The organism is Pseudoalteromonas sp. DL2-H2.2 (assembly GCF_021532535.1).
Lineage (GTDB): Bacteria > Pseudomonadota > Gammaproteobacteria > Enterobacterales > Alteromonadaceae > Pseudoalteromonas > Pseudoalteromonas rubra_A.
In genome coordinates this window covers 288,358-346,028 of record NZ_JAKGBD010000006.1, presented here as the reverse complement: position 1 = coordinate 346,028, position 57,671 = coordinate 288,358, and the positions used below count along the sequence as shown (strand labels likewise).

The following is a 57,671-nucleotide window of genomic DNA, read 5'->3' as shown; positions in this document are numbered from 1 at the left end:
ACATTTTTCAGCAATCACCTTGCTAGCATGCAAAAACAGGCGCGTTTGATCGTCACGACAAAAAGGCGTTGCACCAGAAATAACAAAGCGCGTAAAGCCTGGCAGGCGCTTTTTGATAGCACACAGGTGTGCATTGGCAACATCCCGGGCGCCGATACCACGTGTCAGCCTGTAAACAGCCATCAGATCAGCAGGCTCAGGAAAACATCGGGACATCTGTAATACCGTTACCGGCAAACTGTGTTCTGTCGAGATAGTTTGTAATACTTGTTCTGCCAATATTTTACTGCGGTGATAAACCGATTTAGGCTGTGGCTGAGTATGCTCTGTGATCCAGCCAGCTCGCCCTGAAGGTGTAGAGGCATGACCGTACAAGGCAGTCGTGCTGGTAAACACAAAGTGCTTTATACCTGCTTTTACACCAGCCAATGCCAGTTGCTCCGTTGCATCGACATTGATGCTTTGAAACGCATCGTCATCAACAAGCCCGACATGTGGTGCATGTAACGCTGCCGTATGGACTATCGCCTCTACCCCTTCAAGCGCGCGGCTTAAAAGCTCGCTATCTCCAATATCACCAACAAAATCTGCAGTGGAACAAGGTGTTTTATCTAAACCAACCACCTGGTGCTCATGCATGAGTTTAATGTAGATGGCGCGTCCAACTCTGCCCGCAGAGCCCGTGACCAATACCTTCACTATCTTTACCTTATTGCTGTAGCGACTGCAGCCAGTCAACTACTTTGTCAGCGCAGACCTCAATCGGCAGGTCCTGTGTAATGCTCAAATCGCACTTGCACCGGGCCATACTGACCGTGTCTGCATAAATTTCTTTTAAATGATCCTGATATTTTATCAGATAGTCTTGAAGTGCATTGGGTGCATCCGACTGCCTGAGCACAAAATGCCTGTTGATCACACGCGATAAACACTGCGCCAATGGCAGATCAAGCAGCACCACATAATCTATCAATGACGCGATGCTGGCACGCGCTTTGCCAAATGGCTCTTCAACAAACAGATATACGGGCCTAGCTGCGATACATTTTTCAAGCGCTTCATTCATGGCTGGCGTTTTAATTTTTGATACATCCGCCCCGTCTGCGTGCCATTGTCGCAAATTCTGCGGATAGCTCCGAGCATCGACATAGTCATCAAACATTACGCTGGGACATCCGAAACGCGCAGCAAGCACATTTACCAGCGACGTTTTTCCACTTCCTGAAGCGCCGCTAATGGCAACAACAACAGTTTTACGCATGTCAATTTCTTTGTGGGATGAATGTATGACGATCCTATGCCAATACTCGCTCAATACCAATCAATTGTTTCACAAAGGAGAATAGCCCTTTGACAGGTATTCTCCATTTACTGCTACAGAAAGGCAGGCAACACCCGTTCTGCCATTAATTGCAGAGTGCTGTTTTCCCTTCGATTGGCAGTCACCACAACCACTAAGCCGAGTTCTTCGACCAAAATAATATACTGACCACCTCCCCCTTGGGCAGACACACTATAGAAACGTTTCTCTCCTGATTGAAGCTCAGCGTTCCACCAGTAATAACCATAGCCCTGTTTAGATACGTCTTTACCGCCCCCAAATATGTCTTCATCCCCAGTGTAAAGTTGTGGGCTGATTGCTTTTGCGATGTAACCTTGCGGGATCAACCGTTCACCCTGCCACATACCTTTGTTGCTGGCTAATGTGCCCCACTTGAGCATATCACGGGATGTCATGTTGACCCGCCAGCCAGCTTCAGGAAGGCCGTTATCAGCGGTTTGCCAACGATATTGCTTGATCCCCAGCTTATCAAGTAGCTCTTGCTTGATAAACGCTTGCGCGGTTCCGGGCACCACGGCATCAATCACATGCATGATCAGCATCGGGTCATCCTGATATTTAAATGTCTGCGTTTGTGCACTGATGGGAGCACTGCGCTCCAGCAACGCCTGAGCATGTTGCTGACCTTTTAGCTGTTCAGATATTTGTTGCAATCCTTTCTTTTGCTCGTCACTCAGTCGAATACCTGAGCGCATGGTCAGGGCCAGATTGAGTGTGATTTTATCACTGCCTGTTGTCAGCTTGCTGGTATCCAGACCCTTTAAAAAACTCACCAAAGGTTTGTCCAGATCTGCCATGCTCAGATAACCCAGCTGAATGGCCCTGCCAAGTGCCATGCTGGTATACACTTTGGTTGCGGATGCCTGATAATGTGGCAGGTTGATGCGGCCACGGGAATAATAGGACTCAAACACCAGCTTGCCTTTGTGGGCGATAAGTAAGCTGTCAAACTGCCCATGCAGGTTGTTTTCTATTTCTTGTGCCAATTTTATTAACAGCGCCCGATTACCACCATCAATACCGGCCACTCCGACAGCCAAGCCGTCGTTTTTTCGCTTTGGCGCTGCATCAATAAATGCGCTTTTAAGCTCTGTAACATCCCGGTACCCTCCCTCTAATTCGGCCTGCGTAGCCTCTATGGGCTGAGTACACTTTGCCAGTGTTAACTGGCTAAAACTGCCCATAAGTAGGGTTACCACTAAGCTCGTCACTATCTTTTGTTTGATCATGTTACCTCTCCTGTTTGTACAAGTGGTAACCTAGCGAAAGCAGCTCCTCACTACCTGACTTGCGGATGATTTATTAATGACTTTAAGGTAGTAAGGAAATATATTTATTAAATTCAGGAGTTTATAAAAACAAATGGTGCTTTGCGATAATAGTACAATGCTCTGCTGACTTTGCAGTTACTTCATCAGTGGCTGTAGCAATATCAAAACAGAAACTGGCAACCTAGGCGTTTTTCAATACATTGCCGCCCGGCTGATTATTGACTAGACTCCGAGTATCGCCACCAATTTTCCCCAATATGCTACGCGTTTTATTTATTATTCTGTTACTGTGTTCTACAGCTGTTTTGTCAATCAACGACAAACTGGTGCTTATCGCTGGCGATAACTGGTGCCCGGCGAATTGTGGCGAAACAGATAAACACAAGGGCTTTATGATTGATGTCGCCACCGAGGCACTGGCTATTTCTGGCTATGAGGTTCGCTACATAGAAATGCCCTGGCTCAGGGCCATACACCAGACCCGGGAAGGAAAAGTACACGCCATTGTGGGTGCCTTTAAAGATGATGCACCAGACTTTTACTTCCCAAAAGTCCCGATACTAAAATTGAGCCCAAATACCTTGTTTACCCTGTCGGACAGCACCTGGACCTATAAGAATCAACATTCACTGAATAAAATTCGCCTCGGGGCAGTACAAGGCTACGATTATGGCAACCTCCTGAATGCCTATCTTAAGTCCCACCGCAGCTCGCCCAATAACTACGTCACGCTGTTGTCGGGTGACAACGTGGTCTCTCGCAGCCTTAATTTGTTAATCAGCAAACGCATAGATGCATACGTGGATGCCGGACCCGTTGTCTGGTATCAGGCAAAGCAACTTGGGATCAGTGAAAAAATAAAGTCGGCCGGCTCTGTCAGTCCGCCAGAGCCTGCCTACATAGCCTTTTCCCCGCGCCTAAAAAACAGCGAAAAGCTGACACTGGCATTAGACTTAGGCGTGCTCAGGCTGCAATTGGACGGTCGCCTTGCTGAAATTGCCAACAAATACGGGCTTCAGGAAATACACTATAAGTAAAAGATCCCAAGGGCATGTAATACTAGGTGTATTAGCAAATAAAAAGCAGCGTAACGACGCTGCCTTTGCAATAAAAACGCCAAGCCCCAGGGGCTGACCGTCTAATCAGACATACAATTAAAATTGATACTTGACTGTAATAGACGTGGTACGACCGTTGATGGTACGCGCCCGAATAATACCCGAGTCAGGAACAATGCCTTCTTCTGCCTCTGTGATCCCTACCGCATTAAACAGATTGTTGACGTTGAGCGATAAAGACAAGTCATCGGTCATATCATAGCTGGCAAACGCATTCACCTGGGTGTAGCCATCAAATTTCAGCGCATTATTATCCTGTGCGTAGGCATCGGTTGAGCCAAGCAGGCTTAAGCCCACCGCGCCTTGTGCCATGTTGTAACGCGCCATCAAAGAGTAAATAAAGTCTGCCTGGCGCCTTGGCGTGTTGCCCACCACCTCAGGTGACAGAGCATCTTTGGCGATCTCGGCGTCCGTCCAGGTCAGGCTGCCTCTGAAATCAAAGGAGCCAACAAAGTACACCCCTTCAAGTTCAATGCCATGCGCTTCATATTCACGGTCAAAAAAGCGCTGGCTGGTGGCTTCAAAGTTTTGCTCTTCAGTTTGCGCATAAAAAGCGGTGGCAAACACACTACCGTTTTCAAGCCGTTGCTTCAAACCAAATTCAAGCTGAGTTACTTCGTCAATGGCGTCTTCCTTTGCCACACTGCCGTCTGCATTCACTTTGCCAAACAACAGACGATCGGCATTTGCTCTGGCCCCTTCACTGAAACGCCCAAACACCGCCCGCGTTGGACTCAACTGATAATTAGCACCGAGGGAGTAGCTGGTGTAATGCCAGTCGTAATCAACGAGTGACGGATTAGCCAAATCTATGCCCGCAACCTGCTCTTCAGGTTTTGAAATCTCGCCATCAGCATTCACATCCCGCTGCGATACCACAGCCCCCGCATAGGTGCCCGAGGCTTCACCTGAGTCATAACGCACACTGGCATCAACGGTTAAATCGCCCACCTGCGAGGAAACCGCCAGATAAGGCGCACGGGTTGAATAGTCTGTATTGTAATTACGCTGACAGCAATTGCCCCAGGCAGGTGTCCCGTATGCGTACAAGCCATTGTCAGAAAATGCGGTGCCATCGGCTGCAAAGACATCCAAAAGCGCTGCATTCTGCCCTTTTAACTCCAGCAAATAAGAGTTCCACAACCACGACATTTCAATGGCCTGCTCGGATGCAAAATAGCCAAAGGTTAAAGCGGTATCGCCCAGCTGTTTGGTCAGCTTAATGTCGTTAACCAGCGAGCCAAAGTCCTGCATCTCAACATCAAAAGTATGGATCCGCATCAGATTATCGTCGCTGAATTGACTGCCAGCACTGGCACCATTGGCATATTTTAATGTCGCGCCCTCACCGGCGATGCTCTCGGCGATAGACTGGGCACTGCCCACTTCAGCCGGAAAAGGCGCATTAAACGTGCCTTTTACCTTGGCTACTCTAAACCGGTTTTCAATTTTCCAGTCGTTGCTCAGCTCAAAGCTGGCCTCAACGCCAACGCTGTCTACCTGAGGATGCATGCCATCACGCATATCCCCTCGGCGCACTTCGTTGTTGGCACCCAGCCCCTGTGTTTGGGTAAACAAAACCGAATGCGGCGTATCTGACAAGGCATCAAATCCCGGCAGTGAGTCGCCATTGGCATACATGGGCATAGGTAAGTAGCCGGTTGAGCGGTCATCCAGATGCTTGAGGTAGACTCTGACATAGCCCGACTCAAATTCTTTGGTCAGATTGGCTTTAACCTGCCCGCCCTTGTTGCCGGTATAACCGGTATCACGAGGCCCTTCGCCTTGGCGCACAAATCCGCCTATATGCAATCGTACGGTGTCGGACAGATAGGTGCCAAATTCAAAGTCGGTTCTGAATTCGTCATAATCAAGACCCAGAGTCGTTGCAATGCTGCCCGATTCGCTTTCACCCGTTTTAGAAATAAAGTTGATGATCCCACCCGGCGCGTTACTGGCGGCAGTCGAAGCCGAGCCGCCACGGATGGACTCGATTGATTGCACTGTGTTATCCAGGCGCATAAAAATATCAGCATTGCCGAATGCAATATCGCCAAACTGTAGTACGGGCAAGCCATCTTCTTGCAGTTGCAGGAACTTCGCCCCACCGGCCGCAACCGGCAGTCCGCGTACGGCAATGTTTGCATTGCCCTCTCCCCCGGTTGACTCTGATCTCACCCCAGGTAACAAGCGGAAAGCTTCGGCTGTGGTTCTGGGTGTTGCGACGCTTATCTGCTGAGCAGAAATGCTACTGACAGACACGCTGGATGCCATCACGGTGCGCCTTTGTGGCACGCCTGTCACAATGATTTTTTCCAGCTCATTCTGAGCCTGTGCCTGTGCATTTGCTTGGTCCTGGCTCTGTTGTGCCCACACTGTGGGGCTAAGCGCCAGAGTCAGTGCACTGAGTGCAAACCAACCGGGAGTGTATGTTGTCATAATGTGCCTCGTTGTTGTCAATTATATATTGCTGGCACCACACTAGGTGGATTTAGATACTTAATCGATTAAGTAAATTAGCAAATATTTGTCGCTTTGCAATCAAAAAATTACACACGACGGGTTTCTAGTTAGATAACTCTATGATTTAGTTTTAAAAGTATTTGAGCTAGTGTGCGTTTGCCAGCCTCAGCTGGGCTGGGTTTTTCCAGTAGTTGTACGCCATCGCTAGCATCAGCAAAGCCGCAAACCCCATTGCCAGTGCAAACCCGTAGCGAATATGACCAAAATAATCACTGACCATCCCCATCAGCAAAGGCGCCAGGGCTGCAGACAGTGCGGTAAAGAACAAGATCACGCCAGCGACCGAGCCATGCTGATGCTTATCGAAGCATGAGATCCCCTTCGAATTAAGTGTAGGGTATATCATCGACATAAAGAGCCCACTGAGTGGCAACGCAATGACGGCAGCATCAACACCAAACACAAAGGTCAGCAGGTAACAAAGAAAAATGGCCAAGCTCAGCGCAAGCATCACACTCTGCCAACTGAACAAGTTAAGCAGCCAGACAGCCATAAAGCGCCCCACCGCCCGCAAAATAAAAAAGATCGTCAGTGCATAGGTTGCCAGCAGGCCCCAGCTTCCCTCGTAGGTTTTGAGTAAAGTCGGCATCCAGACATAAATGGCCACTTCTGTTGCGACATACAGCGCAATGGCGGCCGAAAAACCCAGTGCATGTTTGTCCTTGAGCATCAGCAGGGTCTGCCTGAATCCACTGCCCTGGCTAACCTGCTTAGCGGGCCGCTCGGGAAACTTCACAGCAAACGTGATTAAACACAAAACGCTGCATAAGCCCCCTGCCAGAATATAGAGGTAAACCCAGCTGACACCCGACGCTAACATATAGCTCACCGCCGCGGGACCCACGATGGCACCCACAGCAAAGAAGCCTTCGACCATGTTCATGGTCCGGGTGTGCGCCTGACTGGTTGGCGTCAAATCGCCTAACAAAGCCAGTGCAGCGGTTTTAAACAGGCCGATCGCCAGGCCAATCACACTCAGTAAGCACACAAAAGTGATAAAGGTTTCACCCATTACAAAGCCAAAGCAGGCACCGGCAAAGAGCACAAAACCAAGAATGATGGTCGGCTTGTGGCCTATTTTATCCGCCAAAAAGCCCAGCAACAGACCACTGGCGGCAATCCAAATCATTGGCGCGTAATGAAACGCGCTCGCCTGCGTCATGGTTAACTGATAATCCCGGATCAGCTCGGGAATGATCACGCCCACGGCGTCCGATGTCATGGCAAACATAAAAAACATCATATATGTCAGCCAGCGCAATGCGCCTAAGTTGCTGCTTGTCATAGTTATTACCTCTTAGGTATTGCGGCAAAGCCCGGTTAAGTTTAAAACTCAATCGCACCCTTGTGCCAATTTTCCTGTAAATAGTGCTTGAATATCTTGTCGTGCTGATTAAAGATATAACTTAATCGATTAAGTTTCAACAATGAGAATTGAACTGAACCATGAAAAACCAAGTGCAACTGATAACCTACGCCGATCGCCTAAGCGGTGCAGGCCTGACGGAACTCACTCAGCTGTTGGACGGTCCGTTAGCGGGATTGTTTGGCGGTGTCCATATCCTGCCGTTTTACTATCCGATTGACGGTAGCGATGCCGGATTCGATCCGATAGATCACAGTGAGGTTGATAAACGACTGGGCAACTGGGAAAGTGTGAAAACACTTGGGGAGCGCTTTGAGATAATGGCCGATTTAATCGTCAATCACGCTTCGGCTCAGTCGCCAGAGTTTCAGGATGTGCTCAAACACGGCGAACAGTCGCCCTACTGGCCTTTATTTTTAAAGGAGCAGGATATTTTTCCCGGTGGGATCAGTGACGAACAAGCACAAGCGATATTCAGACCCAGGCCAACCAGCTGTTTTACGCCTAAAAAGCTGCAAAGTGGTGAAACGGTCAACTTCTGGACCACGTTTACTGATAACCAGGTTGATATCAATGTTGAAACGCCCCAGGGCAAAGCGTATCTGGACAAAATTCTCACCTTGTTTGCCAAAAACAATGTCAAGATTATTCGCCTGGATGCGGCTGGCTATGCCATAAAACGCGCCGGAACAAGCTGCTTTATGACCCCGGAATCATTCGACTTTATTAATAAGTTGTCGCGGCAGGCCAATGCGCTCGGTATGGAGACCATTGCCGAGATCCATAGCCATTATCAGACTCAAATTGACGTAGCATCGAAAGTAGACCGCGTATACGACTTTGCTTTGCCACCGTTAATCTTACACGCTCTGTTTAGCAATAATGCCGATCCCCTGCTTTGCTGGTTACAGCAATCGCCGCGTAATTGCCTGACGGTACTCGATACCCATGACGGTATCGGTATTGTCGATGCGGGTCCGGACGGTGATAAGCCCGGTCTGCTTAATGCACAGCAAATCGATACTCTGGTGGAAACTATTCATGCCAATAGCCGAGGTGAGAGCAAGCAGGCGACCGGTGCCGCTGCCAGCAACGTTGATTTATACCAGGTTAATTGCACCTACTATGATGCACTGGGTCGCAATGATCTCGATTACCTGATAGCGCGTGCAATCCAGTTCTTTTCGCCTGGCGTCCCGCAAGTTTATTACGGTGGCCTGCTGGCACTGCACAATGATATCGCGCTGCTTGAAAACACTAACGTAGGTCGGGATATCAATCGCAGTTACCTCAATGAACAACAAGTTGAAGACGCGTTATTCAAACCCGTAGTAAAGTGCCTGTGTAAACTGATTGAGCTCAGGAATCACAGCAGTGCATTCGATGGAGAGTTTATTTTGTCAGGGTCTGAAGAAGCGTTCTCTTTGCAGTGGCGCAATCAGGACGCCCGTGCTCAACTGCAAGTTAATCTGACGACACGCGAAGCGCACATCACACTGCAGGAGCCGGGGTGCATCAAATACCTCAGCCTGAGTGATTTACTTCACAACCTGAAAAACTAAGGTAATGGCAGTCAGATTGACTGCCCTACTCTCAGTTCAAAAGGCAGGCGTATTTGCTGCTTCTCTTTACGAATAAACAAACTTGCCGCCTGTTCGCCCTTGTTTTCGCTGTTTTGATGTATGGTGGTAATGGCAGGTTGAAACAGCTCTGCTTCATCTATGCCATCAAAGCCCACGATCTTGAGCTCCTGTGGGATCTGGATCCCCTGAGCAAGTGCTTCACGGGCGGCAGCCAGCGCAATTAAATCACTCATACAAAACAACACATTAGGCCTTGGCCGAATGGCTAGCACTTCTTTGGCGGCGATCCGCGCAAAGCGCTCGCTGCTTTCCGGAATATTCCAGATCCGGTCTTCAGGAAGTGTTACCTGACATGCCTCGAGCGCCTGTCGATATCCCGCCAGGCGTTGGTGTGCGATAGAGGTGCTGAGCTGAGGCAAATGATGGTCATAGACCCGGCAGATAAGCTCAGTATCGAGCAGCCTCAGCCCCAGGATTGCCGCATCGGCCTGCTCAGACGGCGCATCGAACTGCATTAATGCCGCTTTGGCCACTTCCCGGGCTGCATCTTGGTTGTCGATATTAACACTGGCCTGATCTTGTAACTCAAAGTCGACGGTCACCACTTGCTTGGTTACCGTTGCCAGCTGTTCAATTAATTTAGGGTTACGGGGACGACCATAACAAATAAAGCCATCGACAAAATCCACTATATTATTAACGCTGTCGGTATTGCCTGAAAACAACAACAAATTGATCCCCTGCGGTTCAAGCACTTTTGCAACGCCGCGCATAAAGCTACTGGCCACGGGATCAGACACCATATATTCAACGCTATCGGGTAAAACCAGGGCAACTATGTTAAATGTGCCCTTTCTTAACGAGCGCGCCGCTTTATTTGGACCAAAATAACCCAACGCCTTGCAGGCCGCCAGGATCTCCTCACGCTTTTTGCTTGAGAGCTGATCGGGGCGGTTAAAGGCATTGGATACCGTAGCATTCGACACGCCAAGGTGGGCAGCAATGCTTTTAAGAGTCCATTTTTTTTCTGTCATGGTTCGCTATACAATCTGATTAATAGGGTTACGCACCCGGATGGTCCGCATCGCAGGCTGCACTCATTTGCACGGTGGACGCTTTGATCCTTTGGCCACTGAGCAATCTCATCAGCCCTGCGACAAGCATGACTAAAGACATAAGTGCGAAAGGCATTACCAGCACATTAAAATGATACACCTTAATACAGTGAAAACAGCTCAATTGCGCACGGTCGAGTGCAAAAACCACTACTGCACACAAGACCCCGAGCACTATGAGCAGCTTAGTGAGTTTCATCGTGCCTCCTGGTACCACTTTACCTGCCATGCTTAGGCAATCTCTCCCGTATACCTGTACTCAGCGCATCTATGCATACCTGGACTGCCATTGGGGTATGTTTGGAAAAGGGAGTAAGTAAATACACTGAATTTTCGGGTAAACTGGCGTGTGGCATGAGCCTTATTACATCCGACAAATCATTATTCAAATAAAAATCCGGCACTAAGCCTATTCCTGCTCCAGCCCGAATGAGAGAAACGGTACTATGAAAAGCATTTGTGATGCAACTAACCTGAGGAGTTAGTTGTATTTTTTCACCGCTTTGGCTCATAAACTGGTGCGTTACCCGTGCCCCTTCCCAGGCATTTGCAATGTAAGGGACCTGTGTCAGCTCCTCGTGTAAAAAACGTGGGTGTCCGCATAATACGTCGCAAAACGTGCCCAGCCGTTGTTGCCTGAGCGTGCTGTCTTTCGAGGCACCAATGCGAATAGCAATATCGATGTTATGGGCCATCAAGTCCAGATGCTTGTCATCACAGGTCAGTTTAACAACCACCTTAGGGTAGCACTGCATTAACTCTGAAATGGCTGGTGCCAGCAAGGTATCAACCAGCGCATGCGGCGCGGTAATATGAACCTGGCCTTCTGGCTCCCCCTGCTGTGCTTGCACATCATCCCAGGCATCGGTTGCAATCTGGTTGAGTGCTTTACACGCCTCGTAAAAGCGCTTTCCAGGCTCAGTCAGAGACTGTCGACGGGTTGTTCGTTTAACCAGGACCACACCGAGTTCTTGCTCCAGCGTTTTTAAATGCTGACTGACCACAGACTTTGACACACCCAGCCTGTCTGCTGCCGCAGAGAGTGAACCTGCTTCAACGACATGGGCAAACAGCGACATCTTACCAAGTTGGTGCATTTTTATTGTAAGATTTAATTAAACAGTGTTTTTTATTATCTCTGTTTTTCACATCAATTAATACCATTAAGCTGACCTTACTGAAAACACCACAAGTGGAGTCATTACATGACACAACAACAAGAGCTGGACTTATGTAAGGCGGGCATTGCCGCGTGGCAGAACGCATTTAATAACCAGGATGCACGTGGCTGCGCAGCACAATATGCTACAGCCTGTATTATGCATGCGCGGCCCATTGGCGAGTTTGACGGGAGGGAAAACATTGAGGCATTCTGGCAAGGCATCATAGATCAGGGTTTCTGTGATGTTGCTTATACCGATGTGGTCTGGGAAAAACACCCTGAAGTTGGCTACCTGCTGAGTGCCAACTGGACGATGAACAAAGCGTTTGGCAAAATCCATGCTGAGCATTGGGTGGTTGAGCAAGACGGCAAAGCCCGCCTGTACAGTGATGATTTTGAGATCCTGGGTGAGCGATAAACTCACCCACTCAATGCTCTTTGCAATGAAAATGAATGAAGCAATCTACCCCAGGATTAACATAAATGTGTAACCTGGCTTTGAATAGCTCGGGTAAGCCTGACATTCTGAACAAGACTCAGTAGTTAGCATGAATGTCAGATCAGTTCACATTAGTGAGATAATTGTGCCAGCATAGCCGGCTTGCTTTGCGAAAGCGGCGTGCATATTTATCAGCCTGTCCTTAACTCTCAGCTAAGCATAGTGACAGGCTGCGACACAAATCTATTTACAGTGTTTGCTGCGACGACTGCTCTTTGGGGTTAGGGCCATAGTCGTTGTCACCCGGCGTACTGTCCATCACGTAAAATACCAACAGCACCAAAGGCCCTACCACAGGCACCAAAGAGATCAGTATCCACCAACCACTGCGCCCGGTATCGTGCAAGCGGCGAATGCTCAGCGCAATACTGGGGATTATCACGGCCAGCGCATATAGGCCACTGAGCAGCCCAAAGCCGGACTCTTCGGAGTAAAGCCCCAATGTCATATCGACCAACCCCAGCACAATTGTGACGATGAGATTACAAAGCATAAACAGCCAATACTCTTTGCGTCTTGCTCGGCCGTTAAACACTGCATACTTTTTTAATGCAGATAAATAAATGTCAAACACAGGCTTTTCTCCTTGTTAATTTGCTATGCCACAACGGCATAGCCTCAGCACTGTCAGGGCGTGCTGTTTAACAGGATAGACAAAAACCTTTGCAATACAAAGTCAGCCTCGCGTGATGTAAAAATACGCCTGACTCTATTGAGCCGCTCCGCGATTGCTTTCAAGTACCTGGTTTAACTTATTAACCATTTCCTCGAATGCCGCTTTTTTCTCGGAAAACTGCGTCATACCTTGCTGGAACAAATACATTGCAGTCTGATATTCCCGCATTTCTGCATACGCGCAATAAAAAACGCGGTGACCGACAAGGTACACCGCGTTTTTTATCAGCCTGTCAGCGCGATTACTTAAGCGCCTGCTCAACAATCGGGTAATGATCCCAGACTTGCTTATCGGCAAGTGAGCGAACCAGCTTCACGTACTCAGCATGCGTCCACGCCAGTGGTGTTGCGGAGTTGGTACCCTCGCCCAGTGTATAACCAAACGGGTTCACACCCACGCCATCCCACACCTGCTCAGGCAACATCAGGCCTTCGTTTGCAAAGTGCTCCATGCCTTTGATGTAAGTGTATTTGATACGCTTAACCGCATTGTCATCCAGCGCATTAGCCTGGCTGGCCGCTGCAATTTCGTAATGACCGCGCTCACCGGTAAAGAAAGGCCATACCCGACCTCGCTGACCGGCCGTGTTCTGGCCCTGCTCAGCATAGTTGGTCCCGCGTACCTCATCTTCTCCGTAGCCGTCGTTGCCATAGCGGCGGTAGCCTGGATAACTATTAGGATCACCGGCAAAGTTAAAGCTGTATTTAACTCGCAGGTTCTCCGGCAGGTTTTCATCTTCATACTCTGGCAAGGTATTGGTAATGCTGCTGGCATCTGCCGCTCTGACGCCATAGCGTACAAGCTCGAGGAAGCCACCATCAATGATCTGCTTTTTATCCATACCCGCACGGCCATTGTTGTCGCTTAGCTTAGTATCGGTATTCGGGTTGGCGTCTTTGCCAATGCGGAAGAAATATTTACCATCGCTTTGCTTAGAAGGCAGGTTACCCTCAGTGGTGAACATGGTCGATTCCACTTCACTGTCGTAACGCTTGGCTGTTGCCATATAACGCTCACTACCGGCTTTATCACCGGCCAGTTTCGCAATGTCACTGGCAGCGACCAGACCCGCGATAATGGCAGCGGTTGTCGATGGTGAATAGCCGTCCTGCTCTTCCCAACGCTCCTGTTGTGTGGCCGGTGGTGTAATTTGCGTGTCGTTCCAGAGGATTTTTGCCAATCCGCCATCGACTAAGAACTCGGCCGCTGGTTGGAGCATACGCTTGTACCAGTAAGCAAGCTTCTCATCGCTCAGTACACCGGCCTGCCAGAGTTTCCACGCCAGCATAATCGGCATAGCAGTTTGGTCCAACTGCACGCCTACCCACTCCAGCTCACCGTCAACATGGGTTTTTTGTAAGAACCAGCCGGTGTCGCCGTGATTGCCAGGGGTTTTGTCTGTGACCTGTACTTTTTCAAGATATTCAAATGCGGTCAGTGCGGTTTGCGGATCGCCCATGGCCAAAAACGCCATCGCAACCTGATAGAAGTCGCGCACCCAGACCGCTTTATAACCGGTATGGCCTTGCTCAGCCGCCACGGTGTCACCCCAAGGGTTAGACAAAGAGGCGATCAGGGCCCCTGCGTGGGTTTTATCTTCCTGCGCCTTTAACACCAAAGCACTGGTGTAAAGCAGTTTACCCTGATCGGCCGTGTAACCACTGAGCTTTTGCATAGGCTCAAGACTGTTCAGGTAGTCGCGCCAGCCAATCGCTTCTCCCTCACCATTGTAGTGGGCCAGCACCTGCTGATAACCACGGGCCAGTGACTGAGCACCTTCCTGGAAACTCGCGCTTTGCGATTTGCCAAAACTCAGTGCCAGGTCGAATGTCGCCTGCTGGTCCACGTCACCCAGCTCCGCCAGCCAATTCACGTTGCCGCTTTGTGCGCCTGTGCTGGTGTAACGCTGTGCCAATGACTGGCTTGCTTTAAGCTGTGCCAGACCATCGCTCTGACCGGTAAAGCCCACGCTTGCCTGTTTAAAGCCCGTGCTGCTTTGCAGTGTCAGGTAATTGTCTCCTTCCCAGGCAACCAGGCCCTGCTCAGTGACTTTCGCATAATCGTTCAGGCCGTTGTTATTCACATACGGGTTCACGTTTACAAACAGTTTCACGCCATCAAGCGCTGTGTGTACCTTAGCCCGGACGAACAGCGTTTGCCCGTCAGGATCGGTGAATATGTGTTTCTCAAGCGTAAAGCGGCCTTGCTTATCTTTGCTTGTCACTTTGTATGCCAAAGACAGCGGACGACCTTGCGCATCTTTATCGAGGTAATCGATGCTGACGTCCAGCGCATCTTGCTCTGTTACCGTAAAGTCCGGGCCGGTAACAATAAACTGCATGTCTTTGATCTGCGCCTGGTGAATAAGACCAAACATAGTTTCAGTGATCATGCCCTTGGCGATGGAAAACCACACTTTTGATACGGCTTTTGTACTTGCCTGATCAGAATACTGGCCCTGCTTGTAAGCTTCGTAAGAAGTACCAATGCCGGTTTTACCTGAGTACGCCCAGTATGGTTTGTCACCCGGTGCGCCTGGCGCAGCTTGTTGCGATTGAGCCGCATTGTTGGCACTGCCGCAACCGACGAGTCCGGCCGTAATCAAAGCTAGGGTTAAACTAGATAGTTTTTTCATAAAGTCTCCTTGGGTGGTGTTATTCTTGTTCGATTTTCACCCGCATTACAGCAACTGCTGCAAGCAGGAACGACACACCACCAACCACTAATGCAAAAATCGGTTGATTATCAAATAGGTTTCTCAGGATCAGGCCAAGTACACTGGCCGCCATCAGCTGCGGGATCACGATAAAGAAGTTAAAGATCCCCATAAAGACACCCATTTTATGAGCTGGCAATGAATTACTCAGCATGGCGTAAGGCAGCGACAGGATTGAGGCCCAGGCAAAGCCAATGCCAATCATCGGCAGCCAAAGCAGGCTAGGATCGGCTATCATTTTAAAGCTCAATAATGCGCCTGCGCCCAACAGTAAGTTAATGCAGTGTGCGCCACGCATGCCCAGGCGATTCACCATCACAGGGATACACACAGCAGCCAGTGCGGCAAAACCGTTGTAGGCGGCAAACAATACGCCCACCCAGTCGGCCCCATCGTTATAGGCTTTGCTCGTTACCTCGGTCGTGCCATAGTGAAAACTGGTGACTGCCGAGGTGGTATAGATCCACATAGCAAACAAGGCAAACCAGCTGAAGAATTGCACCACGGCAAGCTGGCGCATGGTGCCGGGCATAGTAAATACATCGTAGATAACGTTATAAAAACCACCTGAGGTGCTGCCGCGCTGCTGCAGGTAGCCAGCAATTAACAGGACCAGCGTAAAGGATAAGAACAACCCGCTCAGCAGATACAACTCTTTCTCTAGTTGCATTCCAATTACAGCAGCCAGGATCCCCCCGCCTATCACGCCAGAAATAAGTGCTGCGCGCGCATAGTTGATAGCCAGATAGCTTTGACTGGTTTGCGTTTCAACCGCTTCACCGGCAAACTCCGCCAGCTGCTGTGGCGTGTACTCTTTGGTTTTTAGGATGGTCCAGCCCACCGCCAAAAACAGCACCACACCACCGAAATAGAAAGCATACTTAACAGACTCAGGGATCTGACCTGCTTCAGCGGTATTGCTGATCCCAAACCAGTTAGTCATCATCCAGGGTAAGGCCGATGCCACCACGGCACCTACGCCAATAAAGAAGCTCTGCATCGCATAACCATTGGCGCGCTGCTTTTCGTTGAGATTGTCACCTACCAGTGCGCGAAATGGCTCCATGGTAACGTTGATTGACGCATCCATGATCCACAGCATACCCGCCGCTATCCAGAGTGTCGGAGAGTTCGGCATAAAGAATAACGACAAGGTGGTCAGAATGGCACCATACAAAAAGAAAGGTCGTCTGCGCCCCAGCTTACCCCAGGTGCGGTCACTCCAGTAACCAATGATGGGCTGTACAATCAAGCCCGTTAATGGAGCGGCAACCCAGAGAATGGGAATATCATCGACTTTGGCGCCCAGTGTCTGAAAGATCCGGCTGACATTACCGTTTTGCAGTGCAAAGCCAAACTGGATCCCCAGAAAGCCAAAGCACATGTTCCAGATCTGCCAGAAACTGAGTTGTGGTTTTTGTTTTTGCATATTAATTCTCTAGTTCAAAGACCGCACTGGCCAGCGGGGCCAGGGTGACTGTCAGCTGATTGTTGTTAAGTGCAACCTGCCCATGTTGTTCCAGTCTGTCAATCGCATTGCCCTGCCAGCCAGCTGGCAAAGTGACAGAGACAGTTTGAGGAGCGTCTGCATCAAAGTTGCTGATCACAACCAGACGTTGTGACTCGCTCTGACGGGCAAACCCAATGACTTTGGTTGCGCTTTGGCCGCTGCGCGTTGTGACTGGTGTTGAGACTAACTCGCCCTGCGCAATCGCACTGAATGAGGCCATGTTCATCAGTTTTTGATAATAAGCGCGCAACGCCTTTTGCTCTTCACTCAGCAAGGCACCATCAAACTTGCCCTGGTTCATCCAGGCCTGATGGGCCGGTACACCGATGTAATCGAAGATACTGGTGCGGCTGGGCTTGCCGAACCCGGCCATTTCTGAGCCGTCTTCACCCACGCTCTGCGCAAAATACAACAAGGTTGGTGACTGACTGAGCAAATGACTCACCACCATGGCGGGTTTGCCTTTATTGGCATCACCCGCAAACTCAGGGCTGGCAATACGTTGCTCATCGTGGTTCTCTAAAAAGTGCAGCATGTGCGGTGCAATATCCTTAACACTGGCATGCACATCCAGCACCTGCTGCGCCGTGCCTTTGCCTTGCATCAGGGCTTTGAGCGAATCGTACAAGCCCACTTTGTCGTACAGGTAGTCCATCTTGCCCTGTTCAATATAAGCACGGTAAAGCGTTGGGTTATACACCTCGGCAAGCAAGAAGGCGTCGGGGTTTTTCATCTTGATAGACGCATTGAGAAAGCTCCAGAACTCAACCGGCACCATCTCGGCCATATCATAACGGAAGCCATCTACGCCCTTGTCCAGCCAGTAATAGGTGATATCGCGGAACTTATACCAGCTGTCGGGCAGTTTTTTATCCTGCCAGAATGCATAGTGAGCACGATAATCAAGCTGGGCATACTGCGCCGGCAAGGTAGCAAAATCGTAGCTGCCATCGGGCTTAACACCATAGTTCACTTTGACGGTTTCATACCAGTCATGAATATGGGGCTGCGCGGCACGTGCGCCGTTGCCGGTCCATTTGGCCGGGCTTTCAGTATACTTGCCATCGGCAAGCGGGTGTGGCTCGCCGCCAAGTACCTGATAGTCTTGCGAGCCTGGCACGCTAAAATCTTCGCCGGTCACATAGTAAAAGTTGTTATCACGAGCGTAGGTCACTGAGGTGTCGTCATTTGCGCCGAAGTCGCTGACACCTTGCGGTGCGCTGAGCGATTGATAATTTCGCGCAACGTGGTTGGGCACTATGTCAATCACCACTTTCATGCCCGCTTCATGGGTGCGGGCGATCAGGGCTTCAAATTCAGCCAGTCTGTTGGCCGGGTTCACGGCCAGGTCCGGATTGACGTTGTAATAGTCTTTTACCGCATAGGGTGAACCCGCACGGCCTTTAACCACGTCCGGGTCATCCAGGGCTATCCCATACTCGGTGTAATCCCCAACCAAGGCATGATGTAAAACCCCGGTATACCAGACGTGGCTCACGCCCATGGCTTTGATTTCGGACAGGGCTTTGGGGGTGAAATCTGCAAACTTGCCTACGCCATTTTGTTCTTTTGTGCCCCAGGGAATATTGTTGCCATTGGTGTTACCGAACAGGCGGGTAAAAACCTGATAAACAACTGGCTTGGCGGCGCTGTGCTGCGCTGCCAGACTCTGAGTGTCGGTGGTTGGTGTCTTGTTGTCGTTAGTACTGTTACAGGCGCTCAGTACCACAGAGCCGGTGATCAACCCAAGGGCGAACACCTGCGGTTTTATTGTCATCATAATATTGTCATTTTTAGTATTTTCAATGAGTCTACTGACTTGGTATTCACGGGTGAACCACTTGCATACGTATTCAGAGTCCCTATCCATCCACGCGTCATGTTCAACATTCTTAGTGCCCAGATGTAAACTCTGCTCAGGGACAAAGATCGTCGATTTATCGCATCCTGGCCAATCGCTCAAGCTGCGCACGGTGATCTTCAAAATTTAATCCGCACCGGGCAATGTAATCCTGTACTTGTGATAAGTCGTACTTGTTCGCCTCCTCATTGCCTGCGATCAATTGAGACTGCTCCGGATAAATGCCGTAACCGGCAAGTAAACAGTGCCAGCTTACGGAGGGGTAATATTTGTCGATATCCTGACGATGTAATTCATCCGATAAGTTTTTGCCCGACACCCAGGTTTGCAATACGTCATATAAAGAACGTGAGAGCTGATTGTTGTTTGCGTTATCGCGCCAGTATTGGGTATCGGTTCTGCTGTTTACACGATAGTGCGCCACAATGTAATCGCGAATGGCCTGATAGCGCGCATCGAGTGACTGGTTGTGTCTGGTTTTGAGCTTATCGGTGAACTCACCCTCCTGGTAACATTCAATAAAACTTTGAACGGTTTCCTGAACAATATGAAGCGCCGTTGCTTCCAGCGGCTCAATAAACCCTTGCGACAGTCCAATGGCAAGACAATTCTTATGCCAGTGTTTTTTGACCTGCCCCACCTTCATGGTTAAGTGACGCGCTTCAACCTCACTGTCCAGTAACCCCAGCGCGGTGCGTAATTCGGTCTCAGCTTTATCCGGATCGCAATAGCGTCGGCTGTAAACATAGCCGTTACCAATGCGGTTGGTCAGTGGGATATGCCAGCTCCAGCCAAATTTTCTGGCAATAGATTGGGTTTCAGAGGAAATCACCTCGCCCTGCTCGGTTGGCAACACCACAGCAGCGTCGTTAAACAAGTTATTGGCAAAGGAGTCGAAACCCACTTCTAAATGCTGCTGCATCAATAAACTGCGAAAACCAGAGCAATCAATAAAGACATCTCCGGTGACTTCCATACCGGCTTCACAGATCAGGGCCGCTATATCGCCATCGGGGTGCTTACGCACATCGCTGACATTGGCCTGAATATGCTCTACACCTAAATCGCGGGCTGTTTGAGCTAAGAAGAGCCCAAGTTTACCGGCATCGAAATGATAGCCATAGTTAATTTCAAACGGGAAATGATGCGCAGCGATTGGCGCTTTAGCCTGCTCTGCCAGATAGGTGGTAAGGAAAAATGGGTCCGGGTGGCCCGCGACATCAATCGCTTTTCTTCGTACAAAGCTGTTGTGAAAAAAGGCAGGTGCTGAATAATCGTCGGGCTGTGAGGGAAAAGGATGAAAGTAGCTGCTAAAGCCGGGGCGCGTTGACCAGTCAATAAAGCGAATGCCATTTTTATAGGTTGCGTTACACGCTGGCATCCACTGCGCTTCACTGATCCCCATAAAGTCCATAAAGCCCTTAAACTGGGGAGTAGAGCCCTCGCCTACACCAATGATGCCAATATCCGGTGATTCAACCAGGGCAATCTCAATCGACTGGTCCTGCCAACTTTTTGCCATCAGGTTGGCCGCCATCCACCCGGCGGTGCCACCACCCAAAATAACGATTCTCTTTTTATTCATCATTTTCACCTCATAAAACAAAGCCACCAGTAAACTGGTGGCTTTTTATTACAGCAGCGTTCGGTACTTAGAAGCTATAGTTAAACCCTAAGAAATACTGGCGACCGAACTCTTTGTACTCGCCGGTTGCCAATGCCGTACCATAGTTGGTGGTGTTTGGCTCATCGGTCAGGTTGTTGATTTGAAGAACGGCCTGCAAGCCATTGTCAAAGTCATAAGTACCCTGCCAGTCAACCACAGTGTACTCATCCGCCCATGCCAAAGATGAACCACCTGGTGATGCGCCTTCATACACGTATTCATCACGATAACGTACGTTCAGGTGCGTGGTAAATGCATCGATATTCCAGAAAATCGTCGCACTCCAGACATTTTTAGACAAACCAGGCATAGGTAGCTGCTGATCCGGGAAATTACCGCCACCATCAACCGTTGTTTCACTCTCGGTGTATGAATAGTTAGCGTTAAAGCCTAGACCAGAGAAAACGCCAGGCAGATTGTCAAACATAGTGGTATACGCCAGCTCGACACCACGGATATAACCACCCTGATCATTGTTTTGAGTTGTCTGGTACTGACCAGCTACAAAACCTTCCGGCACTTCAAGACCAATTGTCGCCCAGTCAACCTCGCCTTCCTGATAAGTGATGCTCTCAATCAGAGACTCAATGTCTTTCCAGAAAACGGCTGCAACGAACGCACCACCATCTTCAAAATAACGCTCATATGACAAATCAAACTGAGTTGCTCGGAACGGGTCAAGGTTTGGATTACCTTTTGACCAAACATTGTAACGTGGACTCTCACCATCATTGGCTGTATCAGCCCAAGAACCAGCGCCACCACGCAACTGATACACAGGCGGACGACCCATTACTTTCGCAGCCGCAAAGCGTATCTGATCTTCGTCAGTCACACGGAAGTTAAGGTTCAAAGACGGTAATGTATCTGTGTATTCTGGTCCGTATTCAACATTACGGTAATCAGTACGTGCAACCCCATTATCATCAACAATGGTATCACCTACTTCATCACCTTGGATCTGCTGAATACCCACTGATTTAGTATCTGTTCTGACAACACGTACACCGAAGTTACCCGTAACTGGGATATCACCTATCTCAGTATCTATGTTAGCCATTACATAACCGGCTAAGACTTCTTCCTTAACGGCACCACTTTCAATCAGGGTCCAGTTGTGCTCCCAGGTTTGCTGCGCGTCATAATTACCCGGACCAAATACCGCGTCGGCAATACCCATCAAGTCTAGCTCAAGATAATTGAATCCTCGGGTGTGCTCAACCGTAACAAAACCATCCAGAGAGTGCGGCACACAGGTGTGGTTTTGGTGGTTAAACTCACATCCTTTGTTGGTAACAATGGTGCCATCTGGCATTTTGTAGCCATTCTGGCCTTCGCGCGCGCCCCAGCGGAATGTTGAACGCTGATCGGTAAACTCTCGGTCTGACCATCGGGCACCTACTTCAATAGAAGAGATAAACCCGGCTTCAACATGATACTTGAAGTCTACTTTAAAGCTATCAAGTTCATCTGTGTATCTGTGTGGGAACTGCTCCCAGTCACCCAGGCGCATGTTAGACAGATCTGTATAGCTATTGCCTAAAGTCAACAGGGGTGAATCTTTCTCTTGCTGTACAAAAGAGAAGGTTTGGTTGCGCATTTCTTGCCAGGTTTCAACCAAAGTACCATCGACGACTGCATTTCCAAACTCGTAGGCGTGCATAGATGCGATCACATCACGGCGCGTTTTTTCACCTTTACTGTGTGCAAAGTCCAGTCTAAGCTCCCACTTATCTGTCACGTACTCTAAGTCCAGGCCAAAGCTGTCTGTAGTAGAATCGGTAGACTGGTCTTCTGAACGCATTTCAACCCAAGGGCCGTTGGGATCAGTGATCACAACATCACCAGCGACCAGGAAACCATCTTTTACTACCGCATTGTTCAGCGTGTATAGCGAGCCTAAGTTTTTCTCGAACCCTTCAATGTTCAAACCACTTTTACGATCTTCAGATTCAAACTCAGAACGGAAGTAGTCAAATTGTACTTTAAGGGCGTCTGTAGGCTGGTAGACCAAAGTGCTCATCAGGCCCAAACGCTCATCCGAACCTTTCGCTGAGCGAACCTGATAACCATTAACAGAGCGCTCTTCTGTGCCATCGCCATCAAAGTCTTGTGAGCGTTTTGGCGCATGTGCAGAAACATCAATCGCATTGTTTGGCTGGTTTAGAATAGCCGCACCAATACCAAAGCCTAAGGTCTCATCAAGGAATTTACCCTGATAAGAGAAACTAATACGCTCACCACTTGAATCGGCGCCGACATCAGATGCCGCATCATTGTATGAATAACGAACTGACGAGTTAAAGTTGTGCTGCTCTTTCGCCTCCAGCGGGTTCACTGTTTTCAGCTCAACCGTTGCTGCAACACCACCTTCAACTAAAGAGGCCTTTGGCGACTTATATACCGCTGCCTGATTGATAAGCTCCGACGGGTACTGGTCAAATGAAATCCAGCGACTACCCGCAGTGTAACCACTGGTGCTGGCCTGTTCACGGCCATTGAGCGTGGTCTGAATAAAGTCACCATTCATACCACGGATATTCAGCTGAGATGACTGACCACTCGCGCGTACCGCTGTAACGCCAGGCAAACGGCTCAGGGAGTCTGCAATGGAAACATCGGGCAAAGATGCCAAGTCACCGGCATCAACGACTTCTGCTACAGTGTCGCTGTAACGCTTTTTATCGATTGACGCGATGATACTGCGAGAGATACCACGTACCTCAATTACTTCAACGTCTTCTTGCTTTACTGCTTTCTCTTCTTCTGCAACGACCGAAAAGTGGCTAACGCCAGCGGCCATAAGCGCAACTGTTAGCATGCTTGGTTTGAACATAGACATAGTGTTTTATCCCAATTAACCATTTTTATGACGCCTAGTTGTTTGTTAATTCGTCACACGGTGACCCGTGGAGCGCTACAACGATTTATAAAGGCGGTAATTTTGTTGTCAGCGGCAATAGTAGCGCTGCGTTCAACATGCAAACAACTTTATGCATACGTATTCAACGCAACCCCCCTTTCATTTTGTTCACAGAACATTCACCCCTAATGGCGCTAAGCTACTGTTCCCTTTATAAATGTTATCGCAACAATCACAGCATGGGCGTCGGGTACTCTCCTTCACTTGAATTTACTAAGTTTTAACTAAATTCAAATATCTGCCAGTGAAAGCGTCGCAAAACTTGGCTGAATTTTTTAGCTTATCATTTATTAGGCAATTGGTATTACCAATTAATCTAACTGTAACACAGGTAGTAAAAGGCCATGTCAGGCAGGTACATATATTGGTAAACAGTCCCGACAAGTTTGCATCGGCTGATATATATTAATTCAGTAGCAACTAATTATACTGCATACGTATGCAGGCTTTTTACTCATATCAGCGCATGCCGTATGCTTTTCGCCATTGTTAATAATACGTGTTGGCGTATCCAGCTTAACCAAAAACCTGACCTCAATTCGTCTGAGTTGACTACAGTTATTGGGCCACTCAAAACAGAGTGTTGCCAAATGACCTCAGAGGCAGGTTTTTATATACGACAACCCGACTGCACGGCGCAGGAGAATGTGCATGGCTCAAAAAGAATGGTGGAAAGGCGCGGTAATTTATCAGGTTTACCCTCGCAGCTTTTGTGACACCAACAATGATGGAATTGGCGATATTCAGGGGATCATTAGCAAGCTTGACTATATTAAGTCGCTTGGCGTAGATGCCATCTGGGTCTCACCCTTTTTTAAGTCACCGATGAAAGACTTTGGTTATGATATCAGCGACTATCGTGATATCGACCCTATGTTTGGTAACCTGGATGACTTTGACGAGCTAATTGATAAGGCGCATCAACGCGATATTAAGATCATTATTGATCAGGTACTGAGCCATACATCGGATGAGCACCCCTGGTTCAGTGAAAGCCGCATCAGCCAGGATAACCCAAAGGCCGACTGGTATGTGTGGGCAGATGCCAAGCCTGATGGCAGCCCGCCGAATAATTGGCTATCTATTTTTGGTGGAGTTGCCTGGCAATGGGACTCGCGCCGTTGTCAGTACTACTTGCACAACTTCCTGACCGAGCAACCGGACTTGAACTTCCATAACCCAGACGTGCGTCAGGCTGTGCTGGACAATGTGGAGTTCTGGCTGAAAAAAGGGGTCGATGGCTTCCGCCTTGATGCGATTAACTTCTGCTTCCACGATCAGCAGTTACGAGACAACCCGGCTAAGCCTAAGGAGTTGCGCCAGGGTCGCGGCTTCAGCGAAGACAACCCTTATGCCTTCCAGTACCATTATTACAACAATACTCAGCCGGAAAACCTCAGCTTTATGGCCGAGATCCGTGCCCTGCTCGACCGTTACCCGGGCACTGTGAGTCTGGGCGAGATTTCATCAGAAGACTCTCTTCAGACCATGGCGGAATATACATCTGGCGGCGACAAGCTACACATGGGCTACAGCTTTGAGTTACTGACCAAAGACTACAGTGCAAGTTATATTCGTGAAACCGTATCGCGTCTTGAGGCAGTCATGACCGAAGGCTGGCCGTGCTGGGCTTTCAGTAATCACGACGTTGAGCGCGTTGCGAGTCGCTGGTCTAAAGACGGTAAAACAGTCGATGATCGTCAGGCAAGTATGCTTACCGCCCTGCTCGGCTCTTTACGTGGCAGTGTGTGCATGTATCAGGGCGAAGAGCTGGGCCTGGGCGAAGCAGATGTTGCCTTTGAAGACTTACAAGACCCCTATGGCATTACTTTCTGGCCTAATTTTAAAGGTCGTGATGGCTGCAGAACACCCATGCCATGGGATACTCAGCTTGGACATGCCGGTTTCACTGAAGGCAAACCCTGGCTGCCAGTTTCGCCAGCGCATCAGCTTAGAGCGGTCTCTGAGCAAGCCGACGTAGCGGACTCAGTGCTAAGTCGCTATCAGGCGTTTATGGCCTGGCGTAATACCATGCCAGAACTACAGGTCGGTGATATTGAGTTTATTGATACTCCGGAACCCGTGCTGGCATTTTATCGACGTCATCAGGGCAAGACTTTGTTGTGCGCATTTAACCTCAGCGAGCAACCTGCACAATTGGCGATAACACTTGCAGGCCATGCTCAGCACCTGGAAATCGTTCACCATAATGGTCACTATGAAGACGGCCAGCTATCCCTGCCCGGATTTGGCTGCTACTTTGCTTCATTGTAACCCCTTGAACAAAAGCCCCGACACCGGGGCTTTTTACTGCCCATTTCATGTATTTCTAGCAAATTTGCTTCAATTCGTGAATGGGCATCGCCTTATAGTAATACCAACCCTGATGAGTTGTGACGCCCTGGCGGGATAAATATTCAGCCTGATGCGCGGTCTCCACCCCTTCTGCTATCAGTTTTTTATCGAGCTTATTGGCCATTTCTATCACCGCATTGAGTACGGGAGATTGCAGGTTGTCCATGCCGATGGATGCAACAAAGGTTTGGTCAATTTTCAGCAAATCAATGGGGAAACTCTGTAAATAGTGCAGCCCGCTGTAACCTGTCCCAAAATCATCTATTGCTATCTCAACGCCCTTCTCTACCAGGGATTGCAGCACCGAGTGTATCTGTGCCTGAGATAGCACGTCGCGCTCTGTCAGCTCTATCGTCAGCTGAGGGATAACTTCATTGGCTTGATGTAGCATCTGAAGATAATCCGGACAGGTCAGCAGGTAGCCGTTTACGTTAAAAGAGACTTTAAAATTGCGTCTGCTCTGCACAATTGTGCGCAACTCGCTCAGTGCCTTTTCAATCTGGTAGACTGACAATTCCTGAATACTGCCATCGCGCTCCGCTTCCGGAATGAAATAGGCCGGACTCAGCTCACCTTCAAGGGGGTGTTGCCAGCGGATCAATACCTCAACCCCAACAACCTCGCGGGTGGTCGCATCAACCAGGGGCTGATAGACGTTAAACAGCTCCTGCCGGCTTATCGCGCCCAGCAAGAGTGCCCGACTGCTCAATACGCGGCGGTCATAATAGTTTAACAACATAGTTAACCCCACCAAAGAGGCGCAATAGAGCAGCAGCAGAGTAAGCAGCCATACCGGCTTAATGGCAGACAACTGTTTTGCATCGCTGGCAACCATAATGGTCAGTTGCGGCAAAGCGGCCAGTGGACGGGCAAAAATATACTTTTGTGTTCCGTCATCAAAGCCTCCTTCAAACTCTCTCTCATCACGTATCGGAAATATCACCTCTCCCAGTGGCAAGGTGTATTGCCCGCGCAAAAAAATGGGCACGCCTGTGTCGCCATCAAGCAATGCGATAAACGCCAGGTTTTTATGCCGCGTAATGTCCAGGGTATCGCTCAGCCAGCTGGTTGGCAGTAACGCATTCACCTCAAAGCCATCGCTGCGCGTACGCGCCAGTACAAACGCAGGTACTTGTAAAAAGTCCGTGATGATCGGGCCATGGTATCTCAGCCCAGGTTGTTTGATAGGCTCGGTCGTTTGCACTGCGGGGTCCAGCCGACCAAAAGAGTTACACAACAAGCGCCCAGACTGATCAACGATCCCAATCTCACTCAAGGCAGGATTAATAAACACCTGCTCTCGCATCAAAGAAATCGTTCGGCCATCACACGCCTGATTAAGTTGCTCTGCTTGCTTGAGAAAACGATCGATGTTTCGCAGCTGAGTGTCCAGTTCAAGCCTGATCAATTCTGAAGCGGCTTGCACGGATTGCTTAGCGGCGTCTTTTTGCTGCACATAAACAAAAATTGCCAGTAAACCAAACAGTAAGGAGCTGATCAACCAAGCAACTACAATGTTTTTTATACGATCGGTCAAGGAGTGATTACCCTGAGTCAACTTCGCACTCCAAACTCAAATACAAAGGCCAGATGGTAAAACAGCTAAATGAAGTTTTTATGACAAAAAACCCCGGCTTGCGCCAGGGTTTCTTAATTATCAGACAGATAGCCTACGAGCACCTCAGGAAAAGCTCCCTGTGGTTAACTACTTAGCACACTGCGTGATCACAGGTTTTTGCTGGTTCCTACTTCTACACGTGTCTTTAACTTCTGACCAGGTCTGAAAGTTACAACACGACGTGCCGAGATGGGAATGTCTTCACCAGTTTTAGGATTACGACCTGGGCGTTCTTTCTTATCGCGTAGGTCGAAATTACCAAAACCGGACAGCTTTACCTGCTCTCCACTTTCCAGCGCTGAGCGGATTTCTTCAAAAAACGCTTCAACTAAGTCTTTGGCATCCTTTTTATTTATCCCCAATTTCTCAAATAGGTGTTCAGCTATGTCGGCTTTAGTAAGCGCCATATCTAGTCCCTCAACGATGCATTAAATTGTTTGGCCAATTCGGCCACCACGATTTCTACAGTGTCGTTGATGTCTTTCTCTTCGAGCGTTCTATCAACGGCTTGCAGTGTTAGAGCAATGGCTAAACTCTTATAACCAGGCTCAATACCTTTGCCCTTATACACATCGAATAAGTTTAGGTCAACTAATTGATTTCCGCCAACTTTCTCAATGCTTTCTAAAATATCGCCTATTTTTACATCATCTGCAACTAAAATAGCAATATCACGGCGATTTGACGGGAATTTCGAGATACTAACCGCTTCTGGAAGCTGTCGCTGAGCAATTGCCGCTGTTTCAACTTCAAAAACATACGCGGTTTCATTCAGATCCAATGACTTTTGCAGTTGTGGATGCACCGCACCAATAAAGCCGACTTGCTCGCCGTTAGCATAGATTGCCGCTGATTGACCAGGATGTAGCCCATCACATGCCTGTGCTTTAAAGCTGAAACGCGCTTTATCGTTACACAGGGCCAGTAATGCTTCAACGTCCCCTTTGACATCAAAGAAGTCGGTTTTACGGCTTGCAATACCCCAGTGTTCATTATGGGTATTACCATAAACCACGCCGCCAATGACCGGCGTTTGACGAACGCCGTTTTCTGCAGTTTCATCTTTAATGAACTTCAGGCCGTGTTCGAACAAGCGAATACGTGACTGCTGACGGTTTTGGTTATACGCCACCGCATTAAGCAGTCCTGGCATCAGGCTAACGCGCATTGCCGACATTTCAACAGAAATTGGGTGAGGCAATACCAGTGCGTCACTCTCAGGGTGTAACAGCTGTTGCTTCTTCGGATCGACAAAACTGTAGGTGATCGCTTCCTGATAACCACGTGCAACCAGTTCATTGCGCAGGCGAGAAACCGGTAAACGCGCTTCCTGATGGTCGGTCATCTTTAACGCCGCTGTTGGGGCAACGTTTGGAATGTTGTTGTAACCAAACACGCGTGCAACTTCTTCAATCAGATCTTCTTCAATGCTGATGTCAAAGCGGTAGCTTGGTACCGTGGCTGTCCAGCTGTCGTTGGCAAAGGTCACATCCAGACCTAAACGCGTCAGAATGTCTGTCACTTTGCTGTCTTCAATATGGTAGCCGATAACGCGGTCAAGACGTGCGCGACGAAGCGTTACTGATTTTGCTTCTGGCAAATCTGACTCTGACACCGCTTCTACCACAGGACCTGCCTGTCCGCCCGCAATCTCAAGTAGCAACGCCGTTGCGCGCTCCATGGCATCACGTTGCAGTTGATAATCAACACCACGCTCGTAGCGGTGTGATGCATCAGTATGCAGGCCATAGCTACGTGCCTGACCGGCAATCGCTAAAGGACTGAAGAATGCACTTTCAAGCAAGATGTCTGTAGTGCCTTCTTTAACGCCTGAGTTTTCGCCACCAAAGATACCGGCCATCGCCAGTGCTTTGTTGTGATCGGCAATAACCAACGTGCTTGGCTTCAGCTTGGCCGTATTACCATCAAGCAATACCAGCTCTTCGTTTTCTGCTGCGCTACGTACTTTGATCCCACCTTCAATGGCATTCAAATCGAAAGCATGCATTGGGTGGCCCAGCTCAAGCAGCACATAGTTGGTAATATCAACAACCGGATCGATTGAACGAATACCCGAGCGACGCAGTTTTTCAACCATCCACAGAGGCGTCACCGCATCCAGGTTGATGCCCTTAACCACACGGCCAAGGTAACGAGGACAAGCCTGGCTGTTCACCAGTTCAATCTCAATTTTGTCATCAATGGTAGGTTCAACGGCCGGGATAGCCAGCTCATTGACATCAATACCATTTAATACACCAACTTCGCGCGCCAGACCTTTAATGCCCAGACAATCACTGCGGTTTGCCGTCAGGTCAACGTCGATGGTCACATCGTCAAGGTTGAAGTATTCGCGGATGTTTTGGCCAATTTTTGCATCAGCTGGTAGCTCTAAAATACCATCTGAGCTTTCAGCCATGCCCAGCTCTTCAAACGCACACAGCATGCCGTGTGACGGCTGGCCGCGTAATTTTGCTTTTTTGATCTTAAAGCCGCCTGGCAAAACTGCACCGACTTTGGCCACCGCCACTTTCAGGCCCGCACGGCAGTTTGCCGCACCACAGACGATGTCCAGCAGCTCGTCTTCGCCAACGTTTACTTTGGTTACACGTAGCTTGTCAGCATCCGGGTGCTGACCACACTCAACCACTTCACCGATAACCACGCCTTCAAAATCACCTGCAACCGGGTCGACACCGTCGACTTCCAGACCGGCCATTGATAACTGTTCAGATAGAGCCTCGGTATCAATCGCAGGATTAACCCATTCTCTTAACCACTTTTCACTAAATTTCATTGTTGTATCGCTCTTATCTGAATTGGTTTAGGAATTTTAAATCGTTTTCGAAGAAAGCACGCAAGTCATTAACGCCATAGCGCAGCATGGTCAGACGCTCTACACCCATACCAAAGGCAAAACCGGTGTACTTCTCAGGGTCAATGCCGACTGAACGCAGTACATTCGGGTGTACCATGCCGCAGCCTAATACTTCTAACCACTTACCATTTTTGCCTTTCACGTCGACCTCTGCTGAAGGCTCAGTGAACGGGAAGTAAGACGGACGGAAACGGATCTCCATGTCTTCTTCGAAAAAGTTACGTAAAAAGTCGTGCAAAATGCCTTTCAATTCAGTAAAGCTCACGTCGGTGTCTACCATCAGGCCTTCTACCTGGTGGAACATTGGCGTGTGTGTCTGGTCGTAGTCGTTACGATATACCCGACCCGGAGAAATAATACGCAGTGGCGGTTGCTCAGCTTCCATAGTACGGATCTGTACACCACTGGTCTGGGTTCTCAGAACCAGCTTAGGGTTAAAGTAGAAGGTGTCATGATCGGCACGCGCAGGATGGTGCTCTGGAATATTCAGCGCATCAAAGTTATGGAAGTCGTCTTCTACTTCCGGGCCTGATTTAACCGCAAAACCCAGCTCACCAAAAAATTGTTCAATACGCTCGATGGTACGTGTTACCGGGTGCAAGCCACCTTGTGGCATAGTGCGGCCAGGTAAGGTCACGTCGATGGTTTCTGCAGCCAGCTTTTGAGCCAGTGCGGCCTGCTCAAGCGCTTCACGCTTGTCATTGATCGCGGTCTGAACCTGATTTTTTGCCTGGTTAATCACCTGGCCCGCCTCTTTACGTTCTTCGGGAGCCAGTTTGCCCAGGGTTTTTAGTAGTCCAGTGATCTCACCTTTTTTACCAAGGTAGTTAACTCTGACTTCCTCAAGTTGCGCAACTTCGCTCGCGTTTGCAACGGCGTCCAGCGCTTGCGCTAAAATATTCTCTAAGTTCATTCTATACCTGATCTTGTTGAGGTAATTTGCCTTTCATTGAATCGATTATAATAACTGAAACAACGGGGCAGATTCTAGCCCAAATTGGGAGCTTTTCTTGGTCAATTTACGGGTTGATAGTTGATTTTGGGCCGGTTTGAGGTTTTAGGTGGAATTTGTGACGCAGACGCTCAAAAATTCCACAGCTGATGGTTACAAATTCAATGTGGTTTTAATAAAGGGGATGGTCAGTTTTCGTTGTGCCGCCATGGATGCATGATCCAGTTTATCAAGCACATCTAATAATGCGCGCATATCGCGGCTCAGTCGGGTCAGTAAAAACCGGGCGCATTCATCACTGAGTTCCAGGCCTCGCATTTTAGCTCTTTTAACCAGTGCTTCGGCCTTATCGTCGTCACTCATTGAGCGGATCTGAAAGGTGGTGCCCCAGGTAAAACGAGACTCCAGATCTGGCAGGCTGAGATTGAGCATATTTGGCAGCAGATCGGCCGTTACAACTAAGCACTTACCTGGCTCGTTAAAACGGTTAAAAAAGTTAAACAGGGCTTTTTCCCAGGACTCATTACCCGCCACTAAATGCACATCATCGATACATACCACATCCAGCGCTTCGAGCCCGTCGAGCACCGCCGGGCCAAAGTTAATCACTTCTCTGAGCGACAGTAATATGGTCGACAGGCCCTGTTCCTGAGCATGAATACAGGTGGCATAAAGCAGGTGAGACTTGCCCGAGTCGCCCAAACCACACAGATAGGTAAACTGAAAGTCCTGATGAATCGCCTCCAGCGCATTTTTAAGGTGTGTCACCTCCAGCGACCCTTCGCCGCCAAAATAGGCACTAAACGTTTCATCATCAGGCAGTGTAACAGGCAACGCCATTTGCATCGGCTGCATCATATTATTGCCCTACCCAGCTGTATCTGAGGTTATTAGCACTGGCGACCTGATAAAACGCACGCGGGTCGACGAACACACTGAATGCACGTTCTAATTTCAGCGACTTTTGCAAATCAACAACAGACGAGCCGTGCTCTACTTCAAACTTGACCAGATCGCCCTGGCGATAAATCACATCAACATCCTGCACCGTACTAATGCTGAGCAACTGTCGTCTGGCCAGTTCAATTTTGCTGAACGAAGTCAGTTTATCAACGGTTAAAACGGTGCTGTTGGTGGCATAAGAGCGGTTGGGATCAATCACATATTCCGCAGCCAGCGCCGTTGACATATCATTGATCATGGCAATAAGCAGTTGTTGTTTGTCGCCGACCAGCTGGGTCGACTCAAACTGATCGGTATCGGTATAACGCCAATCCAGTTGCCAGCTGCTGCTGTTAGGTTGTTTAAATAACCGGCCGGTGATCACCCGCTCGGCGTTATAGCGCATGGATGCGGCCTCAACAGGCTTAGAAAAATTCCCCCACACTTCAGCGATGCCAACCTGAGCGCGGTCGGTCAGGTCCATCAGTGGCACAACCACAGGGATCCCCCACTCGGCTGCCGTGTCGTAAATGAGTCGCTCCAGCTGAGGGTAGCTTTCCTGCGTCACAAACTCTCGTCGCAAGTTGTCTTCAATTACTAACCAGATAGCAATCATAGGGCGACGGTTGCCCCACAAAGGTAAGTTACTGTCCCTGACCAGCTGCTCAACCTTATCGGCTTCAAACCGCACGCGGATTTTGATGTCGCCGTCGGCTGAGTCGATATACTCGTATTTGAGCATATAATCGGAAATGCGTTTTTTACTTTGGCGGATCAGCGGATGGTTTAAATGCTCCGTGCGGCCTGTCAATTTTTGGATCACACGGTCCAGGGCCTGCTGACTGGCAATAACGCGTTTTGCGCGCGTCTTGTTATCTACCTCCAGGGTAGCTTCGTATAGATCGGTTACCTCAACCGCGCTTGCGGCCATACACCAGCCAAACAACCCCAGTAAAAATAATCTCAGTGCCATAACAACCAAAAAGTTAAGGAGAAAACCCGATCCTAATGCAATCGTCGCTGCAAAGCAAAAGCCAGTGCCGATTGATTTGCACGTACCAGTATGAGGTTGTGTTTTTTGTGGTCAAAGCACTGGTTCATCATAAAAATAAGCCTGATTTTTACCCAGCTCTTTGGATGAGTAAAGCGCACTATCGGCACATTTGAGCAGCGCTTCAGCCGTGAATACCCCGTGGTTATTCGCAACCCCTATGCTACAGCCACATTGTACCGGCTGTCCCTCTTCCAGCGAGATGGGGGCACACAAGCAGGCAATAAGGCGAGTGCAGATCTGCATTAATACCGATCTGTCTATGGGATCAGACAGAACCACAACAAACTCATCCCCACCAAGACGACAAAGTACGTCGTAGCTGCGCAGTTCACTTTGAATTCTGCGCGCCACTTCCTGCAACACAATATCGCCATTGTGATGGCCGTAGTTGTCGTTAATGGGCTTAAAGTCGTCTAAATCAAGATACAAAATATGCACAGATACCGGGCCGCGCTTTGAGCGCTCGGCCAGGTTATTCAGCTCTCGGAATAAGAATTTTCGGTTGGTCAGGCCCGTTAGCGTATCATGTAAGGCTTCATGCTCCAGCCGCTGCTGAAGCGCTTCACGGGTCCGAATTTCTTTTTGTAGTTCGGACAGACTGGACTCAAGCTCCTGGGTCCGCTCGGCCACTTTGCTTTCTAACTCACTTTGGTAGTTTTGCAACACTTTGTTGGCTTCTACCAGGGCCTGCTGGTTATTAAAGGCATCCAGCGCAGAAGAGATCACATGGCTGATGGTATAAAGCACATCCACAATCACACCTGAGTATTCATCTTCACGCCGATAAGACTGAATGATAAACGCCCCCATAAAATTACTGCGATTGACCAGCGGGAAGCACAGCCATTGCTTTGGCACAGTGCCGATAATATTTAACCGCCCCTGAGCAACCAGCTGATGCAGCTGCTCGCAGTTGTAGTTACACACACTTTGTGACTGTAACGCATAAGCCGTCAATGAATGGGCGATTTCGTCCAGTGACAATGCTTCCAAATCTGAGGGGTTAATATCATCCTTTACGTCGTGGAAGTAAGGGAAAGTCAGGCTGCCGTCCTCGCGAAACAACACAACGTAGAAGTTGTCCGCGTAAGTTACCTTTTGCAAAATACAGTGTATATCCAGTAAAAAGCGCTGGATTGAGTCACTGGTATTCAGGCAGGCAACGATGTCCGTCATGCTGTCAATCACTTCTCCACTGTCGAGAGCTTCCATCTTCTCTAGTACAACCTCATTCATCCTGTTCTCACTTGTTCCACCTTTAATTATGGCACTCGTATAGTTTAGTCGAGGTTTTAGCAGATTGCGTTAAAAAAACGCGCGATAAGCCAGCTAACTTACCGGGCTCATTCACAACCCGGCTAACAGGGCTGAGAATGAATTTATTCATAAGCAATGACTTGACATAAATACGCAACTCTTTATGTTTACACTATTTAAACAACAAAATAACAAACAAAAGACATGCGTAGAGTCACTTTTGTACTGCTTCATGCCCTGGTTATCGTACTTGTGCTGTGCAGCTTATTTACCGGATTGCGATTTTCTTTATTGACACAAGACTGGCTGATGTTCATCAGCCCCCTGTTACCGCAGGGTGATCTGTACCCCTGGCATCTTGCCAGTGGCAGTATCCTAAGCGTGCTGGCAACAGCCTATCTATTGCTTTCCCTGTGGCGGCCTTATCGTAGTAACCCTGACCTTTATCACCTGTGGGTAAATCGTCTTGGGTATGTGGTTATTGTATGCCTGATATGTTCCGGCTGGTTTCTCTGGGCTGGCCAGTTTGTGCGTGTAATGCAGCCGATGCATTTTTATAGTCTCTGGCTGCTGCTACTTTATTTAGTGATCCACGGCTGGATTTACTTCATTCAACACGGTAAGCATATCCTGAGTGCATTACTGCCCAAACGGCTCGAGAAACAGGGGCTATCCTTGCTGGCTGGCGTATGTATTACAGGCTTTTTGTTATTCACCGCCACCCGACATTCAACAGAGCCGCTTCAGGTCGCACACCTGGGTCCTGATGAATTTATAGAGATAGACGGCAAAGGGAATGAAGCGCACTGGATGAGGGCCCCGGTTTACACCATAGAAACCCATGGCGGTGCTAACTTTGACGATGGTCGCAGCACGATTCACGTGCAGGCGCTGGCCAACCAGTACGAGAGCTATTTTCTGATCCGCTGGACAGACCCAAGTCAAAGCACGCATCACCTGCCTTTACTCAAGACTCAAAACGGCTGGAAAGTGCAACAAGACGGCTTCTACCGGTTTGATGAGCGCACTTTTTACGAAGACAAACTGGCCGTGATGTTGTCGCCTTCCTGTATCAGCGGCGCCGACAGCACGACCTATCTGGGTAAACGTCCTTTGCAGGGCAAACCGCCCAACTGGCATGGCAAAGGATTTCACGCAAGCATGGACGGTGAGATCAGGGACTTGTGGCACTGGAAAGCGGTGCGCACCAACGATATGTACCTGGCCGATGACAACTTTTTCGGACTACCTGCGAAGGTGCAGCAAGGCCAACGCCGCTATAGCGCAGGGTACCAGCCAGATGGCAAAGAAAGTGGCGCATATGTGATGAACTGGCAATGGTATACACCCAATGCCGTGATCCCAAAACGACTGCCAGATCCCAAAAATGCCGATCTGAGTGTTTTGCCCTGGTTTGGCAGCGCCCCCTACCTAAGTAAAAACGATAAATATCCCCCAGGCAGTACCCTTTCCTCAATCCTGTATCGCTCTAACCGATTCGAAGGGGATCGTGCCGATGTCAGAGCGCGCGGTCTTTGGGATAAGGGAATGTGGACACTGGAGCTGGTACGCAAACACGAAACCGGCTCTGTCCATGATGTAGCGCTTAAAAATGGCACCTGCATGTGGTTTTCCGCTTTTGATCATGCCCAGATAGCACACACCCGCCATATTCGTCCCGCTGTTTTGAGGTACTCACTATGATCGCACGGTTATTGATGACATTCGCCGCCCTGTTACTTATTACGCCCTTACTGTGGTTCCAACCGCTGAGCCCAATTGCCCAGCCGCATCCCAGGTTTGTGAAGCTGGATAAAGCCGGTACCCCTTTATCCCCCTGGCAGGGCCCCTGGTCGTGCGTACTGGACACCCAGAAACAGTTAGTCTGGGAGGCCAAAACCGACAATGAAAACATCCACGATGGCTACTGGACCTATTCCTGGTATCTCGCAGCCAATGAGCACCGCCCGCCAAGAGGCGATGCAAACCTGGGGGACTGCTATTTTGAATCTTCCCGGTGTGATACTCAGGATCTGATCAATAAGACCAGAAAAACAGCCCTGTGTGGCCTCACACACTGGCGTCTGCCAACCAGTGACGAGTTAAGCAGCTTGCTGCAAAGCCCCGCTCGCCCTGGACATGTGCATATTGCCCAGGATTTTTTTCCGCATATGAAGCACGGAGACTATTGGAGCGCAGATCATTCACAACCACTTTCGGGCCATTACCAGCGCTTTAAACAAGGTGCAACGGCGGTCAATTTTCATACCGGAGAGTTCTACCCGCTGCCCTATCGCAACGCGGCCTTCGTGCTGCTGGTCGCCGACTTGCCACCAGAGTTTCAATCATCTCGCCTTAAAGGCGTGATCCATTAACCAACAACAGGAAACTTCTCTATGAGAGTGCTTTTTGCAGGCCTCACAACGGTTACTTTATTTACCACAGCAGCCCACAGCGCCAGTGATTATCATCGCCTGATCTGGGACACCAACCCAAGTAATCAGGCAACGCTGGGATATACGCCAACTGGTGGTAACAATCATTACGTTAAATATGGTACCACCACCGATGAGCAAAGCTGGACGACTCAGCAGCCTACTGCCAAATACGTTTTTGATGGCAGCTTAGAAAGTGAGTTTGTGACTCTGACAGGGCTCAGTGCCGACACAGCCATCTATTACCGAGTATGTGACAGCACTGGATGTGGCCAGCGTATGTGGTTTAAAACCGCGCCGGCAACCAGTACCGGGTTTGTTGCCATTGCCGGTGGAGATACCCGCACAGGCTGGACAACGCGCCGCGAAGGCAACGCGCTGGTTGCCAAGATCCGTCCGCTGTTTATTATGCACGGTGGTGACTACACCAACGCCAATTCGGCTCAGGAAATGCGTGAATACCTGAAAGACTGGCAGCTGACACTATCAGATGATGTGATTGACGGGCAAAGCTACAAACGCATTTACCCGTTTGTTGCCACATTTGGTAACCATGAAGGCGACAATTTTAAAACGCTTTGTCAGGTGTTTGGCGTCGACTATGACAAAGACGGGGCCTGTACCAACAAAGACAGTTACGGGGCCTTTAACATTGCCAACCTTCTGCGCGTATATACCCTAAACAGCCAGTATAAAGACAGTGGCTGGTCCAGCTATGCCACCGCCATGAACAACTGGCTTAAACAAGACTTGCAAAGCAATGGTGCCGGTGCCAACTGGCGTATTGCTCAGTATCACAAACCTATGTACCCGCATTACTCTGGGAAGTCGGACAACACCATACTGCATACCTGGTGGGCAGACTTGTTCTATCAGCATGGTATGAACCTGGTCGTCGAGTCCGACACCCATATTAATAAACTGACCGAAGCGTTGCAGCCTTCAGGCTCTGGATTTACCAAAACCACCACTGGCGGTACTGTGTATGTAGGTGAAGGCAGCTGGGGTGCCCCCGCTCGCTCGGCCAATGACCCTAAAAGCTGGACCATTGATTTGGCCAGTATTCAGCAATTTAAAGTGCTGAGCGTGACGCCGGACAGCATGAAAGTACAAACCGCCCAGTTTACAGCCGGTGCAGACACGCTGACACGCGAGCAGCGTGCTGTCGACCCACTTGCCCTGCCCGCCAATATCAGTTGGTGGTATGCCAGTGAACTGGGTGAAACCATGACGCTTAAGCGTGCCGCCAATTCGCTGTCAATCATCGACAGAGACAGTGGCCCGGTTGACCCGGGCAATGAGCTGCAAAATGGCCAACCAGTTGGCACCTTCGCAGGCGCTGCGGATAGCGAAAAGGTATTTACTATGGTAGTGCCACAAGGCGCCAGCAACCTGCGCTTTACCATGAGCGGTGGCAGTGGCGATGCGGATCTGTATGTGCGCTTTGCACAAAAACCAACCACCAAAAATTATGATTGTCGCCCCTATAAAGAAGGCAACAATGAGAGCTGTACCATCACTAATGTAGAGGCGGGAACCTACTATATTGTTATCCGGGGTTACAGCGCGTTTTCTGGCGTGTCATTGGTTGGTCAGTATGACATGGGCACACCGCCGGGCGATGACAATAAACAAACCTGGACAGACCTCACTGCGACGGAGGGTAACTGGATCCACAAAACCTTTGAGGTACCAGCCAGTGCCACTAAGCTCACCGTGAGCACCGCGGGCGGCACTGGAGATGCCGACCTGTACGTGCGTTTTGGTGCGCAGCCGACCTCTTCACGATACGATTGTCGCCCCTATGAAGATGGTAATGCGGAAACCTGCACACAAACGCAGCCTCAAACGGGCACCTGGCACATCTCAGTTAAAGCCTATAAAGACTTCAGCGGCGTGACATTGACCGCAGAGTATTGATAGTCTGACGCAACAAGGAGCGCAATAGCACTGCGCTCCTTGATTTTTACTGGTTTGCCCTTATCTTTGACAGCTGACATTACAGGGGCAATTTTATGAAATATCTGCATACTATGGTTCGGGTTGAAAACCTGGACGCATCATTAGACTTTTACTGTAACCTGCTGGGATTAGTAGAGGTAAAACGCAAAGACAGCGAAGCCGGGCGCTTTACACTGGTCTTTCTGGCAGCACCTGACCAACTGGAAGAAGCTAAATCCAGCTTTTCCCCTACCCTTGAGCTGACTTATAACTGGGACACAGAGCAATATAAGGGCGGGCGTAATTTTGGTCACCTGGCGTTTGCCGTAGAAGATATCTACGCGCTGTGTGACAAGCTCCAGGCTGCGGGCGTTACCATTAACCGTCCACCAAGATGTGGGCACATGGCCTTTGTCAAATCTCCCGACGGTATTTCGATTGAACTGTTACAGCAAGGAGAGCCACTACCACCGCAGGAGCCCTGGCTGAGCATGGAAAATACCGGCAGCTGGTAACTTAAACCGTCGAAAGGCAGCGATGAAGCGGCGCCCAGACATACCTTGCATTTATCAGCACATCTCGTGTTCTGGCGCTAAGCTCCGGGTTTTGCAGCTTTAAAGTCTGTCTTTCATTAAATTTGCCCAACTTCTTTTTAAATGCACACAGTCCAGTTTGATCAGGGCAACACAGGCTCCACCTGATAACTGGTCATTAATTGCGCCAGCTTGATGCGCAAAGCACTGTCATTGAGTAATTCTGACAAGCGCTCAAACTGCGGCTGAAGTTGCCTGGGCGACAAAATGGCCCGGTAATAAGACTCATGGGGTTGTTTTGACAGGTAAAAGTGGTTTTGCCAGCGGTTTTTCTTAATAAAGTAATTCAGTGTAGAGCGGCTGACAATGGCAAAGTCGACTCGCTCGCGCAGCGCCAGCTCCAGTAAGCCCTCCTCGCTGTTTGCATTAACTCGCTCAAGCGCCCCGCTTTTGACCGGCTCAACGGTACGAAAATAATGATAACCCAAAATGCCACCAAATTTTTTGTTTTGCATTGATGACGCACCATCATACTCAAATGGGCTGCCCGCACAGGATACAAACTCGTCGGTGTCATACATCAGCGGTTCACTCCACAAGTAGCGCGCTTTGTCGGGGTCTTTAAACCAGACAGGATGCACACCCAGTACCACGCCGTCTAATGTTTGTTCAGTCAAGTCTCTTTCAATCCGCCGCCGGGGCAGATAGACAAGTTTATACCGGGTATGAGACTGCGTCCCATTGAGCAATGTCACCAGATCAAAATACAAACCGCGCTGCTCAGTCTGGTTAGTAATATAAGGCGGCTTATTGTGGTAGACGTATATGTTCAGTCGCTCTGCTGCATGCACCAGATTCACCGCACTGAACACAAGCCACATCAAGCTGACAGTCAACAAGTTTATTTTCACAAATCACTGCCATAAAAGGCTGGAGAAGACCCTTTAAATCTAGAGCGTGTCTCTCCAACCTTCAAGCAAGTTTGTTTAATTCTCTGCCTGCTTAATTACACCAGCCATCGTTATAAGTGACCTGAATTGTTGCACCAACAGGCGCACCACTGACCTTGAGATAACCCCAGTACTGGCTTTGACCGCTGAGATTAATGCACTCACCATTGCCAGCACGCGCCGAGCGCGCCTCGACATTCTCGCCGTCAGGCCAGCCCTGATTACTGTACTCCAGCGTCAAATCACCACTGCCATGTGCGGTTTCAATGCGAATGCTTTGCTGTGCGCTGACATTTTCAAGGCTAAACCACATGGGTTCACGATTGCCCATACACACCGGCACACTATCTGACAGACGGCCATCAGAAACACTCCCCTGAGTGGCGCAGGTATCTGGTAAAGCGGCACTGGGCGCTGTGAAACTGGCCAAGAGTTCTACATCGCTGTAGGCGTTATAGCCGCGCAGCATAATGTAATAATCGCCAGTCTGTGGCGCCGCGATATCACAGCGCTCGCTGTTGCCCCCTACGTAAGGCCGACAGTCATAGGTGTCTTGTGTTGGTAACTCTGCGTAACGCAGGTAAAGATCCGCATCGCCGCTGCCACCACTGATGGCCACACTCAAATCGGTGGCACCCTCTGGGAGTCTGACTTTAAAGTAGCTCAGCTCCTTGTGCGCGCCTGATACTTGCACAGCGCGGCCATTTTGTAGCTCCACCGTGCCCTGGCCTGACTCAATCACAGCCTGCGTACTAACCTGATGGGCCAGCCCTTGCTCGTCTGTGACGCTCAGCGTGACCGTATAGCTGCCTTCATCCTGATAAGTGTGAGTTGGGTTGGCCTGGGTACTTTGCGCGCCATCGCCAAACTGCCACAGATAAGCCAAAGTGCTGCCCTCGGGATCTGAACTGCCCTGACTGCTAAAGCTTAGCGCCGTGCCTGCCGTGCCCTGATAAGGACCATTGATAACGGCTGTCGGAGCCTGGTTTTGGTCGCCGGCCAACTGTCGCGTCCACTGCGTGAATTCAGTGCCATACTGGGCTGCCCAGTTGTCGATACGCGTTTTATACCCTGCCCAGTTACCAACGCGAGTTTCGCTCAGCATGGCATTGACTTCGTCTTTATGGGTTTCAATCATAAAACGCACCGCCAGATAACCCCAGCGGTAAATTCGGTCCTGATCAAAGCCATCATAGGTGGTCGCAAAAACCTCGCCCAGTTGATAGGTGCTGCCATCTTTAATGGTATCAATGGCATCCTGATTGTCATTCAGGTTCGCAACATATTCGGCAACGCCTTCACTCCACCACACGATTGTTTCTGTGGGCGCGTTAAAGTCGCCATAAAGGTCAAAACGGCCATCCAGATAATGGACATATTCGTGTTCCAGGTTCCAGACATAGTGATCGGGTTTTGCATAGCTGGCCTCGTAGGCAATAAAGTTTGCCTGATTGCCCACCACGCTGGGGTCGCCTTCCAGGTACATACCGCCATTGTCGGTGCTGATCCCAAAAATCGGACCTGCATACTTCTTGTAATCTGCGCTGCTGTTAAAGATATTCACTTGTAGCATGGTATTGTTGTCGTCTGCGACCGGCGTCTGGTTGGTTTCGAGCATAGTATGGAAGCGGGTTTCTTCGGCTGCCATGGTGTCGCACGCAGACAGGTGCTGCGCCTGGGTCATTTCCTGCGAGCGGATCCGAATGGTGCTGCTGCATTGGTAGGTCTGCGACAGTGCTTTATCCCTGAGCTCCTCCTTAAATCCACAGATCCCGAAGTCTTCACAGTTGGCATAGTAAGTCGCGACATCTGCCGCCCCCAGCCAGACACCGTCGCCATAACCATAGCTCTGATAGGTTGCGAACAGAGATTTTAACGCCTCATCAACGGCACTCTGGATGGGTGTCCCCTGATAATTTTTCAGCCTGGCCAGCTCGCGTGCCGCATTGATGATCAAAAACTCAGCGTCCGAGCTCAGCATCCAGTTTTGTTTGGTAAAGTTTGCAAGTAAAGTGACCAGCTCAGCATCGCTGCCAACCAGAGCAACAAAGTCGCTATTCCACTGGCCACGGAATAAAATGGTAAAGATCCCATTCACCGCTCCGCGCATGTGCCAGCTGTCGGCATAGCTTTCGCTCCAGCGGGATAACCAGGCTTTCACCACGGGCAGATAAACATGCTGAAGCTCGGACGAGTCCATGGTGGTGATCACCTCTCCCAGTACTTCACCATGGGCATCGTTGTTGTCATAGAAGTGGCTATTGGCCACAAAGGCGTCCAACGCACCTTTAACCGCAGTTTGCACACTGCTGTCAAAGCTGACCGAGTCGTTATAAAACTCAACATAAAAGCCAGCCCGAATAAACAAGAAGAGCGCTTCGAGATCTGCACTGCCGGTGCCTGTGTAAGCAACAGACAGCGTTTTCGCCTGAGTCGCCACAGCGAGCATTTTTGCGGTTGTAAACGTCGCAACCTGGGTGTCGGAAGGTGCACTGAACAAATCGTTGACGCACCCTGCACCCTGCCCGGAGATTTGCGCCACAATCGTGGAGGCACTGGCATTGGCAAAAGCCGCCAGGTCGCAGCTGCTTGCCACATCAACCGGCTCTGACGCAAGGCGCATCATCACCGGCAAATGCGCATGCATAACGGACTCGCGCTCAGCGGTCGGCGCATTATCCTGAGCCACATGATTATGGCCTTCGTCTCCATGCGCCAGTTGCAGATCCTGGGCACTGAGTGGTTTAAACTGTCTTTCAACTTGTTGCTGCGCGGCTTCCACACTACTGCAGAGCAAAGGAAGTGCAGCGAGTATTGCTGTTATTTTCATAATGTAACCTTATTAAAATGTGTATCCAAACCCCAAAAGAGGAAATATATAATTAACACCACAGACACAGTGTATACAATATAATTTATATAATATTATTGAATATGCTACCTTACTTTTCCTTTTAAGCATAAAATATTCAATTAAGTCAGAATGTTAAAATTTAAGTGACAATTTAGCCAGGGCCTGGACAGTTCACTTCATTGCTGGCCATAGACAGCGAATGAACCGAAAAAGGGAATGACAGAATGAAAGGCGCCACTTCAATTGGCGCTTGTTAACATATCTTGCAACAAAGTGGCATTTTGAGAAGGACTAAAAGGCGACGAATGATCAGGTATTGTCTGAAAGCAGCGAGGTAATAGAGACAATGCCATGGTTTTCAATGGTTACAATTAACGTCTGATGCTCCAGCCTGATTGGATACTGGCCATCGGGCAATTTTCTGGCAGTCAGATTGTTCAGCCCAGTGATCAGGCCATCGACCTCACTGGCATGGTGCTGTGCCGCGCCCGGACGTCCTCGCATATACTCCATTCCCTGTTGCAGGCACTTTTCAACAACCGCATCAGCCACCTTTCGACCCGCTTTGTGTTTCAGTGACTTAAACAGTAACCCTTTGATTAAAGAAAACATAATACTTCCTATATGCGACAACGGTAATGCCGAAAGTGTAGCAAGGCTAGGTCCAGAGGAGTATGACAAATCGTTTCAAAGTGTGTAGATGTGCGCTTGGGTGGGCGAACATTCGCTTTAACTCTTGTACGAATGCGTCCTTTTGAGTCACTTGTATGGATAATAGAGCCATCAAATTTATGTATCTTACCGATTTGGGGTAAAGCGAGATCCAGGCTGTAGCTGCAATTAAAGCCTTCATTTACAGTAGTTCGATTGAATGTCGGTTCCTCTATTGAGAGACCGGTAACAAGAATGCACGATGTAAAAGGCTCCAAGCACCACACTCGAATAGTCTACTGGGCCTCGAGGGCGCATTTTGCAAGCATGAGTAGAAAAGGTGATTTCATGAATGTTCCATTTGGTAATGGTTGACACTGGATGTATAGACAGTATTTTGACTGTTGTCCAATAACATTATTACGTGCCGTTTTGTCCAATTTTCACACATGTGTGTTTTTGCAGGTTGCAACCGATTGTTTACTTTGAGTTTGTTCCGTGGGACTATGAGGGTATGTAATACAGCCCGTTTTGTCGATTTATGTTCCGACATTTTGGGGGAGAATAAATTGTTAGCTGGCAGGAGGTTATATGGAAATTAATACCGACTTTGAGAAGATGAGCTTTCATGATGTATCTATCAATGATGTTTCCAGAAATGACTCTAAGATCATCATCGTTCTCAGTGGTATTTTCGTCAGCAAAGAGCACTCAGGTTCCAATGGAAAAGATCTAATTGTTCAAAATGGGGTGATGACTCTATACAACGTGTCCAATGAAAAAAGCCTCACTTGGTTGAATGATGTGTCACCCGTCAGTCACAAAACTCCAGAGTACCCGATTGACGAAATCATGAATGCGAAGTTTGATGGGAATACATTCCACTTTGATGGCTTTAAGGAAACGATGCCTTGGCATGAGTGGTTTATTCAGGCGACAAGTTTTATCTTGGTAGCTTTCGATGTTGTGGAAACAACCAGCTAACAGGGATCATAGACATATATGGACGCTCCAGCGATGTCAAGCCGAGTAGGCCTGCGAGATAGCGAATTTTCGTTATCTCGTTCGTTATTTTATCCACTTCGCCATGTCTGATGTTTGGTCCAGTCCGCTATAAATGTGTTGCTCTGACATATATCCGGGCTTAACTGATTGTTCAGCGCCCCAAATGAGTGCCGAGCCTGCACAACCTAAAATTAATACACCCACTCGGTCTGTAACGACCGTGCCTTCGTCGGGTTTTGCGCAGGCAGGGTTGGACCTTTTTTCATCGTATTTTGGCAAACAGATAAGCGGTTGTCAGTGGCTCACTACACCCACACGGGTTCAACGACCCTTGTCTGTTCCGAGCTCACCTGACAACCTAAACTTTGATGCATTGTGCCGCCCCCGATTGTGTATATTGTGGCTGATACGGTTCATTTTTCTGTAGTAATATCCACATCAACCTGGCCAGCCGGTGGGCAGTGGCCACAATGGTTTTATTTATACCAATTCGCTCTCGCAAAGCGCTGACCCAGCGATTTAAATCGTCGTCTTTTTTATGTGCGTTTGTGACCACAGTACGAGCACCGTGGATTAATTGCTTGCGCAGGTATCTGTCCCCTCGTTTGGTGATATGGCTCAGAACACTTTTATCGGCGGAAGCATATTGTTTGGGCGTGAGCCCTAACCATACACCAAACTCTTTGGCACTGTTAAATGCCTGACCTTTATCTATGCTGGCGCTAAAAGCAGAGGCGATGATAGGGCCTACACCCGGCAGAGATTGCATGATTTCAGCAGCCTGACTACGTTGGTTTGTATCTCGAAACAGAGAATCGAGTTGTCTTAGCTGACGTTCAAAGGCTCTCAGCTCGGCGCAAGTTTCGTGTATAAGCAACAGAATAACCGGTTGCAATTGTTGGTCGAGCAAAGTCTGAATGTGGCTGTAAAAAGCGCGATAACTTTTAGATGTTTCAATGCCAAATTCAAGCAAAAAACTCCGGGTCTGATTCAGGCATGCGGTACGCGCCTTAATTAACCTTTCTCTCATCCGGTGCAGTAATAATACAGCTTGCTGTGATTCTGATTTCACAGGCACAAAGCGAATGTAAGGCCGCTGACTGGCTTCATAAATGGCCAGGCAATCATTTTTATCGTTTTTATTCCCCCTGACAAAATGGGTAACGTGTTGCGCAGGCACCAGATGTGCTTTATGACCTGCTTTGATACACATTCTTCCCCAGTAGTGAGCGCAGCCACAGGCCTCCATAACGACTTTACAAGGCGGCATATTCTGAATGGTTTCTTTCAACTTCTGACGGTTCACCCGGCGGGAAAAACAGCACTGTGGGATCATAGACACCCACCCCAAACTGGCGTGCTGAGGGTATCTCGTCTAACTTTTGGTAATACTCAATGGATTGAGGGAAATAGGCAATGCCAACAGCATCAGGATCACAGACACCCACCCCAAACTGGCGTGCGGAGGGGAACTCGTCTACCTTTGGGTAATACTCAATGGATTGAGGAAATGGACAATGCCAACAGCAAGGAAGAAGCAAGTCAGCTTAACCGATACCAAATATTATCACTGTATATCTAGATGTGTTCGTCGGGCGTTTTTGTGCGGTGAAGACCGCTTTACAGGTAAATCTTATGAACATCGCCGGGACTGGGTTGAAGAAAAGCTGCTGACGCTGGTCAAAATATTTTGCATTGAAGTGTGTGGCTATGCGGTGATGAGCAATCACACACATATGGTGCTGTATGTCGATGATAAAAAAGCACAAAGGTTATCAGATAAGGCCATCGTTATTCGCTGGCATAAGCAGTTTAAAGGTAACTGGTTAACGCACAAGTTCATCAAGGGTGATGAGCTGAGCGAGTCAGAGCGCAGTATGCTTGATGCAGACATCAGTGAATTCAGAATACGCCTTGCGAGTATCAGCTGGTTTATGCGGGTATTGAATGAAGATATTGCACGCAGAGCCAACAAAGAAGATGGTTGTACTGGCCGTTTCTGGGAAGGACGGTTTAAATCTCAGGCCTTGTTAGACGAAGCGGCAGTGGCTGCGTGCATGGTGTATGTAGACCTGAACCCAATCAGAGCCAAAATGGCAGAAACACCAGAAACGTCGGACTATACCAGCATCAAAAAGCGCATTGAGCATGCAAAACAGGGGATACAACCTTCAAGCTTAAGACGGTTTGCTGGCAACCCACGTGAGCGCATGCCAAGTGGCCTGCCGTTTGAGTTAACCTATTACATTCAACTGGTTGAATTAACGGGCAGATGTATGCGTGCAGATAAGCGGGGTTACATCAGCGATAGTCAACCATTGTTGACCCGATTACAAATCGACCCGGACAACTGGCTAAAGCTCACAACCCAATTCACTAAGGTGTTTCATGGCGCGGTAGGGCGAGAGGAGGCGTTGACAGAATACTGTGAGCATCTGCATAAAAGGCGCCGAGCGAACCTGACTCAGTGCGAGCGATTATTGCGTTAATCACTCACATTTTTGTACATTTACCGCAGCTATTCAACCCACCTCAGGCAAGGTGACGGCATCGCTTTGCTTGAACTCTTCCAAATCACGGTTAACCACCGTTCAAATTGACTGGTTCCCCCAGAACAGGAATGTAGCTCCCAGGATATTTGTGTATCAAGCGCACGATTCACGACGAAATCCAGCCTGTCGTGTCTGATAAAGGTAATTTTGTGGTGGGTGTCGCCTTTGTTCGCAGCATCGTTTTGCCTGAACTCTCCCAAATCACGGTTAACCACCGTTCAAATTGACAGTTTTCCCCAAAACAGGAATGTAGTTCCCAAGATATGTGTGTATCAAGCGTACGATTCACGACGAAATCCAGCCTTCCGTTTCTGATAAAGGTAATTTTGTGGTGGGTGTCGCCTTTGTTTCTTTTGTTTGGGCTATGTTCGGTGTTTGTTCGGTGGGTGTCTCTGTTTGTCTCCTAAAGGTAGACGACGTACATTCCGCATGCCAGTTTCGGGTGGGTGTCCATTCAATCCTCGCTTAACAATAGGCTGCTTGTTATTTATTAACATTTGAACATTTAGCAAGCCATTCTCTTCACACAGTGAAAAGAACTGCTCAGCAACATTTTCAAGAGTCTTCTTCAAACTTGCCGAATGTGACAGTCCATTTTTGTATAACTGGAATTGCGCAACGATATAGTGGTTATTACGAAGCTCTGATGGCAAGTAAACTTGGTAAGGATTTGTAGCTCGCATTGGTTACTCCTTCAATCAAGGATGTGTAGGATGCAGAAGCGATTATTATGCGATAATATGAACATTGGGTGATTATTTAATGAACAAAAAAAAGAAAAAGGAGCCTTTAAAGGCCCCCAAGTAAATTTTTTAATTCACATACATGGACGCTCCATTGATGTCTCTGTTTGTCCATCAGGCAAGGTGACGGCATCGTTTTGCCTAAACTCTCCCAAATCACAGCTAACAATCGTTCAAATTGACAGCTTTCCCCAGAACAGTGATGTAGCTCCCAGGATATTTGTGTATCAAGCGCACGATTCACGACGAAATCCAGCCTGTCATTTCTGATAAAGGTAATTTTGTGGTGGGTGTCGCCTTTGTTCTCTTCCTGCGTTAGTGCTATGACTAAGTTCGAATTACTTGAAATGCCGTGAGGATAATTGCTTACAGATCCCATCTAATCCAGGAAACATTGATCCCCATGTAATTCCCATTAAACTTAAGTCTCTCATTGCTTTATCCCTCTCAGCTGCTGGAATTGAAACCGCTTTTAAGAGCTGACCTGCGGTATCCTCCTGAGGTTGCAAGATAGCCTCGATATCGTCCACATTACTATACATGGTCATCGCTTGCTGAGGTAAAACTCTCTCATTGCCAAGGCCGGGTAACTCTATCATTTTCACCATGACGGCAGGAACCCTAAGCGGAGCTTGTCGCCCCATCATTTTCACCCACTCAGCTTCATCGAACATGAATATACTAATTGAGCCATCAGGCAATAAACTAGCCTCATTTTCAAAGGCGAAAAATGCTGCAACATACGGACTTCTTGTCCAGTCAAGCAATGGTGTTGGATAGCCATGATGTTGCGCCAAATTTAGTAAAGCGCCAAGTGAACGATCATCCAATACGTTATATGCATGCCTAGAATAGGCGTTAACATGATTTTCTAACTCAGGAATATTCCTGTCTAGATATGCTATAAGGTCAGCATGTCCAGTACGATGGAATGACGTTTGTAGCCTCCAGGGTCGAGCTTGCCCCCTAAAAACAGTGCCTTCTTTTTGCTCTAAGGCATGTTCTTTGAATGTGTTCCAACTCATTTCTTCATGTGTGACATTTGAATCAGAGGGTGGCTTTCTTTCAAGTATTATTTGGCCTTTAGTTGTCTCCTTGGTTGGATATGAAGACGCCCACTCTGCCGAAAATTCATAATCTCCGCTCTTCTTTCCTCTAAATGTAGTTTCATTTGGAAACTCAAAACCTGCTTCTTGGATTGCCTCCAAGTTTTCTTTTGTTAACAAACTACCCAACTTATCATGTATAGAGATTAAATTGGCAGTGCCTTCAATAAAACCGTCATCCTGAACTTTTCCTTCAAAGTAATACCACAAACAAACAGTAACATTCTGTCCTGCAATATCTGCTTCTTCGAAAAGTGAAACTCGGCCAGTTAATGCAAATCCTTCTTGTGCCAAATTAACCAATACTGCGGGACCAGCGCTAGATGTGCCAAACCATTGGCCAGTAAATTTTTCTGTCAATTTTATAAACCTATATTTTAGAGTGAATTCATCCAAGCTGGGACAGCAAAATCGATAACGCACTATCGAGTAGTTACATTTACAAGACTATCCATTTCAATGCGGCACAATAAAAACACTTACCTCTGATTTCAGATAATAAGTGCGACATTCATGGTAACGCGTAGAAGAGGAAGCTAACTAATGAAAGTGGCACGCTCTTCTCGCCAAAGAAACAAGCTGTACTACCATGAAATATCAGCAGTTGACCGAGGGCAGAAGATACCAGATTTCCACATTATTGGAAGTGGGTTGTTCTGCTTCTGAAAACTAATAGCAGACACCCATTTTAAAACTTGTCTGCCATACATTCCGCACGCCAGCTTCAGGTGGGTGTCCCTTCAACCTCGAGGCAGTGCTTAAACGTGTCCAAGATATCAAATAACCACTATTTCAGCTGAAATTTTTCACCCATGAAGCCTGACTTCTGAAAATTTTCGTTTTTTTATTTGCAGAAGCACTTGTATTCATTGTCTATGGACCCGTAAAAGAACAAACAAGGCTGGGTGTCTGTGTTTTTTGTGTTTTTCTGCTTTGTGTTTAATGATTGGATTGTTAGTATGTAACATGAGAGTTAATCCTTAGTTGTTTTGAACAAAGATTCGATACCTTTATCAAAACGGGTAACTCTCAATTTTTCAAATCGAATTGTCAGGTCTAGTCGGAACTAATTCAATTTAGCACACTGAACTAACGGCATTTTTTGCACCAGCTTTGGTTTGTCGCTGTATCTGGGTTTGTACTCCGTAACCCGAACAACCCTGTAAGCTCTTTATGGGTTTTGGCTCTGGTTACTTTACATTTTGGGCAAGTATGAGGAAGTTTTATTGCACCGCTCATTGTTTCTCCTTAGTTTTATCATTTAGATTTTCTGCTTTAGATTTGATATCAGTCCACTTTTGACGCTCATTGTCGCTGATATCTGTTCTCTTTAACTCGCGCTACGACTTGTTCAAAAGAGCATCAGGAACTTCTTTTGCAACTGCAATTGATACTTTTCCAGCAGCCAAACCCACATTGAACAAAGTTTTACCAACCAAAGTAGCCGATTTGGTCATTTTACCAGAGGTATCTGGTTCATTAGTTACATCATCAACAGCATCTTTGAGATCATAAAAATCAAAAAACCCATTAAAAACTCCTTTTCATATTATTCACAAATACACATAACACCTTACTCTGCCCCACTTTAATAGTTCAAAACACACCAAAACGGCTCATATTACATACCTTCATAATTCCACTAATAACTGCTAATGCAAATAAAAAGTTAGTGAGATGTTAAAGCTCATTTTACCACTTTGCCCCAAACCGGCGAGTAATAATGTTATAGGACAAAATCAGGCACTTTGTAAAAAAGCTTACATAGCTTTGCTCGCTACCAATGTACACTCTTCGCTTTAAGCCGCTCTTAGCGCATTTACGTTAACCCACAATGAGCCATAAACAAGTAATAACTAAACCCCCGCCTTTAACACATAAGAAACTGCCAGATTAAGCTATACTAGCCAAATCTGACAGTTCAAGTTAAGGCTTATTCAAATTAAGCAACAGTCTGTGCTTTCTTAATAATAGTGAACAGCTGGTCTTTTAGGTGCAGGCGCTGTTTTTTCAGTGACTCAAGATAGTCGTCAGAGGTGTTCTCTGCGCCGGTTTCAATGCGATGTACTTCGTGGTCGCACTCGTGGTACTCCTTGAACAAACGAGCGAAGTGCGCGTCGTTCATTTTCAGGTGGTGGATCTCATCTTTATATTCAGGAAACTCGTGGTGCAGATCATGTTTTTCAATTGTCATAATACGGTCCTTTCTATTTTGCGCATTTAATACAAGTCGTTGTGTAAGGCAGAGCGTTTAAGCGCTGCGGATTGATTTGTTCTTCACAGTGCTGACACAGGCCATAGGTGCCCTGCTCTATACGCAGTATCGCCTGATTCACCATTACCAGCTCTTGCTTGGCTTCTTGATGAATTTCGTCCAGTACATCGTCGTTTTCACGCTCTGTATTTTGCTCTGCGAAGTTGGCCGACCGGCCCTTTCTAAAATCGGCTTCAATGGCGGCTATCCGTTGACTCAGTTCATTTTGTTTGGTTTTGAGAAAACTTGTTATTTGGTCAGCAGTCATGATGTTCTCCTTTGTTAAACTCATCATAACGCGCTGCTTTTATGGCTCTTTGATCTGGCACAAGGTTAAGGAGTGGGTAATAAAAAACCCGACACGAGGTCGGGTTTTTGGTGCTATAGGTTAGACAAATCTAGACATATTCAACTTCGATGATGTCGTATTCAACGCTACCGTTAGGAGTTTGAATGCTCACTGAATCATCCAGTTCTTTTCCGATCAGACCACGTGCAATTGGCGAGTTAACTGAGATCAGATTGTTTTTAATATCTGCCTCATCATCACCTACGATCTTGTAGGTCACTTCCTCGTCCGTATCAACATTGACTATGGTCACCGTGCTGCCAAAGATCACTTTGCCATTATTTGCCATTTTAGTGACATCAATGACCTGTGATGTTGACAGCTTGGCTTCAATTTCCTGGATGCGGCCTTCACAGAATCCCTGCTGCTCACGTGCAGCATGGTACTCGGCGTTTTCTTTCAGATCGCCATGTTCACGGGCTTCCGCGATATCGGCAACGATCTTTGGACGGACGACTTTCTTTAAGTGGTTCAGTTCTTCACGAAGCATTTCTTCGCCTCGTACTGTCATCGGAATTGATTGCATAGTATCTCACTCATTGCCAGAGCTTACGCTCTGGCCTTGTTCTTCTTAGTTCAAACGCTGGTGTAGCTCCTGAACAGAGTTTACAGAACTTCTGTCATCAGCCTCATTAGCTGTACAGTTTGCAAACGCTGCATTGAGCGTAGTGGTGTAGTTAGTCTTATGCTGAAGTGCACCACGACGTAACACCTTCGAATCTTCGATAGCCTGACGGCCTTCTGTGGTATTAACAATGTAGCTGTACTCACCATTCTTGATGCGGTCAAGAATGTGCGGACGACCTTCGAATACCTTGTTTACGCGACGTACTTCGATGCCGGCGTCTTCCAGAGCTTGTGCTGTACCTTTGGTTGCATCCAGCTCAAAGCCAATGGCTTTCATGGTCTTAGCCAACTCAACAACACGTGCCTTGTCACCATTGCGAACAGATAGTAGCGCGCGACCACCACGTGGTAAAGCGTTTGATGCACCTAATTGCGCTTTTGCGAAGGCTTCGGCGAAGTTTTCACCAACACCCATCACTTCACCCGTTGAACGCATCTCAGGGCCACGCATTGGGTCAACACCCTGGAACTTAGCAAATGGCAGTACTACTTCTTTTACGCTGTAGTAAGGTGGGATTACTTCTTTCGTTACACCCTGGCTTTCCAAAGATTGGCCAACCATACAACGTGCTGCCACTTTTGCCAGCGCAACACCCGTTGCTTTAGAAACAAACGGGACAGTACGCGCAGCACGTGGGTTCACTTCAATCAGGTAAACCTCGCCATCTTTCACAGCAAACTGAGTATTCATCAGACCAACCACGCCCAGCTCAAGTGCCATGTCACGTACTTGCTTGCGCATTACGTCCTGGATTTCCTGAGACAGAGAGTGCGCAGGCAACGAACAAGCAGAGTCACCAGAGTGAACACCGGCTTGCTCAATGTGCTCCATGATACCGCCAATGATGACGTTCTCACCGTCACAGATCGCATCAACGTCTACTTCGATAGCGTCATCCAGGAAACGGTCCAGCAATACTGGTGCTTCGTTAGACACAGATACTGCTTCGGTCATATAGCGACGCAGGTCATCTTCGTCGTACACGATTTCCATCGCACGACCACCCAGTACATAAGAAGGACGTACTACCAGTGGGAAGCCGATTTCCTGAGATTTCGCAATCGCTTCTTCCAGTGACGTTACGGTTGCGTTTTCAGGCTGAAGCAGATCAAGACGCTCAACCAGCTGTTGGAAACGCTCCCGGTCTTCCGCGCGGTCGATTGCGTCAGGAGAAGTACCAATTACAGGCACACCATTCGCTTCAAGGTCACGCGCCAGTTTCAGTGGCGTCTGACCACCGTACTGAACAATCACACCTTTTGGCTTTTCAACGCGAACGATTTCAAGCACATCTTCTAATGTGATTGGCTCGAAGAACAGACGATCTGAAGTATCGTAGTCAGTTGAAACCGTTTCCGGGTTACAGTTAACCATGATGGTCTCGTAGCCGTCTTCACGCATTGCCAGCGCAGCGTGTACACAACAGTAATCGAATTCGATGCCCTGACCGATACGGTTAGGACCACCACCGATCACCATGATTTTATCTTTGTCAGACGGTGCAGCTTCACACTCTTCATCGTAAGATGAGTACATGTAAGCCGTGTCTGAGCTGAATTCTGCTGCACAAGTATCAACGCGCTTATAAACCGGCAGGATATCCAGCTGGTGACGCTTCTTGCGAATTTCTTTTTCAGACACACCGGCAATCTCTGCGATGCGCGGATCTGAGAAACCTTTGCGCTTAAGGCGGCGCAGGAAGTCTTTGTTCAGACCGGCCATGCCCACTTCAGCGATGGTTGCTTCGTCTTTCAGAATGTCTTCAATCTGAACCAGGTACCAGCGGTCAACTTTGGTCAGCTCGAACACTTCTTCTACGCTCATACCGTGACGCATTGCATCGGCGATGTACCAGATACGCTCTGCGCCTGGCTCACGTAGTTCACGAATAATGGTTTCTTTCGCTTTCGGGTCGTCCAGTGCAACAATTGGGTTAAGACCTGTTGCGCCCACTTCCAGACCACGAAGTGCTTTTTGTAGTGATTCTTGCTGGTTACGACCAATGGCCATCACCTCACCCACTGACTTCATCTGTGTAGTCAGACGGTCGTTAGCGCCGGCGAACTTCTCGAAGTTAAAGCGTGGGATCTTAGTCACAACGTAATCGATTGACGGTTCGAATGACGCAGGGGTTGCACCGCCTGTGATGTCATTTTGTAACTCGTCCAGGGTATAACCCACTGCCAGCTTAGCTGCAATCTTAGCGATCGGGAAACCGGTTGCTTTAGACGCCAGTGCTGATGAGCGCGATACACGCGGGTTCATTTCAATGATAACCATACGGCCATCATCCGGGTTAACACCGAACTGAACGTTTGAACCACCGGTTTCTACGCCAATCTCACGCAGTACCGCCATCGAGGCGTTACGCATGATCTGATATTCTTTGTCAGTCAGAGTTTGTGCTGGTGCAACTGTGATTGAGTCGCCCGTATGCACACCCATAGGGTCAAAGTTCTCGATAGAACACACAATGATGCAGTTGTCGTTTTTGTCACGCACCACTTCCATTTCGTATTCTTTCCAGCCCAGCAAGCTCTCGTCAATCAACAGCTCGTTGGTCGGAGACAAATCAAGACCACGGGTACAGATTTCGTCAAACTCTTCCATGTTGTAAGCAACACCACCACCGGTACCACCCATGGTGAAAGAAGGACGAATGATACACGGGAAGCCAATGCGCGACAGAACGTCGTGCGCTTCATCCATTGAGTGTGCAATCTCGGCGCGAGGACACTCAAGGCCAATGTTCTTCATCGCAACGTCGAAGCGCTCGCGGTTTTCTGCTTTGTCGATGGCATCCGCAGTTGCACCGATCAGCTCAACACCGTGCTTAGCCAGTACACCATGCTTGTCCAGGTCAAGCGCACAGTTCAGCGCAGTCTGGCCACCCATAGTCGGTAGTACCGCATCTGGCTTTTCTTTTTCAATGATTTTCTCAACCACTTCCCAGTGAATTGGCTCGATGTAAGTTGCATCTGCCATTTCCGGGTCAGTCATGATGGTTGCCGGGTTTGAGTTAACCAGAATAACCCGGTAGCCCTCTTCTCTTAGCGCTTTACACGCCTGAGCACCAGAGTAGTCAAACTCACAGGCTTGGCCGATGACGATTGGGCCTGCGCCCAGGATCAGTATGCTGTTTAAGTCGGTACGTTTTGGCATTGTTACTCCGGTTCTAATTAGGCTTTACGTGCTTGCATTAATTCAATGAAGTGGTCGAACAGCGGTGCTGCATCGTGCGGACCCGGGCTTGCTTCAGGGTGACCCTGGAAGCTAAAGGCCGGCTTGTCGGTACGATGAATGCCCTGCAAGGTACCGTCGAACAACGATTTATGCGTTGCAAGCAGGTTATCTGGCAAAGTGGCCTCGTCCGCCGCGAAACCATGGTTCTGTGCAGTGATCATTACCACGTCACGCTCCAGGTCTTTCACCGGGTGGTTACCGCCATGGTGACCGAATTTCATTTTCACCGTCTGCGCACCAGAAGCCAGTGCCAGTAACTGATGGCCCAAACAAATGCCAAAGATAGGCGTATCAGTTTCTAAGAAGGCTTTAATCGCATCGATTGCATAAGTACATGGCTCAGGGTCACCAGGGCCATTAGACAGGAAAATACCGTCTGGATTCATCGCCAGCACTTCTGCAGCGGAGGTTTCTGCAGGTACTACTGTCAGTTTACAGCCACGGTCAACCAACATACGAAGAATGTTCTTTTTCACACCAAAATCATACGCTACAACATGAAATTTTTCTTCCTCAGAACTCAGAGTCTGGAAGCCCTGACCTAAAGTCCAGCTCCCTTCACGCCACTCATAAGTCTGTTCTGTTGTAACGACTTTCGCTAAATCCATCCCTTTAAGGCCTGGGAACGCTTTTGCCGCTTCCAGTGCCTGCTGCTCATCAATCTCATCGCCCGCGATGATGCAGCCATTTTGAGCGCCCTTATCACGCAGGATACGCGTCAACTTACGCGTATCTATATCGGCAATCCCAAGGATATTGCGTGCTTTTAAGTAGTCACTTAACGATTGCTCGTTACGGAAATTACTTGCAAGCAATGGCAAATCCCGAATTACCAGACCCTTAGCCCAGATTTTATCGGCTTCTTCATCCTCACTATTAGTACCGGTATTCCCGATGTGCGGATAAGTCAGCGTCACAATCTGTTCTGCATAAGAAGGATCCGTCAAAATTTCTTGATATCCCGTCATAGACGTATTGAATACTACCTCACCAACGGACAGGCCGTCAGCGCCAATGGCAGTACCGCGAAACACAGTGCCGTCTTCAAGGACTAAGAGAGCGGATTTAGTCAAGTTAACCTCCTAGATAGTAAAAAACGGGAGCAAGCCAGCGCTTATCTTCCCGTCTACAAAGCGCTTGGTAACACGCAGTTATTAAAATTTTGGCAAATTCGTTATAGTCTACAGCACATTCTTAGATTCGTCTAATAATTCACGTAAAAAATAAAAAAATAAGGTTTTTAGCGACTTTTTATAACGAACACGCTAAAATAGTAAGCTTACTTCTTCAATCCTAGCACATCTTGCATGGAATAAAGTCCGTTTGGCTTATCTTTTAACCACTGCGCAGCCCTTACAGCACCTGATGCGAAGGTTAATCTTGATGTTGCTTTGTGTGTTAATTCCAGCCTTTCTCCCATGGTGGCAAAATAAGCTGTGTGTTCACCAACTATATCGCCAGCTCTGAGCACTGAATAGCCAATTTCTTGTTGACTTTTTGCCTCATGTACCTGAGTTCGGTCATAGCGTGCAACCTGCTCATGATCCCAGCCTTTTGCCTCAGCAATGGCTTCACCAATCGCCAGTGCGGTGCCCGACGGCGCGTCTACTTTGTTACGGTGGTGGGCTTCAAAAATTTCGATGTCCATTTCATCTGCAAGCTTTGCCGCGGCGGTCTGTACCAGGCCCAGCATCAGGGTGACACCCACGCTAAAATTACGTGCAAAGACGATCGGAATAGACAGTGAGGCGGTTTCCAGTGCCTGCATTTGCTCTGCGCTCAGGCCCGTTGTGCCAATCACCATAGGTGTTTTGTTGGCCACAGCCTGTTGCAGGTGGCCAAGCATGCCCTCAGGCAGGGTAAAATCGATCAGTACATCCAGCTCAGAGTCCAGTTGCTGTTCAGAACTAAAGGTCGACCCGGCGGGTGCTTGCGGCTGTAACGTGGCAATAGACTGGTTAAGGTGTGGCGAAGACGCTCTGACGAATGCGCTGCCAAGCTGGCAATGCTGAGACTGTTGGACTGCTTCAATCAGCGCCA

41 protein-coding genes and 1 pseudogene (2 of these 42 only partly in view) are annotated in these 57,671 nt (G+C 48.5%); 10 read left to right on the top strand and 32 right to left on the bottom strand.

Features of this window, described 5'->3' with window-relative positions:
• The 3 genes from L1285_RS13040 to L1285_RS13030 all read right to left on the bottom strand — a co-directional run.
• Positions 1 to 699, bottom strand: the 5' portion of a protein-coding gene (locus L1285_RS13040; RefSeq protein ID WP_235412680.1) for an NAD-dependent epimerase/dehydratase family protein. 186 nt of this gene lie to the left of the window's left edge; the window shows 699 of its 885 coding nt (coding positions 1-699); the start codon lies at positions 697 to 699; the stop codon falls past the left edge of the window.
• Positions 700 to 709: 10 nt separating this feature from the next.
• Positions 710 to 1,261, bottom strand: coding sequence for a hypothetical protein (locus tag L1285_RS13035; protein ID WP_235412679.1), 552 nt, complete (start codon positions 1,259 to 1,261; stop codon positions 710 to 712).
• A gap of 113 nt (positions 1,262 to 1,374) precedes the next feature.
• On the bottom strand, positions 1,375 to 2,571 hold the full coding sequence (locus L1285_RS13030) for a serine hydrolase domain-containing protein (protein ID WP_235412678.1): 1,197 nt from the start codon (positions 2,569 to 2,571) through the stop codon (positions 1,375 to 1,377).
• Between the two features lie 347 nt (positions 2,572 to 2,918).
• On the opposite strand from L1285_RS13030, the gene L1285_RS13025 reads away from it, so the two are divergent.
• On the top strand, positions 2,919 to 3,650 hold the full coding sequence (locus L1285_RS13025; RefSeq protein ID WP_235412677.1) for a substrate-binding periplasmic protein: 732 nt from the start codon (positions 2,919 to 2,921) through the stop codon (positions 3,648 to 3,650).
• Positions 3,651 to 3,767: 117 nt separating this feature from the next.
• On the opposite strand, the gene L1285_RS13020 is transcribed toward L1285_RS13025, so the two are convergent.
• Together L1285_RS13020 and L1285_RS13015 are read right to left on the bottom strand one after the other, a co-directional pair.
• Positions 3,768 to 6,170, bottom strand: a complete 2,403-nt coding sequence (locus tag L1285_RS13020) for a TonB-dependent siderophore receptor (protein WP_235412676.1) — start codon at positions 6,168 to 6,170, stop codon at positions 3,768 to 3,770.
• 169 nt (positions 6,171 to 6,339) lie between these two features.
• Positions 6,340 to 7,539, bottom strand: a complete 1,200-nt coding sequence (locus L1285_RS13015) for an MFS transporter (protein WP_235412675.1) — start codon at positions 7,537 to 7,539, stop codon at positions 6,340 to 6,342.
• 161 nt (positions 7,540 to 7,700) lie between these two features.
• On the opposite strand from L1285_RS13015, the gene gtfA reads away from it, so the two are divergent.
• Positions 7,701 to 9,182, top strand: coding sequence for a sucrose phosphorylase (gene gtfA, locus L1285_RS13010; RefSeq protein WP_235412674.1), 1,482 nt, complete (start codon positions 7,701 to 7,703; stop codon positions 9,180 to 9,182).
• An 11-nt stretch (positions 9,183 to 9,193) separates the two neighbouring features.
• On the opposite strand, the gene L1285_RS13005 is transcribed toward gtfA, so the two are convergent.
• Genes L1285_RS13005 through L1285_RS12995 form a run of 3 tightly spaced genes read right to left on the bottom strand, consistent with a single transcriptional unit; the run spans position 9,194 to position 11,415 of the window.
• Positions 9,194 to 10,237 (bottom strand): LacI family DNA-binding transcriptional regulator, encoded by a 1,044-nt coding sequence (locus tag L1285_RS13005; RefSeq protein ID WP_235412673.1) that lies wholly within the window; start codon positions 10,235 to 10,237, stop codon positions 9,194 to 9,196.
• A 28-nt stretch (positions 10,238 to 10,265) separates the two neighbouring features.
• Positions 10,266 to 10,517 (bottom strand): hypothetical protein, encoded by a 252-nt coding sequence (locus tag L1285_RS13000; protein WP_235412672.1) that lies wholly within the window; start codon positions 10,515 to 10,517, stop codon positions 10,266 to 10,268.
• Between the two features lie 19 nt (positions 10,518 to 10,536).
• Positions 10,537 to 11,415, bottom strand: coding sequence for a LysR family transcriptional regulator (locus tag L1285_RS12995; protein WP_235412671.1), 879 nt, complete (start codon positions 11,413 to 11,415; stop codon positions 10,537 to 10,539).
• Positions 11,416 to 11,523: 108 nt separating this feature from the next.
• On the opposite strand from L1285_RS12995, the gene L1285_RS12990 reads away from it, so the two are divergent.
• Positions 11,524 to 11,898 carry an isochorismatase gene (locus L1285_RS12990; protein ID WP_235412670.1) on the top strand — a complete coding sequence of 125 codons (375 nt, stop codon included), beginning with the start codon at positions 11,524 to 11,526 and terminating at the stop codon, positions 11,896 to 11,898.
• A gap of 268 nt (positions 11,899 to 12,166) precedes the next feature.
• Here the strand turns inward: L1285_RS12990 and L1285_RS12985 are convergent, their stop codons facing one another.
• The 6 genes from L1285_RS12985 to L1285_RS12960 all read right to left on the bottom strand — a co-directional run bounded on the left by L1285_RS12985 (position 12,167) and on the right by L1285_RS12960 (position 23,250).
• Positions 12,167 to 12,553: a DUF805 domain-containing protein gene (locus L1285_RS12985; RefSeq protein ID WP_235412669.1), complete on the bottom strand. Its 387-nt coding sequence runs from the start codon at positions 12,551 to 12,553 to the stop codon at positions 12,167 to 12,169.
• A gap of 343 nt (positions 12,554 to 12,896) precedes the next feature.
• On the bottom strand, positions 12,897 to 15,290 hold the full coding sequence (locus L1285_RS12980) for a glycoside hydrolase family 15 protein (protein ID WP_235412668.1): 2,394 nt from the start codon (positions 15,288 to 15,290) through the stop codon (positions 12,897 to 12,899).
• Positions 15,291 to 15,309: 19 nt separating this feature from the next.
• On the bottom strand, positions 15,310 to 16,800 hold the full coding sequence (locus tag L1285_RS12975; protein WP_235412667.1) for an MFS transporter: 1,491 nt from the start codon (positions 16,798 to 16,800) through the stop codon (positions 15,310 to 15,312).
• Between the two features lies 1 nt (position 16,801).
• Positions 16,802 to 18,652: an alpha-amylase family protein gene (locus L1285_RS12970; protein WP_442960500.1), complete on the bottom strand. Its 1,851-nt coding sequence runs from the start codon at positions 18,650 to 18,652 to the stop codon at positions 16,802 to 16,804.
• 166 nt (positions 18,653 to 18,818) lie between these two features.
• On the bottom strand, positions 18,819 to 20,327 hold the full coding sequence (locus L1285_RS12965; protein WP_235412665.1) for a tryptophan halogenase family protein: 1,509 nt from the start codon (positions 20,325 to 20,327) through the stop codon (positions 18,819 to 18,821).
• A 67-nt stretch (positions 20,328 to 20,394) separates the two neighbouring features.
• Entirely contained in the window at positions 20,395 to 23,250 is a 2,856-nt protein-coding gene (locus L1285_RS12960; protein ID WP_235412664.1) for a TonB-dependent receptor, read from the bottom strand.
• A 732-nt stretch (positions 23,251 to 23,982) separates the two neighbouring features.
• Here L1285_RS12960 and L1285_RS12955 point away from each other — a divergent pair.
• Complete coding sequence (locus L1285_RS12955; RefSeq protein WP_235412663.1) at positions 23,983 to 25,605, top strand: alpha-glucosidase family protein; 1,623 nt, start codon at positions 23,983 to 23,985, stop codon at positions 25,603 to 25,605.
• 55 nt (positions 25,606 to 25,660) lie between these two features.
• Here L1285_RS12955 and L1285_RS12950 read toward each other — a convergent pair whose 3' ends face one another.
• The 7 genes from L1285_RS12950 to L1285_RS12920 form a co-directional block, all read right to left on the bottom strand.
• Entirely contained in the window at positions 25,661 to 27,223 is a 1,563-nt protein-coding gene (locus L1285_RS12950) for an EAL domain-containing protein (RefSeq protein ID WP_235412662.1), read from the bottom strand.
• Between the two features lie 188 nt (positions 27,224 to 27,411).
• Entirely contained in the window at positions 27,412 to 27,711 is a 300-nt protein-coding gene (ihfA, locus tag L1285_RS12945; RefSeq protein ID WP_010384797.1) for an integration host factor subunit alpha, read from the bottom strand.
• 2 nt (positions 27,712 to 27,713) lie between these two features.
• A complete protein-coding gene (gene pheT / locus L1285_RS12940) occupies positions 27,714 to 30,101 on the bottom strand; it encodes a phenylalanine--tRNA ligase subunit beta (protein WP_235412661.1) in 2,388 nt (795 codons plus the stop codon).
• A gap of 13 nt (positions 30,102 to 30,114) precedes the next feature.
• Positions 30,115 to 31,095: a phenylalanine--tRNA ligase subunit alpha gene (gene pheS / locus L1285_RS12935; RefSeq protein WP_046004550.1), complete on the bottom strand. Its 981-nt coding sequence runs from the start codon at positions 31,093 to 31,095 to the stop codon at positions 30,115 to 30,117.
• Between the two features lie 192 nt (positions 31,096 to 31,287).
• Entirely contained in the window at positions 31,288 to 31,992 is a 705-nt protein-coding gene (hda, locus tag L1285_RS12930) for a DnaA inactivator Hda (RefSeq protein ID WP_046004551.1), read from the bottom strand.
• 1 nt (position 31,993) lies between these two features.
• Positions 31,994 to 33,049: a DUF2066 domain-containing protein gene (locus L1285_RS12925; RefSeq protein WP_235412660.1), complete on the bottom strand. Its 1,056-nt coding sequence runs from the start codon at positions 33,047 to 33,049 to the stop codon at positions 31,994 to 31,996.
• Positions 33,050 to 33,160: 111 nt separating this feature from the next.
• A complete protein-coding gene (locus L1285_RS12920) occupies positions 33,161 to 34,366 on the bottom strand; it encodes a sensor domain-containing diguanylate cyclase (RefSeq protein WP_235412659.1) in 1,206 nt (401 codons plus the stop codon).
• A gap of 225 nt (positions 34,367 to 34,591) precedes the next feature.
• On the opposite strand from L1285_RS12920, the gene L1285_RS12915 reads away from it, so the two are divergent.
• The 4 genes from L1285_RS12915 (at position 34,592) to gloA (ending at position 39,278) form a co-directional block, all read left to right on the top strand.
• Positions 34,592 to 36,091 carry an ethylbenzene dehydrogenase-related protein gene (locus L1285_RS12915; RefSeq protein ID WP_235412658.1) on the top strand — a complete coding sequence of 500 codons (1,500 nt, stop codon included), beginning with the start codon at positions 34,592 to 34,594 and terminating at the stop codon, positions 36,089 to 36,091.
• Complete coding sequence (locus L1285_RS12910; RefSeq protein ID WP_235412657.1) at positions 36,088 to 36,762, top strand: Lcl C-terminal domain-containing protein; 675 nt, start codon at positions 36,088 to 36,090, stop codon at positions 36,760 to 36,762. The genes L1285_RS12915 and L1285_RS12910 overlap by 4 nt, the downstream gene beginning before the upstream one ends.
• A gap of 21 nt (positions 36,763 to 36,783) precedes the next feature.
• Positions 36,784 to 38,742, top strand: a complete 1,959-nt coding sequence (locus tag L1285_RS12905; RefSeq protein WP_235412656.1) for a pre-peptidase C-terminal domain-containing protein — start codon at positions 36,784 to 36,786, stop codon at positions 38,740 to 38,742.
• 95 nt (positions 38,743 to 38,837) lie between these two features.
• Positions 38,838 to 39,278: a lactoylglutathione lyase gene (gene gloA / locus L1285_RS12900; protein WP_235412655.1), complete on the top strand. Its 441-nt coding sequence runs from the start codon at positions 38,838 to 38,840 to the stop codon at positions 39,276 to 39,278.
• A gap of 161 nt (positions 39,279 to 39,439) precedes the next feature.
• Here gloA and L1285_RS12895 read toward each other — a convergent pair whose 3' ends face one another.
• From L1285_RS12895 to L1285_RS12885, 3 genes are all read right to left on the bottom strand, one after another.
• Positions 39,440 to 40,207 (bottom strand): transporter substrate-binding domain-containing protein, encoded by a 768-nt coding sequence (locus tag L1285_RS12895; RefSeq protein WP_235412654.1) that lies wholly within the window; start codon positions 40,205 to 40,207, stop codon positions 39,440 to 39,442.
• 91 nt (positions 40,208 to 40,298) lie between these two features.
• Positions 40,299 to 43,076, bottom strand: a complete 2,778-nt coding sequence (locus tag L1285_RS12890) for a collagenase (RefSeq protein ID WP_235412653.1) — start codon at positions 43,074 to 43,076, stop codon at positions 40,299 to 40,301.
• A gap of 333 nt (positions 43,077 to 43,409) precedes the next feature.
• Positions 43,410 to 43,712 carry a hypothetical protein gene (locus L1285_RS12885; protein ID WP_052713113.1) on the bottom strand — a complete coding sequence of 101 codons (303 nt, stop codon included), beginning with the start codon at positions 43,710 to 43,712 and terminating at the stop codon, positions 43,410 to 43,412.
• 630 nt (positions 43,713 to 44,342) lie between these two features.
• On the opposite strand from L1285_RS12885, the gene L1285_RS12880 reads away from it, so the two are divergent.
• Complete coding sequence (locus tag L1285_RS12880) at positions 44,343 to 44,735, top strand: hypothetical protein (protein WP_235412652.1); 393 nt, start codon at positions 44,343 to 44,345, stop codon at positions 44,733 to 44,735.
• Positions 44,736 to 45,114: 379 nt separating this feature from the next.
• Here L1285_RS12880 and L1285_RS12875 read toward each other — a convergent pair.
• Positions 45,115 to 46,074 (bottom strand): annotated as a pseudogene (locus tag L1285_RS12875) (IS110 family transposase); the annotation flags it as partial.
• 199 nt (positions 46,075 to 46,273) lie between these two features.
• Between L1285_RS12875 and L1285_RS12870 the strand changes: the two are divergent.
• Entirely contained in the window at positions 46,274 to 47,245 is a 972-nt protein-coding gene (locus tag L1285_RS12870; protein WP_235412650.1) for a transposase, read from the top strand.
• Positions 47,246 to 48,389: 1,144 nt separating this feature from the next.
• On the opposite strand, the gene L1285_RS12865 is transcribed toward L1285_RS12870, so the two are convergent.
• The 7 genes from L1285_RS12865 to dapB form a co-directional block, all read right to left on the bottom strand.
• Positions 48,390 to 49,517 (bottom strand): FRG domain-containing protein, encoded by a 1,128-nt coding sequence (locus L1285_RS12865; RefSeq protein ID WP_235412649.1) that lies wholly within the window; start codon positions 49,515 to 49,517, stop codon positions 48,390 to 48,392.
• 1,582 nt (positions 49,518 to 51,099) lie between these two features.
• Positions 51,100 to 51,351 carry a YdcH family protein gene (locus L1285_RS12860; RefSeq protein ID WP_235412648.1) on the bottom strand — a complete coding sequence of 84 codons (252 nt, stop codon included), beginning with the start codon at positions 51,349 to 51,351 and terminating at the stop codon, positions 51,100 to 51,102.
• 13 nt (positions 51,352 to 51,364) lie between these two features.
• Positions 51,365 to 51,679, bottom strand: coding sequence for a TraR/DksA family transcriptional regulator (locus L1285_RS12855; protein ID WP_235412647.1), 315 nt, complete (start codon positions 51,677 to 51,679; stop codon positions 51,365 to 51,367).
• Positions 51,680 to 51,809: 130 nt separating this feature from the next.
• A complete protein-coding gene (gene greA / locus L1285_RS12850) occupies positions 51,810 to 52,286 on the bottom strand; it encodes a transcription elongation factor GreA (protein ID WP_010386114.1) in 477 nt (158 codons plus the stop codon).
• Positions 52,287 to 52,331: 45 nt separating this feature from the next.
• Positions 52,332 to 55,550, bottom strand: a complete 3,219-nt coding sequence (gene carB / locus L1285_RS12845) for a carbamoyl-phosphate synthase large subunit (RefSeq protein ID WP_235412646.1) — start codon at positions 55,548 to 55,550, stop codon at positions 52,332 to 52,334.
• Positions 55,551 to 55,567: 17 nt separating this feature from the next.
• Positions 55,568 to 56,704 (bottom strand): glutamine-hydrolyzing carbamoyl-phosphate synthase small subunit, encoded by a 1,137-nt coding sequence (gene carA, locus L1285_RS12840; protein WP_235412645.1) that lies wholly within the window; start codon positions 56,702 to 56,704, stop codon positions 55,568 to 55,570.
• A 206-nt stretch (positions 56,705 to 56,910) separates the two neighbouring features.
• Positions 56,911 to 57,671, bottom strand: partial view of a 4-hydroxy-tetrahydrodipicolinate reductase gene (gene dapB / locus L1285_RS12835; RefSeq protein ID WP_235412644.1) — the 3' portion only. Its footprint extends 43 nt past the window's final position; only the last 761 of its 804 coding nucleotides appear in the window; its start codon lies beyond the right edge, outside the window; it ends in the stop codon at positions 56,911 to 56,913.

What these genes read in the sequence shown, in the direction of transcription:
- pheT (WP_235412661.1), bottom strand. Translation starts at nt 30,101, where the DNA reads ATGAAATTTAGTGAAAAGTGGTTAAGAGAATGGGTTAATCCTGCGATT.
- hda (WP_046004551.1), bottom strand. Translation starts at nt 31,992, where the DNA reads ATGATGCAGCCGATGCAAATGGCGTTGCCTGTTACACTGCCTGATGAT.
- L1285_RS12855 (WP_235412647.1), bottom strand. Translation starts at nt 51,679, where the DNA reads ATGACTGCTGACCAAATAACAAGTTTTCTCAAAACCAAACAAAATGAA.
- L1285_RS12890 (WP_235412653.1), bottom strand. Translation starts at nt 43,076, where the DNA reads ATGAAAATAACAGCAATACTCGCTGCACTTCCTTTGCTCTGCAGTAGT.
- L1285_RS12965 (WP_235412665.1), bottom strand. Translation starts at nt 20,327, where the DNA reads ATGAATAAAAAGAGAATCGTTATTTTGGGTGGTGGCACCGCCGGGTGG.
- L1285_RS12955 (WP_235412663.1), top strand. Translation starts at nt 23,983, where the DNA reads ATGGCTCAAAAAGAATGGTGGAAAGGCGCGGTAATTTATCAGGTTTAC.
- L1285_RS13015 (WP_235412675.1), bottom strand. Translation starts at nt 7,539, where the DNA reads ATGACAAGCAGCAACTTAGGCGCATTGCGCTGGCTGACATATATGATG.
- L1285_RS12910 (WP_235412657.1), top strand. Translation starts at nt 36,088, where the DNA reads ATGATCGCACGGTTATTGATGACATTCGCCGCCCTGTTACTTATTACG.
- L1285_RS12980 (WP_235412668.1), bottom strand. Translation starts at nt 15,290, where the DNA reads ATGAAAAAACTATCTAGTTTAACCCTAGCTTTGATTACGGCCGGACTC.
- L1285_RS12995 (WP_235412671.1), bottom strand. Translation starts at nt 11,415, where the DNA reads ATGCACCAACTTGGTAAGATGTCGCTGTTTGCCCATGTCGTTGAAGCA.
- L1285_RS13030 (WP_235412678.1), bottom strand. Translation starts at nt 2,571, where the DNA reads ATGATCAAACAAAAGATAGTGACGAGCTTAGTGGTAACCCTACTTATG.
- L1285_RS12975 (WP_235412667.1), bottom strand. Translation starts at nt 16,800, where the DNA reads ATGCAAAAACAAAAACCACAACTCAGTTTCTGGCAGATCTGGAACATG.
- L1285_RS12990 (WP_235412670.1), top strand. Translation starts at nt 11,524, where the DNA reads ATGACACAACAACAAGAGCTGGACTTATGTAAGGCGGGCATTGCCGCG.
- ihfA (WP_010384797.1), bottom strand. Translation starts at nt 27,711, where the DNA reads ATGGCGCTTACTAAAGCCGACATAGCTGAACACCTATTTGAGAAATTG.
- L1285_RS12925 (WP_235412660.1), bottom strand. Translation starts at nt 33,049, where the DNA reads ATGGCACTGAGATTATTTTTACTGGGGTTGTTTGGCTGGTGTATGGCC.
- carB (WP_235412646.1), bottom strand. Translation starts at nt 55,550, where the DNA reads ATGCCAAAACGTACCGACTTAAACAGCATACTGATCCTGGGCGCAGGC.
- L1285_RS12880 (WP_235412652.1), top strand. Translation starts at nt 44,343, where the DNA reads ATGGAAATTAATACCGACTTTGAGAAGATGAGCTTTCATGATGTATCT.
- L1285_RS12905 (WP_235412656.1), top strand. Translation starts at nt 36,784, where the DNA reads ATGAGAGTGCTTTTTGCAGGCCTCACAACGGTTACTTTATTTACCACA.
- L1285_RS13020 (WP_235412676.1), bottom strand. Translation starts at nt 6,170, where the DNA reads ATGACAACATACACTCCCGGTTGGTTTGCACTCAGTGCACTGACTCTG.
- L1285_RS12915 (WP_235412658.1), top strand. Translation starts at nt 34,592, where the DNA reads ATGCGTAGAGTCACTTTTGTACTGCTTCATGCCCTGGTTATCGTACTT.
- L1285_RS12860 (WP_235412648.1), bottom strand. Translation starts at nt 51,351, where the DNA reads ATGACAATTGAAAAACATGATCTGCACCACGAGTTTCCTGAATATAAA.
- greA (WP_010386114.1), bottom strand. Translation starts at nt 52,286, where the DNA reads ATGCAATCAATTCCGATGACAGTACGAGGCGAAGAAATGCTTCGTGAA.
- gloA (WP_235412655.1), top strand. Translation starts at nt 38,838, where the DNA reads ATGAAATATCTGCATACTATGGTTCGGGTTGAAAACCTGGACGCATCA.
- pheS (WP_046004550.1), bottom strand. Translation starts at nt 31,095, where the DNA reads ATGAACTTAGAGAATATTTTAGCGCAAGCGCTGGACGCCGTTGCAAAC.
- L1285_RS12885 (WP_052713113.1), bottom strand. Translation starts at nt 43,712, where the DNA reads ATGTTTTCTTTAATCAAAGGGTTACTGTTTAAGTCACTGAAACACAAA.
- L1285_RS13005 (WP_235412673.1), bottom strand. Translation starts at nt 10,237, where the DNA reads ATGACAGAAAAAAAATGGACTCTTAAAAGCATTGCTGCCCACCTTGGC.
- L1285_RS12920 (WP_235412659.1), bottom strand. Translation starts at nt 34,366, where the DNA reads ATGAATGAGGTTGTACTAGAGAAGATGGAAGCTCTCGACAGTGGAGAA.
- L1285_RS13035 (WP_235412679.1), bottom strand. Translation starts at nt 1,261, where the DNA reads ATGCGTAAAACTGTTGTTGTTGCCATTAGCGGCGCTTCAGGAAGTGGA.
- L1285_RS12870 (WP_235412650.1), top strand. Translation starts at nt 46,274, where the DNA reads ATGCCAACAGCAAGGAAGAAGCAAGTCAGCTTAACCGATACCAAATAT.
- L1285_RS13000 (WP_235412672.1), bottom strand. Translation starts at nt 10,517, where the DNA reads ATGAAACTCACTAAGCTGCTCATAGTGCTCGGGGTCTTGTGTGCAGTA.
- L1285_RS12960 (WP_235412664.1), bottom strand. Translation starts at nt 23,250, where the DNA reads ATGTCTATGTTCAAACCAAGCATGCTAACAGTTGCGCTTATGGCCGCT.
- gtfA (WP_235412674.1), top strand. Translation starts at nt 7,701, where the DNA reads ATGAAAAACCAAGTGCAACTGATAACCTACGCCGATCGCCTAAGCGGT.